The organism is Thauera carbonicopians (genome assembly GCF_025699485.1).
In the GTDB taxonomy this organism is placed as follows: Bacteria; Pseudomonadota; Gammaproteobacteria; order Burkholderiales; family Rhodocyclaceae; genus Thauera.
Genome location: NZ_JANUXN010000025.1, coordinates 1 through 44825, shown reverse-complemented (window position 1 = coordinate 44825; position 44825 = coordinate 1). Strand labels below are relative to the sequence as shown.

Annotated in this window: 42 protein-coding genes, 1 tRNA gene and 1 riboswitch; of the genes, 31 read left to right on the top strand and 12 right to left on the bottom strand. The window is 67.8% G+C overall.

Annotated features, from left to right (window positions below; translation table 11 throughout):
* Positions 1-135 precede the first annotated feature (135 nt).
* The 4 genes from NX068_RS19725 to NX068_RS19710 all read left to right on the top strand — a co-directional run bounded on the left by NX068_RS19725 (position 136) and on the right by NX068_RS19710 (position 3925).
* On the top strand, positions 136-525 hold the full coding sequence (locus NX068_RS19725) for a VOC family protein (RefSeq protein ID WP_263462925.1): 390 nt from the start codon (positions 136-138) through the stop codon (positions 523-525).
* Entirely contained in the window at positions 506-997 is a 492-nt protein-coding gene (locus NX068_RS19720) for a PaaI family thioesterase (RefSeq protein WP_263462924.1), read from the top strand. The genes NX068_RS19725 and NX068_RS19720 overlap by 20 nt, the downstream gene beginning before the upstream one ends.
* A 29-nt stretch (positions 998-1026) precedes the next feature.
* The gene (locus NX068_RS19715; RefSeq protein ID WP_263462923.1) at positions 1027-2211 is read left to right on the top strand and encodes an MFS transporter; all 1185 of its coding nucleotides are present in this window, start codon (positions 1027-1029) and stop codon (positions 2209-2211) included.
* 76 nt (positions 2212-2287) lie between these two features.
* On the top strand, positions 2288-3925 hold the full coding sequence (locus tag NX068_RS19710; RefSeq protein WP_263462922.1) for an electron transfer flavoprotein-ubiquinone oxidoreductase: 1638 nt from the start codon (positions 2288-2290) through the stop codon (positions 3923-3925).
* Positions 3926-4064: 139 nt separating this feature from the next.
* Here the strand turns inward: NX068_RS19710 and NX068_RS19705 are convergent, their stop codons facing one another.
* Positions 4065-4502 (bottom strand): MarR family winged helix-turn-helix transcriptional regulator, encoded by a 438-nt coding sequence (locus NX068_RS19705; RefSeq protein ID WP_263462921.1) that lies wholly within the window; start codon positions 4500-4502, stop codon positions 4065-4067.
* A 63-nt stretch (positions 4503-4565) separates the two neighbouring features.
* On the opposite strand from NX068_RS19705, the gene NX068_RS19700 reads away from it, so the two are divergent.
* Positions 4566-5714: an aminotransferase-like domain-containing protein gene (locus NX068_RS19700; RefSeq protein ID WP_263462920.1), complete on the top strand. Its 1149-nt coding sequence runs from the start codon at positions 4566-4568 to the stop codon at positions 5712-5714.
* 65 nt (positions 5715-5779) lie between these two features.
* Here NX068_RS19700 and gcvA read toward each other — a convergent pair whose 3' ends face one another.
* Positions 5780-6727, bottom strand: a complete 948-nt coding sequence (gcvA, locus tag NX068_RS19695; protein ID WP_263462919.1) for a transcriptional regulator GcvA — start codon at positions 6725-6727, stop codon at positions 5780-5782.
* Between the two features lie 197 nt (positions 6728-6924).
* Between gcvA and NX068_RS19690 the strand changes: the two genes are divergently transcribed.
* From NX068_RS19690 to NX068_RS19655, 8 genes are all read left to right on the top strand, one after another.
* Positions 6925-7776 carry a transketolase gene (locus NX068_RS19690; protein WP_263462918.1) on the top strand — a complete coding sequence of 284 codons (852 nt, stop codon included), beginning with the start codon at positions 6925-6927 and terminating at the stop codon, positions 7774-7776.
* Positions 7773-8774 carry a transketolase family protein gene (locus NX068_RS19685; RefSeq protein ID WP_263462917.1) on the top strand — a complete coding sequence of 334 codons (1002 nt, stop codon included), beginning with the start codon at positions 7773-7775 and terminating at the stop codon, positions 8772-8774. Before NX068_RS19690 ends, NX068_RS19685 begins: the two co-directional genes overlap by 4 nt.
* Positions 8775-8872: 98 nt before the next feature.
* The gene (locus tag NX068_RS19680; RefSeq protein WP_263462916.1) at positions 8873-9637 is read left to right on the top strand and encodes an SDR family NAD(P)-dependent oxidoreductase; all 765 of its coding nucleotides are present in this window, start codon (positions 8873-8875) and stop codon (positions 9635-9637) included.
* A gap of 123 nt (positions 9638-9760) precedes the next feature.
* Positions 9761-10729, top strand: a complete 969-nt coding sequence (locus tag NX068_RS19675; protein WP_263462915.1) for a TRAP transporter substrate-binding protein — start codon at positions 9761-9763, stop codon at positions 10727-10729.
* Positions 10730-10731: 2 nt separating this feature from the next.
* Complete coding sequence (locus tag NX068_RS19670; protein ID WP_263462914.1) at positions 10732-11310, top strand: TRAP transporter small permease; 579 nt, start codon at positions 10732-10734, stop codon at positions 11308-11310.
* A gap of 5 nt (positions 11311-11315) precedes the next feature.
* Positions 11316-12566, top strand: coding sequence for a TRAP transporter large permease (locus NX068_RS19665; RefSeq protein WP_263462913.1), 1251 nt, complete (start codon positions 11316-11318; stop codon positions 12564-12566).
* Positions 12567-12617: 51 nt separating this feature from the next.
* Positions 12618-13511, top strand: a complete 894-nt coding sequence (locus NX068_RS19660; RefSeq protein WP_263462912.1) for an NAD(P)-dependent oxidoreductase — start codon at positions 12618-12620, stop codon at positions 13509-13511.
* A gap of 27 nt (positions 13512-13538) precedes the next feature.
* The gene (locus NX068_RS19655; RefSeq protein ID WP_263462911.1) at positions 13539-14417 is read left to right on the top strand and encodes an AEC family transporter; all 879 of its coding nucleotides are present in this window, start codon (positions 13539-13541) and stop codon (positions 14415-14417) included.
* A gap of 103 nt (positions 14418-14520) precedes the next feature.
* On the opposite strand, the gene NX068_RS19650 is transcribed toward NX068_RS19655, so the two are convergent.
* From NX068_RS19650 to NX068_RS19635, 4 genes are all read right to left on the bottom strand, one after another.
* Positions 14521-15534, bottom strand: a complete 1014-nt coding sequence (locus NX068_RS19650) for a zinc-dependent alcohol dehydrogenase family protein (protein WP_263462910.1) — start codon at positions 15532-15534, stop codon at positions 14521-14523.
* Positions 15535-15603: 69 nt separating this feature from the next.
* Positions 15604-16821: a ribonucleotide-diphosphate reductase subunit beta gene (locus tag NX068_RS19645; protein ID WP_263462909.1), complete on the bottom strand. Its 1218-nt coding sequence runs from the start codon at positions 16819-16821 to the stop codon at positions 15604-15606.
* Entirely contained in the window at positions 16821-19685 is a 2865-nt protein-coding gene (locus NX068_RS19640; protein ID WP_263462908.1) for a ribonucleoside-diphosphate reductase subunit alpha, read from the bottom strand. The genes NX068_RS19645 and NX068_RS19640 overlap by 1 nt, the downstream gene beginning before the upstream one ends.
* Positions 19686-19720: 35 nt before the next feature.
* Positions 19721-20281, bottom strand: a complete 561-nt coding sequence (locus tag NX068_RS19635) for a GNAT family N-acetyltransferase (protein ID WP_263462907.1) — start codon at positions 20279-20281, stop codon at positions 19721-19723.
* Between the two features lie 156 nt (positions 20282-20437).
* Positions 20438-20646: riboswitch (cobalamin riboswitch) on the bottom strand.
* Positions 20647-20712: 66 nt separating this feature from the next.
* On the opposite strand from NX068_RS19635, the gene NX068_RS19630 reads away from it, so the two are divergent.
* Both NX068_RS19630 and NX068_RS19625 read left to right on the top strand, forming a co-directional pair.
* Positions 20713-21237 (top strand): YeeE/YedE family protein, encoded by a 525-nt coding sequence (locus tag NX068_RS19630; RefSeq protein ID WP_263462906.1) that lies wholly within the window; start codon positions 20713-20715, stop codon positions 21235-21237.
* A 9-nt stretch (positions 21238-21246) separates the two neighbouring features.
* Positions 21247-21660 carry a DUF6691 family protein gene (locus tag NX068_RS19625; protein ID WP_263462905.1) on the top strand — a complete coding sequence of 138 codons (414 nt, stop codon included), beginning with the start codon at positions 21247-21249 and terminating at the stop codon, positions 21658-21660.
* A 43-nt stretch (positions 21661-21703) separates the two neighbouring features.
* Here the strand turns inward: NX068_RS19625 and pdxH are convergent, their stop codons facing one another.
* Positions 21704-22351, bottom strand: a complete 648-nt coding sequence (gene pdxH / locus NX068_RS19620) for a pyridoxamine 5'-phosphate oxidase (protein WP_263462904.1) — start codon at positions 22349-22351, stop codon at positions 21704-21706.
* Between the two features lie 167 nt (positions 22352-22518).
* Between pdxH and NX068_RS19615 the strand changes: the two genes are divergently transcribed.
* Positions 22519-25563 (top strand): ATP-binding protein, encoded by a 3045-nt coding sequence (locus NX068_RS19615; protein ID WP_263462903.1) that lies wholly within the window; start codon positions 22519-22521, stop codon positions 25561-25563.
* Positions 25564-25661: 98 nt separating this feature from the next.
* Positions 25662-26624, top strand: coding sequence for a D-2-hydroxyacid dehydrogenase (locus tag NX068_RS19610; RefSeq protein WP_263462902.1), 963 nt, complete (start codon positions 25662-25664; stop codon positions 26622-26624).
* A gap of 74 nt (positions 26625-26698) precedes the next feature.
* Here the strand turns inward: NX068_RS19610 and NX068_RS19605 are convergent, their stop codons facing one another.
* Positions 26699-27568, bottom strand: a complete 870-nt coding sequence (locus tag NX068_RS19605) for a class I SAM-dependent methyltransferase (protein ID WP_263462901.1) — start codon at positions 27566-27568, stop codon at positions 26699-26701.
* 134 nt (positions 27569-27702) lie between these two features.
* Here NX068_RS19605 and NX068_RS19600 point away from each other — a divergent pair, with 134 nt between their 5' ends.
* Positions 27703-28518, top strand: coding sequence for an enoyl-CoA hydratase/isomerase family protein (locus tag NX068_RS19600; RefSeq protein WP_263462900.1), 816 nt, complete (start codon positions 27703-27705; stop codon positions 28516-28518).
* A gap of 120 nt (positions 28519-28638) precedes the next feature.
* Here the strand turns inward: NX068_RS19600 and NX068_RS19595 are convergent, their stop codons facing one another.
* A complete protein-coding gene (locus tag NX068_RS19595) occupies positions 28639-29121 on the bottom strand; it encodes a YbaK/EbsC family protein (RefSeq protein ID WP_263462899.1) in 483 nt (160 codons plus the stop codon).
* Between the two features lie 59 nt (positions 29122-29180).
* Positions 29181-30302, bottom strand: coding sequence for an AI-2E family transporter (locus NX068_RS19590; RefSeq protein ID WP_263462898.1), 1122 nt, complete (start codon positions 30300-30302; stop codon positions 29181-29183).
* 189 nt (positions 30303-30491) lie between these two features.
* On the opposite strand from NX068_RS19590, the gene NX068_RS19585 reads away from it, so the two are divergent.
* Complete coding sequence (locus NX068_RS19585) at positions 30492-31418, top strand: class I SAM-dependent methyltransferase (RefSeq protein ID WP_263462897.1); 927 nt, start codon at positions 30492-30494, stop codon at positions 31416-31418.
* A gap of 126 nt (positions 31419-31544) precedes the next feature.
* Entirely contained in the window at positions 31545-32210 is a 666-nt protein-coding gene (locus NX068_RS19580) for a PEP-CTERM sorting domain-containing protein (RefSeq protein WP_263462896.1), read from the top strand.
* 83 nt (positions 32211-32293) lie between these two features.
* On the opposite strand, the gene NX068_RS19575 is transcribed toward NX068_RS19580, so the two are convergent.
* Positions 32294-33082 (bottom strand): AraC family transcriptional regulator, encoded by a 789-nt coding sequence (locus NX068_RS19575; RefSeq protein WP_263462895.1) that lies wholly within the window; start codon positions 33080-33082, stop codon positions 32294-32296.
* Positions 33083-33218: 136 nt separating this feature from the next.
* Between NX068_RS19575 and NX068_RS19570 the strand changes: the two genes are divergently transcribed.
* From NX068_RS19570 to NX068_RS19560, 3 genes are all read left to right on the top strand, one after another.
* Positions 33219-34211: a bile acid:sodium symporter family protein gene (locus NX068_RS19570; RefSeq protein ID WP_263462894.1), complete on the top strand. Its 993-nt coding sequence runs from the start codon at positions 33219-33221 to the stop codon at positions 34209-34211.
* A gap of 174 nt (positions 34212-34385) precedes the next feature.
* Positions 34386-35774 carry an APC family permease gene (locus NX068_RS19565; protein WP_263462893.1) on the top strand — a complete coding sequence of 463 codons (1389 nt, stop codon included), beginning with the start codon at positions 34386-34388 and terminating at the stop codon, positions 35772-35774.
* A complete protein-coding gene (locus NX068_RS19560) occupies positions 35771-36610 on the top strand; it encodes an SAM-dependent methyltransferase (RefSeq protein WP_263462892.1) in 840 nt (279 codons plus the stop codon). Before NX068_RS19565 ends, NX068_RS19560 begins: the two co-directional genes overlap by 4 nt.
* 133 nt (positions 36611-36743) lie before the next feature.
* On the opposite strand, the gene NX068_RS19555 is transcribed toward NX068_RS19560, so the two are convergent.
* Positions 36744-36820 (bottom strand) — tRNA-Met (locus tag NX068_RS19555).
* A gap of 215 nt (positions 36821-37035) precedes the next feature.
* Here NX068_RS19555 and NX068_RS19550 point away from each other — a divergent pair.
* From NX068_RS19550 to NX068_RS19515, 8 genes are all read left to right on the top strand, one after another.
* The gene (locus NX068_RS19550) at positions 37036-37362 is read left to right on the top strand and encodes a hypothetical protein (protein WP_263462891.1); all 327 of its coding nucleotides are present in this window, start codon (positions 37036-37038) and stop codon (positions 37360-37362) included.
* 35 nt (positions 37363-37397) lie between these two features.
* Complete coding sequence (miaB, locus tag NX068_RS19545; protein ID WP_263462890.1) at positions 37398-38750, top strand: tRNA (N6-isopentenyl adenosine(37)-C2)-methylthiotransferase MiaB; 1353 nt, start codon at positions 37398-37400, stop codon at positions 38748-38750.
* Positions 38751-39776, top strand: coding sequence for a PhoH family protein (locus tag NX068_RS19540; protein ID WP_263462889.1), 1026 nt, complete (start codon positions 38751-38753; stop codon positions 39774-39776).
* Positions 39745-40530 (top strand): rRNA maturation RNase YbeY, encoded by a 786-nt coding sequence (gene ybeY / locus NX068_RS19535; RefSeq protein WP_263462888.1) that lies wholly within the window; start codon positions 39745-39747, stop codon positions 40528-40530. Before NX068_RS19540 ends, ybeY begins: the two co-directional genes overlap by 32 nt.
* A gap of 59 nt (positions 40531-40589) precedes the next feature.
* Positions 40590-41447: a CorC family transporter gene (locus NX068_RS19530; protein ID WP_263462887.1), complete on the top strand. Its 858-nt coding sequence runs from the start codon at positions 40590-40592 to the stop codon at positions 41445-41447.
* A complete protein-coding gene (gene lnt / locus NX068_RS19525) occupies positions 41447-42946 on the top strand; it encodes an apolipoprotein N-acyltransferase (RefSeq protein ID WP_263462886.1) in 1500 nt (499 codons plus the stop codon). Before NX068_RS19530 ends, lnt begins: the two co-directional genes overlap by 1 nt.
* 74 nt (positions 42947-43020) lie before the next feature.
* Complete coding sequence (locus NX068_RS19520) at positions 43021-44178, top strand: efflux RND transporter periplasmic adaptor subunit (RefSeq protein ID WP_263462885.1); 1158 nt, start codon at positions 43021-43023, stop codon at positions 44176-44178.
* 12 nt (positions 44179-44190) lie between these two features.
* On the top strand, positions 44191-44825 hold a 635-nt coding region (locus tag NX068_RS19515), incomplete at its 3' end, for an efflux RND transporter permease subunit (RefSeq protein ID WP_263462884.1).

Sequence of the window (44825 nt, the reverse complement as noted above, 5' to 3'; positions counted from 1 at the left end):
TGGCTGGTGACGATGCTGGTGTTCCTGATGCTGGTCACCTACGTGCCCATCATCTCCACCTGGCTGCCCACCGCGCTTGGCATGATGTAAACGGCCGGCGCCGCGATCGATCCCGACCCGACAGGAGACCGCCCGATGAAGATCGACTCACTGGACCATCTCGTCCTCACCGTGGCGGACATCGACGCCACGATCGCCTTCTATGTCCATGCGCTGGGCATGGAGGCGGTCACTTTCGGCGAAGGTCGGCGCGCGCTTTCGTTCGGCAGCCAGAAGATCAACCTCCATCCCGCCAGCGCGCCGATCAGGCCCCATGCACGCAGGCCGCAGGCGGGATCGGCGGATCTGTGCTTCCTGACCGGCGTGCCGCTGGACGACGTGATCGCCCACCTGCGCGCCTGCGGGGTGGCGATCGAGGAGGGGCCGGTGCCGCGCACCGGCGCGACCGCGCCGATCCGCTCCGTTTATTGCCGCGACCCCGACGGCAATCTCATCGAGGTGGCCAATGTCCAGCCCGCCGCCTGAGCGAGCGCCCCGGTCCGGCGGGCCGGCTGCGCAGGACGGCGGCGAAGCGGTGCTGGCACCGCCCAGCTTCCGCAATCCCTTCCTCGACTTGCTCGGCGCCGTCGATGACGGCGTCGGGCCGGGATGGGCACGGGTCGCGCTGGAGTCGCGGCCGGAATTGACCAACATGCATGGCAAGGTCCATGGCGGCGTGCTGCTGACCCTGCTCGACACCACGATGGCGCGGGCGGCGATGGCGCGCCAGGGCTTCCGGCTGTCGGTGGTGTCGATCGGCGTGACGGCAAGCTTCCTCAGCTCCGGCAGCGGCCGGCTGCGGGTCGAGGCGCGCGCCATCGGCGGCGGCCGCTCGACCTGCTTCTGCGAAGCCGAGATACTCGACGCCGAAGGGCGGATCGTCGCCAAGGGCGTCGGCACCTTCAGGTACCGCAAGCCGCCGCAGGGCGGCGCGACGCCGCCGGAATCGATCGAATGAATGGCGGCGCCCGCAACAGCGAGGGGACGATGCTCATCCCCCTGAGCATCACCCTGGCGATCCAGATCCTCGCCACCATGGCCGCGCTGACCGTACCGGTGCTGGCGCCGGAAGCCGCCCGTACCACCGGCCTGCCGGGTGCCCTGGTAGGCGTGTTCATCGCCCTGGTCTATGTCGGCGCGATGCTGTCGTCGCTGGCGAGCGGTGCGCTCGTCGGCCGCTACGGCGCGATCCGCGTCAGCCAGGCCTGCCTGCTGCTGTCCGGCGTGGGGCTGGCCTTCGCCGCCGGCGGGACGGTGTGGTCGATGAGCGTCAGCGCGCTGTTGATCGGTTTCGGCTACGGGCCGATCACGCCGTCGAGCTCCCACATCCTCGCCCGTACCACGCCGGCGCACCGCATGGGCTTCCTGTTCTCGGTGAAGCAGACCGGCGTGCCGCTGGGCGGCGCACTGGCCGGCCTGGCCGTGCCGCCACTGGTGCTGCTGTCGAACTGGCAGGGCGCCGCGCTCGCGGTGGGCGTCGCCTGCGCAGTCATGGCGCTGATCGCCCAGGTGGTGCGCACCGGCTTCGATGCCGACCGCGACCCTCGGCGCAAGGTGTCGCTGGGCGGCGTGATGCGTCCGCTGGCCCAGGTCTTCGCCCATCGCGACATCCGCAACCTGGCGTTCTGCACCTTCTTCCTGAGCGCGATGCAGCTGTGCCTGACCACCTACCTGGTGACCTACCTGACCGCGGAATACGGTGCTTCGCTGGTCACCGCCGGCTTCGTGCTGTCCTTGTCCCAGTTCGCCGGCGCGGGCGGACGCCTGCTGTGGGGCTACGCCGCCGACCGCTGGAAGGCGCCGAACCTGGTGCTGTGCCTGCTCGCGTTCGCGATGGCGGCAGCTTCCTTGATCACCGCGCTGTTCGAGCCGGACTGGCCGCTCGTCGTCGTCATCGTCGTCAGCATGGTGTTCGGCGCCACCGCCATCGGCTGGAACGGCGTCTACCTGGCCCGTGTCGCCCAGCTCTCGCCGCCGGGCCAGGCCGGCACGCTGACCGGCGGCACCCTGTTCTTCACCTATTTCGGCGTCGTGCTCGGCCCGCCGGCCTTCGCCGCGCTGGTCGGCGCCACCGGCTCGTTCGCGGCCGGCTACGCGGGGATCGGCGGCGTGATCCTGCTGGTCGGCGTGGTGCTGCTGTATGCGGAGCTGAAAGGGAAGGGCAGGCAATAATAGTGGCGTGCGCGGCGCGGCCCTTCATGGCGCCGGCTCGTGCCGTCGGGAATACCTTCGCGCACAGGAGAACAGGATGGAACGCGAATCGATGGAGTTCGACGTACTGATCGTGGGCGGCGGCCCGGCAGGGCTGTCGTCGGCGATCCGGCTCAAGCAGCTGGCGGCTGAGCGGGGCCAGGAACTGTCGGTGTGCCTGATCGAGAAGGCGGCCGAGCTCGGCGCCCACATCCTGTCGGGCGCGGTGATGGACCCGCGGGCATTGACCGAGCTGCTGCCGGACTGGAAGGCGCAGGGCGCGCCGCTCACGACCGCGGTGACCGAGGACAAGGTGCTGTTCCTCGACGAGACCGGCGCGCGCCAGCTCCCCAACGGGCTGCTGCCGGACTGTTTCGTCAACCACGGCAACTACATCGTGCGCCTGGGCAACGTGGTCAAGTGGCTCGGCGAGCAGGCCGAGGCGCTGGGGGTGGAAGTCTATCCGGGCTTTGCCGGTGCCGAGATCCTGTACGACGAGGCCGGTGCGGTGAAGGGCGTTGCCACCGGCGACATGGGCCTGAACCGCGACGGCACGCCCGGCCCGCACCACCAGCCGGGCATGGAACTGCACGCCAGATACACCCTGTTCGCCGAAGGCTGTCGCGGCCACTTGGGCAAGCAGCTCGAAGCGAAGTACGACTTGCGCGACGGCGCCGACCCGCAGACCTACGGCATCGGCATCAAGGAGCTGTGGGAAGTCAAACCCGAGCACCACCGCCCCGGCCTGGTCGTGCACACCGCCGGCTGGCCGATGGACAGCGCCACCTATGGCGGCGGCTTCGTCTATCACCTCGAGGACAACCTGGTCGCGGTCGGCTACGTGGTGGGCCTGAACTACAGCAACCCGCACCTGTCGCCCTTCGAGGAGATGCAGCGCTACAAGACCCACCCGGAGATCCGCAAATATCTCGAAGGCGGCAAGCGGCTGCAGTACGGCGCCCGCGCCATCGCCGCGGGCGGGCTGCAGAGCCTGCCGCGGCTGATCTTCCCGGGCGGCGCGCTGATCGGCGACGATGCCGGCTTCCTCAACGCGGCGCGCATCAAGGGCAGCCATGCGGCGATCAAGTCGGGCATGCTCGCGGCCGAAGCGGCCTTCGAAGCGCTGGCGCAGGAACGCCAGCGCGATGCGCTGACCGCCTACCCGGCGGCCTTCCAGGACTCCTGGCTGCACGCCGAGCTGCACAAGACGCGCAACTTCAAGCCCTACATGAAGAAGGGCCTGTACCTGGGTTCGCTGCTATTCGGCATCGACCAGGTGCTGTTCAAGGGCAAGGTGCCGTGGACGCTGCACAACACGGCGGATCACACCGCGCTCAAGCCGGCGGCCGACTGCGCGAAGATCGACTACCCGAAACCGGACGGCGTGCTGAGCTTCGATCGGCTCTCTTCGGTGTTCCTGTCGAACACCAACCACGAGGAAGAGCAGCCCTGCCACCTGCGGCTGAAGGACGCCACGGTGCCGATCGCGATCAACCTGGCCAGGTACGACGCGCCCGAGCAGCGCTACTGCCCGGCCGGGGTGTATGAGATCGTGCAGGAGGAAGCCGGGCCGCGGCTGCAGATCAACGCGCAGAACTGTGTGCACTGCAAGACCTGCGACATCAAGGACCCGACGCAGAACATCGAGTGGGTCGTGCCCCAGGGCGGCGAGGGGCCGATATACCAGGGGATGTGATCAGCCTCTGTTGGGGGGCGGGCCGGGAAGCGCCCAGGTGGCGGGATACACCGGCCCGGCGCTCGGGCGTGCCGCTTTTGAGGGGCGCCGGCATCCTGATCCGGCCGGGCCTGACCTGGCCGGGCCTAATCCGGCCGAATCAATACTGCATGCGGGTGCTCAGGGCACGCATCACCGCGCGCCATCCTGCCGCGGCTTCTTCGCCGTCGGCGGCGAACACTTCCGCCAGCAGCTTCATCTGCGTTTCCGTCAATTGCCGTTCCAGTTCGGCGCCATCGGCGCTCAGGCTCAGTTGCTTGACGCGGCGGTCGTGAGCCGCAGTCGAGGACTCGATCAGCCTCATCTCGACCAATTGCCGCAAGGGCGTGTTCATCGCCTGCTTGGAAACGCCCAGGGTTTCCCGCAAGGCATTCACCGCGATACCCGGATTGCGGCCGACGAAATAGAGCAGCCGGTGATGCACGCGCCCAAGCCCGCGCTCGCCGAGGATGCGGTCCGGGTGCGAGGTGAAGGCGCGGTAGGCAAAGTAGAACAGCTCGATCGATTCGAGCAGTTCGGGCTTATTTTGGTCAACCATATTGACATGTTAGTCAGGCCTGCTTAGGCTGTCTATAGGTCAACTAAATTGACGTAATTTGCCATGAACCCTGCTCCCTCGCCGCGTTACTCCCGCCGTGTTACCGACCTGCATGCCTCGCCGATCCGTGAAATGCTCGCCGTCATCGACAGGCCGGGCATGATTTCCTTTGCCGGCGGCCTGCCCGCCGCGGACAGCTTTCCGAGCCTGACGCCCGGTGCCGCGCCACCGGGCTGCCTGCAGTACGGCGCGAGCGAGGGCGACGGATTCCTGCGCGAGCAGGTGGCGGGCGAACTGCGCGCGCTCGGCCTGGATTGCGCCACCGAGCAGGTGCTGATCGTGTCCGGTTCGCAGCAGGGGCTGGATCTGGCCGCCAAGCTCTTCATCGACGAAGGCACGACGGTGGCGGTGGAGTCGCCGACCTATCTCGCGGCGCTGCAGGTGTTCCGCTTCTTCGGGGCGAGCTTCCAGTCCTTTTCCGCCGCCCGGCCCGAGGCCATCGCCGAGGGTGGCGGCAAGCCGGCCTTCGCCTATGCGATCCCGACTTTCCAGAATCCGTCCGGCCATTGCTACAGCCGGGCCGAACGCCAGGCGCTGGCGCACGTCTGCGACGAGGCCGGAATTCCGCTGTTCGAGGACGATCCCTACCGCGACCTGGCCTATGACGCCTGCGAGCGCACGCCCGTGAGCAGCCTGCTGAAGACGGCGCCGTGGATCTACCAGGGTTCGTTCTCCAAGAGCCTCGCGCCCGGCCTGCGCCTCGGCTATCTGGCGGCATCGCGCGAGCTGATGCCCTGGCTGGTGCGCCTGAAGCAGGCTGCGGACCTGCACAGCAACCGGATCAGCCAATGGCTGGTCGGCGAACAACTGGCGGCGCCGACGCGCGGCGAGCGGCTGGCAGCCCTGCGCGCAGGCTACCGCAGCAAGCGCGATCTCTTCGACGCCGCGCTGCGCCGCCATTTCAGCGGGCTGGCCGACTGGCAGCTGCCGCCCGGCGGGCTGTTCTTCTGGCTGCGGCTGCGCCGGCCGGTCGATACGCGCACGCTGCTGCCGGAAGCGATCGGCCGCGGCGTCATCTTCATGCCGGGAGAAAACTTCCATGCCGACGACGACGAAGGCGTCGGCACCCTGCGGCTGAACTTCAGCCTGGCCAGCGAAGAGGAAATGGAAGCCGGGCTGGCCCGGCTGGCGGAGCTGTTCCGGCGGGCCTGAGCCGATGGCTCCTCCTGGCCGGCATCATGCCTGCAGGTGCGATTGCTTCCCCGTCGGCGAGATGCTCAGGCTCGGAAAGGTTTGCGGCCGCGTCGCGGCGGGCGGACGGTTTCGTCCGTGCCCTGGTTGAGCTCTTCGAAAAGCCATTGCTGGAAACTGTTTATTTTCGGCAGTTCGGCACGTGATCTCAGCAGGTTGAGGGTATAGCTCTGCACTTTCTGGCCATCGAGGCCCAGCGGCGCCACCAGTCGGCCCGTTTCGAGTTCCCGCTGCGCGAGCAGCAAGCTTTCCAGGCAGACGCCCAGGCCGTCGACCGCTGCGCTGATGATCATGAAGGAGCGGTCGAAGCGCGGCCCGCGCGAGATGTCGAGCTTCAGCTTGCGGTGCTGCTCCAGCCAGTCGCGCCACTTGAAGAGGGATGCCTCGCTGTGAATCAGCGTGTGGTGGCAGAGATCCGATGGACTGCGGATCGGGTAATCGCCTTCGAGCAGTACAGGCGAGCACAGCGGCACGATCGTCTCGGCCGGAAAGGGCAGCACCAGCGTGTCGCTCGGCAGCGTCCGGCCCGTGCCGTAGCGGATCTCGACGTCGACGCCCTGCAGCAGCAGGTCGGCCGGTGGTGGATGGGTGGCATTGAGCCGTACGTCGATGTCCTGGTTGGCGGCGCTGAAACGTGCCAGTCGCGGCATCAGCCATTGCATGGCGAAGCTCGGCGTCGAATGTATGGTCAGGATGTCGCTCTTGGCCGTGCACCCGAGTTCGCGCGTGGCCATGTCGATGCGGGCAAAGGCGGCCGAGATTTCTTCCGCGTACCGCCGTCCGGCATCGGTCAGCACGACCGCCCGATGCACGCGATGGAACAGGCACACGCCGAACTGCTCCTCCAGCAGCTTGATCTGATGGCTGACCGCCGATGGGGTGACGAACAGTTCTTCTGCTGCAAGTGCGAAAGACGACAGGCGCGCGGCGGCCTCGAATGCATGCACGGCCTTGAGTGAGATTCTATGGTGCATTGCAATATTCACATGAGGCAGATTCACTTATGAGGCCATAAATATTCGTTTGAGCGTAAAAAATCAAGCGAATAAGCTTTCTTCCACTCGCCGGACGCCATCCGCAGGCGCCTCGGCAGAGCAGGAGAGCCCCATCTCCGACCGAGCGAAATCAATCTGCCCGGCTCCGCGAGGCGCCGGGCCCAAAGGAGAACTGCGTGCACACGAATCGAACAGACGCCCACGCCAGGGTCGCCGAGAGTGCCTACCGCATCCGCCGCTTTGCGCTGCAGATGGGCGAGGTGCAAGGCCAGGGTTATGTCGGCCAGGCCCTGGGTTATGCCGACGTGCTGGCGACGGCCTACTGCCATGCGATGAACTACCGTGCCGAGGAGCCGGGCTGGGAAGGGCGCGACCGCTTCCTGCTCTCCCACGGCCACTACGCGATCGCGTTCTACGCGGCGCTGATCGAAGCCGGCGTCATCCCGGGCGACGAACTGGAGACCTACGGCAGCGACGACAGCCGCCTGCCGATGTCGGGCATGGCGACCTATACGCCGGGCATGGAAATGTCGGGCGGCTCGCTCGGCCAGGGGCTGCCGATCGCGGTGGGCATTGCGCTCGGTCTGCGCCTGAAGGGCAATCCGGCCTTCGTGTACAACTCGATGTCCGACGGTGAGCTCGACGAGGGTTCGACCTGGGAGGCGGCGATGGGTGCTGCGCACCATGGCCTGGGCAACCTGATCTGCCTGGTGGACATCAACAACCAGCAGGCCGATGGCCCCTCGTCCAAGGTGCTGGGCTTCGAGCCGCTTGCCGACAAGTGGGCTGCCTTCGGCTGGCACGTGCAGCGCGTGAATGGCAACGACCTGCCGGCCGTCATCGCCGCCTTCGACACTGCGCGCGCGCTGCCGGATGCCAAGCCCCGCGTGATCCTGTTCGACACCCTGATGGGCAAGGGCGTGCCCTTCCTCGAAACGCGCGAGAAGAACCACTTCATCCGCGTCGATCCGCCCGAATGGCAGCAAGCCATCGACATCCTCGACCAAGCCCAGGGAGCCGCACGATGAGCAACTCCACCGCCAAGAAGCCGCGCCTGACCACGTCGGCGATGATCGCGTCGATCGCTTCCGAAGGCCAGCGCATAAAGGCCGCGCCCTTCGGCAAGGCACTCGTCGAACTCGCCGCACAACGCCAGGACATCGTCGGCCTCACCGCCGACCTGGCCAAGTACACCGACCTCCATCTGTTTGCCCAGGCCTATCCGGAGCGCTTCTTCCAGATGGGCATGGCCGAGCAGTTGCTGATGGCCTCGGCCGGCGGCATGGCCAAGGAAGGCTTCGTGCCTTTTGCCACCACCTATGCGGTGTTCGGCACCCGCCGGGCCTTCGACTTCGTGCATCAGGTGATCGCCGAGGAGAATCTCAACGTCAAGATGTGCTGCGCGCTGCCCGGCCTCACCACCGGCTACGGCCCCAGCCACCAGGCCACCGAAGACATCGCGCTGATGCGCGGCGTGCCGGGCATGACGATCGTCGACCCCTGCGATGCTCTCGACATCGAGCAGGCGGTGCCGCAGATCGCCGCCCACGACGGCCCGGTGTACATGCGCCTGCTGCGCGGCAACGTGCCGCTGGTGCTCGACGAGTACGACTACAGCTTCGAACTCGGCAAGGCCAAGATGCTGCGCGATGGCCGCGACGTGCTGGTGATCTCGTCCGGCATCCTGACCATGCGTGCGCTCGAAGTGGCCAAGGCGCTGGAAGCGGACAAGATCGACGTCGGCGTGCTGCACGTGCCGACGATCAAGCCGCTCGACACCGAGACCATCCTGCGCGAGGCGCGCCGTGCCGGACGGCTGGTGGTGGTGGCCGAGAACCACACCACGGTCGGCGGCCTCGGCGAAGCGGTGGCGACCGCGCTGCTGACGGCCGGCGTCACGCCGCAGTTCCGCCAGATCGCCTTGCCCGACGCCTTCCTCGACGCCGGTGCATTGCCCACGCTGCACGACCGCTACGGGATTTCCGCGGAAGCGATGTCGGCAACCATCAAGAGCTGGCTCGGCTGAGCCCCGGCTGCCGCGCTGCGCACGAGGACGGCGCAGCGCGGCAGATCCATCCGCACGATCGCGCCCGCGTGGCGCATGCGTAAAAAAGGAGTTTCCGAATGAGCGATTCACTTCTACTCGACGGCAAGGTCGCGATGATTTCCGGTGCGGCGTCGGCACGCGGCATCGGCCTCGCCACCGCACGTCTCTTCGCCAGGCACGGCGCCAGGGTGGCCATCCTCGATCTGGACGAAGCCGCGGCGGTCGAAGCCGCGGCTTCCATCGGCCCGGAACATCGCGGCTACGGCTGCAACGTGGCCGACAAGGATGCCTGCCTGAAGGCGGCCGAGCGCGCCATCGCCGAGTTCGGCCGCATCGACGTGCTGGTCAACAATGCCGGCATCACCCAGCCGGTCAAGACGCTCGACATCGACCCGGCGAGCTGGGACCGCATCCTCGACGTGAACCTGCGCGGCGTGCTCTACCTGTCGCAGGCGGTCATCCCGTACATGAAGAAGCAGGGCGGCGGTTCCATCGCCTGCATGTCTTCGGTGTCGGCCCAGCGCGGCGGCGGTATCCTCGGCGGCCCGCACTACTCGGCGGCCAAGGCCGGCGTGCTGGGTCTGGCCAAGGCGATGGCGCGCGAGTTCGGCCCGGACAACATCCGCGTCAACTGCGTCACCCCCGGCCTCATCCAGACCGACATCAGCTCCGGCAAGCTGAGCGACGAGCAGAAGGCCTCGATCGCCGCCGGCATTCCGCTGAATCGCCTCGGCAATGCCGAGGAGGTCGCCGGCGCATACCTGTTCCTGGGTTCGGACCTGTCGTCCTACATCACCGGGGCGGTCATCGACGTCAATGGCGGCATGCTCATCCACGGTTGATCGGGCCGCCGCGCTGCAACGCAGTGCGGGCACGCCCCGGGCGTGCCCGCGCGAGCGGGAAAAGCTGCTCATGAGCAGCACGCCAGTCACATCAAATCAAATAGGAAACGGAAGGAGAATCCCATGAAAAAGATCCTGATCACGCTTGCCGCCACGCTTGCACTGACCGCATCCACGAGCTGGGCACAACAGGTGCTCCGCCTGTCGCACAATGCCGCGCCGGGCAATCCCAAGGCCGAGGCTTCGCTGAAGTTCGCCGAACTGGTGGCGCAGAAGACCGACGGCCGCATCAAGATCGAAGTGGGCGGCAGCGCCCAGTTCGGCGACGACGTCGAGTCGCTGACCAACATGCGCCTGGGCACGCTCGCCTTCAGCACCAATTCGCAGGGCAGCACCGCGGGCATCGTGCCCGAGTTCAACGTGATCGGCCTGCCGTTCCTGTTCCGCGACCTGGAGCATGCCTACACGGTCGTCGACGGCCCGGTGGGCGACATGATGAAGAAGGCGGCCGACAGCAAGGGCCTGGTGGTGCTGGCGCTGTGGGACAACGGCATCCGCCACACCAGCAACAACAAGCGCCCGATCGTCAAGCCGGAGGATCTCGAAGGCATCAAGGTGCGCACGCCGGCGGACACGATGACGATCGACATCTTCAAGGCGCTCGGCGCCAACCCGGGGCCGCTGGCTTTTTCCGAGCTGTACATCGCGCTGCAGCAGGGCGTGTTCGACGGCCAGGAGAACCCGCTGATGAACATCTACACCTCCAAGCTGCACGAAGTGCAGAAGTACATCTCGCTGACCGGGCACAAGTACGAAACCACGCCGCTGCTGGCGAGCAAGATGATCTGGGCGGGCCTGTCCAAGGCCGACCAGGAGGCGATCAGGGAAGCGGCGGTCGAGGCCGGCAAGCTCAACCGCGAGATGTCGCTGGCGGCCGATGCCGAACTGCGCAAGAAGATCGCCGACGCCGGGGTGCAGTTCAACGAGGTCGACCAGGCGGCCTTTGCCGCCAGGACCAAGCCGGTCTATGACAAGTGGTCGAAGCAGTTCCCCGATCTGGTCAAGCTGATCGTTTCGGAAGCGGGCAAGTAAGCATGTCCGCCCACACGTCTCCCAACGCCGCGGCACCTGGTGGCGCGGCGCCCGATGGCGGCATGGCATCGGCAGCGAAGTGGGTCGACAAGGCGATCGTGGCCGCCAGCACGGTGGTCGCGCTCACCGCCATGGTCGTCATGTTCGTATCCCTGATGGCCGAAGTGGTTGCCCGCTACGTCACCAACCAGGGCATGGGCTGGCCCACCGAGATACCCAACATCCTCTTCCCGTGGCTGGTCATGGGCGGCATCGTGCTGGCCGCCCAGCGCGGCCAGCACATCGCCGTCACCGCGATCCAGGGGATGATCGGGCGCGGCGGCAACCGGGTGCTGCTGGTGGCGCATCAGCTGCTCATCGCCGCTGCCTTCCTGTACCTCGCCTGGGTCGGCCTCGACGTCGTCGAGATCACCGGCAGCGAAATCTATCCGATGACCGGCATTGCGGCGAAATGGGCCTATCTGGCGCTGATCGCCGGTTTCGCCGGGCTGGGCATCACCGCGCTGACCACGCTCGTCCACCTGCTGCGGGCAAGCGACCCGCTCGTCGTGCGCACCCACCACATCGAGGAGGATGTATGACCGTAATGATGCTCCTTGTCTTCGGCGTCCTGATGGTACTGGCCCTGCCGGTCGGCTACGCGCTGGTGATCAGCTCGGGCCTGGCGGCGGTGACCGTCGGCGGCATGCCGAGCGTGGCTGCGGTGGTGAAGATCTTCCAGCCGACGCAGAGCTTTCCGCTGCTGGCGATCCCGTTCTTCATGCTGTCGGGCAGCCTGATGATGGGCGGCACGCTGGGCAAGCGCCTGATCCACTTCGCCACCATGCTGGTCGGCCGTTTCCACGGCGGTCTCGGCCAGGTGACGGTGGTCGGCTCCACCGTCTTCGGCGGCGTGTCCGGCTCGGCGGTGGCGGAAGCCTCGGCCCTGGGGTCGATGCTGATCCCGTGGCAGAAGCGCGAAGGCTATCCGGGCGCCTTCGCCGCCGCGGCCACGGCTTCGTCGGCGACCATCGCCTGCCTGATCCCGCCGTCGATCCCGCTGATCCTGTTCGCCACGGTGTCCAACCAGTCGATCGCCTCGCTGTTTCTCGCCGGCATCCTGCCCGGCCTGATGCTGGCCGCGGGTTTCATGATCGTCTGCTACCTGTCGGGACGGCTGCGCGGCTTCAAGCGGCTGAACGACGAGGTGACGCTGAAAGGCGTGCTGCGCGCCACCCTGGCCGCCGCCCCGGCGCTGGGGATGCCGGCCTTCATCGTGATCCTGCTGCGCACCGGCATCGCCACGCCGACCGAGGTCAGCGCGCTGGCGGTGTTCTACGGCTTCGTCGTGAGCATGCTGGTGTATCGGGACCTGACCCTGCGCCGGGTCTACGATGCGCTGGTGCATACCGCGGTGACGACGGGCGTGGTGATGCTGGTGATCGCCGCCTCGAACCTGGTGGGCTACGTGCTGACCGTCGAGGCCATACCGACCGCGGTGGCTCAGTGGACGGCGGAAACCCTGAAGTCGCCGTGGATGGTCATCCTGATGCTGAACGTGATCATGGTGACGGTGGGGATGTTCCTCGACCTGCCGGCGGCGATCCTGCTGCTCGGCCCGACCTTCGTCGCCATCGGCAATGCGATCGGCCTCGACCTGATCCAGCTCGGCATCATGATGGCGGTGAACCTGAGCATGGGCCTCTTCACCCCGCCGGTCGGCACTACGCTGTTCATCGCCGCGGCGATCTCGCGCGAAAGGGTGGGGGCGGTCGTGCGTGAGCTGTGGCCCTTCTACCTGGTGGCGATCGTCGTGCTCGGCCTGGTCTCCTTCATACCGGCCTTCACTCTCTACTGACCCCGTGCGGCCCCTGCGCCGCAGGGGCCGCCACTTAGACAAGGACGTTTCATGAACACGATTGCATTTGCCGGGCTCGGCTCGATGGGCCTGCCGATGGCAAGAAATCTGCTCGCTGCCGGGCACCGTGTGCGCGGCATCGACCTGAATGCGACCGCGCTCGCCACGCTGGCGGCGAGCGGTGCCGAGCCTGCCGCCGATGCGGCTGGCGCCGCTCGCGGCGCCGAGGTGCTGATCCTGATGGTGGTCAACGCTGCCCAGGCCGAGCAGGTGCTGTTCGACGACGGCGCGCTGCAGGCGCTGGACGAGGGCGGCATCGTCTGCCTGATGGCGACCTGCCCGCCGGCCGCGGTCGAGCGCATCGCCGCGCGCGTCACCGCCGGCGGACGCCGCTTCGTCGATGCGCCGGTTTCCGGCGGCACGGCCGGCGCGACCGCCGCCTCGCTGACCATCATGGCGGCCTGCGATCGCGCCACCTTCGACGCGATGCAGCCGGTGTTCCAGGCCATGGGCGAGCGCATCTTCCACGTCGGCGAGCGTGCCGGCCAGGGCGCCACGGTGAAGACCGTCAACCAGCTGCTGTGCGGCGTGCATATCGCCGTCGTCGCCGAAGCCTTCGCCCTGGCTGCCAAGGTCGGCGTCAGCCTCGACGTGCTGCTCGACATCATGGGCGGCTCGGCGGCGTCGAGCTGGATGCTGAAGGACAGAGGCCCGCGCATGCTGCAGGCCGAGCCCGAGGTCAGCAGCGCGGTCGACATCTTCGTCAAGGATCTCGGCATCGTGCTGGAGGCCGGGCGCGACGCCAGGGCGGCGCTGCCGATCGCCGCGGTCGCGCACCAGCTCTTCCTCGCCACGTCCGGGCGCGGCGACGGGCGTGCGGACGACAGCCAGGTCATCCGCAGTTACTACGCACTGAATGGCACCATGCCGGCAGCCCGGTCCTGATCCCGCATCCTGCAAAGAGAATCGCCAATGTTCGTCCAGATCGTGAGCATCGTCTTTCCGGTGTTCACCGTGATTGCGATCGGCTACCTGTATGGCCGCAAGCACCGTCCCGACATGATCGCCACCAATCAGGTCAATATGGGCATCTTCGTGCCCGCGTTGATTTTTTCCGCGCTTGCGGGGAAGTCGGTGGATCTGGCCGAAGTGCAGATGATTGCGATCGGCGGCCTGCTCATCGTCCTCGGTTCGGGGCTGCTGGGGTGGCCGATCGCACGCCGGATGGGCTATGCGCCGAAGACGCTGCTGCCGCCGATGATGTTCAAGAACGCGGGCAACATGGGGCTGCCCCTTTCGCTGTTTGCATTCGGGGAGAAAGCGCTTCCCGCCGCGGTCGTCCTGTTCCTGGTCGAAAACGTCCTGCATTTTGCGATCGCCACCTGCTGGCTCGGCCGGAATGCGAAGCTATGGCTCATCTTTCGCGAGCCGGTGGTGCTGGCGGGAGTCGCGGGCGTGCTGGTCAGCCTTTCGGATCTTGCGCTGTGGCCCCCGTTTCTGTCGGCGATCAAGATCATTGCGGACGTGTCCACCGGGCTGATGCTGTTCTCGCTCGGCGTCCGGCTGACGACCGCACCGTTTGCACAGTGGCGCATCGGAGTCGTGGGGGCGGTGGCGACACCGCTCACGGGAATGCTGATCGCCTATGTTTTCTGCCTTGCATTCGGCTTGTCCGCCCACGAGACGAGCATGCTGCTGATATTCGGCGCGCTGCCGCCCGCCATTCTCAACTTCATGTTTGCCGAGCGTTATTCCCAGGAGCCCGAAAAGGTGGCGGCGATCGTGATTCTCGGCAATCTCTTCGCACCGCTTTCGATCTCGCTGGCGCTGGCATTCAGCCTGGCATCCTGAGTGTGGCTGGCCACAAGCTGAAGAGGAGCGAGCGGAGCAGGTGCTCCGCCTCCTTCGTATTTTCTTCTGCAACTCGCCCATGATCATGTCCGGCCAACGGTACTTACCACTCCACGCAGATCTTGCCGAAATGCTGCCCGCTCTGCTGGTGGGCGAAAGCTGTGGCGAGGTCCGTGTATGAGAACACCTGGTCGATGACCGGCCGGGCTTCCATCAGCTCGAGCGCGCGGACGAAGTCCTGCTGGTCCTGCCGGCTGCCGACGATCAGGCCTTCGATCCGGGCGTGCTTGGCGAGCGCCAGCAGGATCGGCAGGTTGGCGTCGAGGCCGGACAGCAGGCCGATCATGGCGATGTGGCCGCCGACCTTGAGCGCGGTGAGGGACTGCGCCAGTGTCGCCGGGCCGCCGACCTCGATGACGTGATCGACGCCGAAGCCGCCGGTGAGCTCCAGCGCCTTCCTGCCCCATTCCGGCTCGCGCCGGTAGTTGATCGTCAGGTCGGCGCCGAGCGCGGCCACTTTCGACAGCTTCTCGTCGGACGACGAGGTGGCGATCACGCGCGCACCCATCGCCTTGGCGAGCTGCAGCGCGGCGATCGAGACGCCGCCGGTACCCTGCACGAGCACGGTGTCGCCGGCCTTCAGCCCGCCGTTGACGACCAGCGCCCGCCACGCGGTGAGGCCTGAAGTGGTGATGGTGGCGGCTTCGCGGTGCGTCCAGCCGCGCGGCGCGCGGGTGAAGGCGCTGGCAGGGCGCACGACGTGCTCGCAGGCCATGCCCTGGATGCCGTCGCCAGGGGTGTGCATGAAGCCGCCCACCTGCGGCGTCGCCGGCCCGGCAGGCCAGATAGGGAAGAAGGTCGATACCACCGCGTCGCCGGGCCTGAATTCCGTCACGCCCTCGCCGACCTCTTCCACGGTGCCAGCGCCGTCCGACAGCAGGATGCGGCCGTCCTCGGTGGGCACGGCGGCGCAGGCGACGAGCAGGTCGTGGTAGTTCAGCGAGCCGGCCTTGATCGCGACGCGGATTTCGTCCTTGCCGGGCCGGCCCGGATCGGCGACTTCGGCCGCGGTGATGTTGGCCAGGCCGCCCGGGGCCTTGAGCGTGATTGCCTTCATGTCTTCCTCGCAAGCGTGAAGTAAGAAGGCAAGCTTAGCAGCAGAGCATGGCCGTGCACCGCCCGAGTTTCACTCCCAGGCCAGCGCGCCGCCGGTCTGGTACTCGGTGACGCGGGTCTCGAAGAAATTCTTCTCCTTGCGCAGGTTGGCCTGCTCGTCCAGCCAGGGCAGCACGTTCTCGGCGCCGGGGAAGGGCTCGGCGAGGCCGAGCTGGCGGGCGCGGCGGTTGGCGATGTAGCGGAACTGGCCCATGTGCTGGGCGGCGGAGTAGCCCAGCATCGGCTCGCGCAGCAGGTAGCCGGAATAGGCGGCTTCGGCCGCTTCGGCTTCCTGCCACAGCAGCGAGACTGCCTGGGGATCGAGTTCCAGCTCTTCCTCGGCGATCAACGTGCGCACGGCGCGGATGCCGAAGGCGCAGTGCAGCACCTCGTCGCGCATGATGTACTGCAGCTGCTCGGCCGTGCCCTTCATCAGCCCGCGCCGCTGCAGCGCGAAGATCGGCGAGAAGCCGTTGTAGAACCAGCAGCCTTCGAAGATCGCGGCGAAGAACAGGTAGGAGAGGGCGAACTCGTGCAGGTTGTCGCGATTGCCCAGGTCGAAGTCGGCGCGCATCACCCGCTCCAGGCGGCGGTTGGCGAGCGCGATCTTGCCGTGGATCTCGGGCACGACGCGGTAGCGGTTGTAGATTTCCTGCTGGTCGAGGCCGAGGCTTTCGATGCAGTGCTGGTAGGTCCAGGTGTGCAGGGCTTCTTCGTAGACCTGGCGGGCCTGGTAGATCTGCAGCTCGGGCGCGGTCATCTTCTCCATCACCGCCAGGCCAATGTTGCGCATCGCCAGGATGTCCGAGGTCGTCAGGTAGGACAGCACGTTCTCGAACACGTGGCGCTCGGCCGGCGTCAGGCGGTGGTGGTAGTCATGGACGTCCTGCGCCATCGAGATCTCGAGCGGCGTCCAGTGGTTCTTGTTGGCGTTGAGGAAGAACTCCCAGGCCCACGGATACTTGAAGGGCGCGAGCTGGTTGATGTCGCCCTGGCCGTTGACGATGCGCTTGTCGGATACGCGTACCGGCGCCAGCGCACCGGGCCGCGCCTCGGGTGCGAGCATCGCGGGGTTGCGCGCGGCGTTCGCATCCAGGCCGGGGCGTGGCTCCGGAGCTGCAGCCGTCGCCGCGGTGGTGGCTGCTGTCGTCGTTGTCGCAGCAGCCGATGTGGGTGCCGCACCTGCGGGCGCGGACGACGGCGTGCGCGGAGCGGGCGTGTCCCAGTCGTTGAAGTTGAATGCGCTCATTATTGGCAGGCCTCGCAGTCGGGATCGAGGATGGAGCAGGCCTTGGGCGCGGCGCTGCCGTAGCTGGCGACCGGCGTGGCTTCCGGCTGGGCAGCGGCGGTGCTGGCGCCGGCGCCGGTTTTCTCCATCGCCGTGGCGCCCAGGGTGCGCAGGTAGTAGGTGGTCTTGAGGCCGCGTTGCCAGGCCAGGCGGTAGAGTTCGTCGAGCTTGCGGCCCGATGCGCCGGCGACGTAGAGGTTCAGCGACTGCGCCTGGTCGATCCACTTCTGGCGGCGCGAGGCGGCTTCGACCAGCCACTGCGGCTCGATTTCGAAGGCGGTGGCGTAGCGCGTCTTGATGTCGGCGGGGATGCGCTCGATCGGCGCCAGCGAGCCGTCGAAATACTTCAGGTCGGACGCCATCACCGGGTCCCACAGGCCGAGCGCCTTCAGCTCGCGCACCAGGTGGGCATTGACCACGGTGAACTCGCCCGACAGGTTGGATTTGACGTACAGGTTCTGGTAGTCCGGCTCGATCGAGGCCGACACGCCGACGATGTTGGAGATGGTGGCGGTCGGCGCGATGGCGACGCAGTTGGAGTTGCGCATGCCGTAGCGGGCGATGCGTTCGCGCAGCGGGCCCCAGTCGAGCGAGGACGAGCGATCCACTTCGAGCAGCGCGCCGCCTTCGCCGGCGCGGCCGCGCGCTTCGGCGAGCAGGGCGAGGCTGTCCTGCGGCAGGATGCCGCGATCCCACAGGCTGCCGCGGAAGCTGGAGTAGCGGCCGCGTTCCTCGGCCAGTTCGGTCGAGGCCCAGTAGGCGGCATGGCAGACCTGCTCCATCGAGCGGTCGGCGAATTCGACCGCGGCGTCGGAGGCGTAGGCCAGCCCCATCACGTGCAGCGCGTCGGCAAAGCCCATGATGCCCATGCCCACCGGACGGTGGCGCATATTGGCGGCGCGCGCCTTGGGCGTGGCGTAGTAGTTGAGGTCGACGACGTTGTCGAGCAGGCGCATCGCGGTGCGCACGGTGCGCTGCAGCTTGTCGCTGTCGAGCTGCCAGGTGTGGCCACCCTCACCGTCGGCGTTGCGCACCAGGTGGGCCGGCAGGTTGACCGAGCCGAGGTTGCACACCGCGGTCTCGTCGTCCGAGGTGTTCAGCGTGATCTCGGTGCACAGGTTGGAGCTGTGCACCACGCCGACGTGCTGCTGCGGCGAGCGCAGGTTGCAGGCGTCCTTGAACGTGATCCAGGGATGGCCGGTCTCGAACAGCATGGTCAGCATCTTGCGCCACAGCTGCACCGCCGGCAGCTTCTTGCTCAGGCGGATTTCGCCCGCAGCGGCGCGTGCTTCGGCGGCGACATAGGCGGCTTCGAACTCCTGGCCGTACAGGTCGTGCAGCTCGGGCACATCGGAGGGCGAGAACAGCGTCCATTCGGCGTTGTCGAGCACGCGCTTCATGAACAGGTCCGGGATCCAGTTGGCGGTGTTCATGTCGTGGGTGCGGCGGCGCTCGTCGCCGGTGTTCTTGCGCAGTTCGAGGAATTCCTCGATGTCGAGGTGCCAGGTTTCCAGGTAGGCGCATACCGCACCCTTGCGCTTGCCGCCCTGGTTGACCGCTACCGCGGTGTCGTTGACCACCTTCAGGAAGGGGATCACGCCCTGGCTCTGGCCGTTGGTGCCCTTGATGCGGCTGCCCAGCGCGCGCACCGGCGTCCAGTCGTTGCCCAGGCCGCCGGCGAACTTCTGCAGCATGGCGTTTTCCTTGATCGACTGGTAGATGCCTTCCAGGCTGTCGGCAACCGTGGTCAGGTAGCACGACGACAGCTGCGAATGGCGGGTGCCGCTGTTGAACAGCGTCGGCGTGCTGCTCATGAAGTCGAAGGAGGACAGCAGCAGGTAGAACTCGATCGCGCGCGCCTCGCGGTCCATCTCGTTCAGCGCCAGGCCCATCGCCACGCGCATGAAGAAGGTCTGCGGCAGTTCGATGCGGCGGCCTTCCACGTGCAGGAAGTAGCGGTCGTACAGTGTCTGCAGGCCGAGGTAGTCGAACTGCAGGTCGCGCTCGGGCTTCAGTGCCGCCGCCAGGCGGGCCAGGTCGAAGTCGGCCAGCCGCGGGTCGAGCAGCTCGGCATCGATGCCGAGCTCGATTGCTCGCGGGAAATAGCCGACGTAGCCGCCTGAAGGGGCGGCCATGTCGGCCTGGGAGGCTTCGTGGCCCAGCACCTCGACGCGCACCGCCGACAGCAGCAGGCGCGCGGCGACGTGGGTGTAGTCGGGTTCGCGTTCGATCAGCGTGCGTGCGGCCAGCACCAGCGACTGGCGGACGGCGGCGACCGGCACGCCGTCGTAGAGGTTGTGCAGCGCATGTTCGAGCACGGTGTCGGCGGACACGTCGGCCAGCCCTTCGCAGGCTTCGCGGCAGGTCGCCAGCAGCGCGGCGCGGTCGAGCGGACTGCGCTGTTCGCCATCGACGACGTGCAGCACCGGCGCGTCGCCTGCGGCGTCCATGCCGGCGGCCTTCTGCGCGGCGCGTTCGGCGGCGCGGCGTTCGCGGTAGAGCACGTAGGCGCGGGCGACGTCGTGTTCGCCCGAGCGCATCAGCGCCAGTTCGACCTGGTCCTGGATGTCCTCGATGTGCAGCATGCCGCCGTCCGGCAGGCGGCGGGTCAGCGCGCCGACGACGGCCTCGGTCAGGCGGGCGACCAGATCGCGCGCGCGCGAGGAGTCCGCGCCCTGGCGGCCCTCGACGGCGAGGAAGGCCTTGCTCATGGCGACGGCGATCTTGCCCGGGTCGAAGGCGACCACCGCGCCGTTGCGGCGGATGACTTCGAAAGCAGCCAGTTGCGGGTCGATGCGATGGAGGGAGTCGGGAAGTCGGTCCACGGGATGTCCTGTCTGAAAAGGGGTGAGAGGAGTGTTCAGGTGTCGGCGCAGGCTGGCTCGGCGTGCGTGCGGGTTTCGGTTCCGGCGAAAAGCTGCAGGGTCAGTGGTGCAGCGAGCTTGCCGCCGGAGCGGCGAAAGCCGTGGAGGATGGCCATGTGGTGCACCGCGGGGCTGATGCTGTGGCAGACGACGCAGGCGGCGCCGGACGACCTCGCCAGCTCGATGACGTGGCCGAACAGCCTGTGGCCCAGGCCGCGGCCGCGATGCGCGAGGGTGACGCTGAGGCCGAAGTCGGTTTCGCCGTCGCGGATGCCGACATGGGCGAGGGCGATGATTTCGCCGCTGGCCGCGCACAGGCCGTGCAGATGGTCGCGGGCGAAGTCGAGGCGGGCGACGTAGCCGGCGATGCCTTCGTCGCGGATGCCGTAGCCGAAGCGCAGCATGCGGTCGTCGGCGTCCAGCATCAGTAGATGAGCGAGAATGCGCGGCGCGTCGGCCGGAACGAAGCGGGCCAGCGTCTCCATGGCGATGTCCTCGTGGAGACGGCCGCTGCAGACTGCTTCGGCAAGGGATTCAGGTCCGGCGATGTCTGGCATGGCGGCGATCCGGTACGGGCGGGGCGGATCGCCGGCTGGCGGAGGCGAGCGCCAGCCGCGCGGCAGCGCCGCACGGTGTTGCCGGTCCGTCAGGAAAGCGAGCAAGCGAAATGGTCTGAGCCATGCCTCTTGTCAGGGACACCCCGCCCCAAACTGTTGAAGTGGATGCGCATGGCAGGTCTTCTGGCTCTCGGGTCCTCGTCTTGCGCCAGCCTTCCCGGAATCCATCCAGTGGCATGGGGGGCGCAGGACTCGCCGATTACAGCTGCGGGGGCAGCTCCGGAATTCGCGCGCAGGGGCGCGGCACCGGATTCCCTTTTCATACCCGCCGACGTCGGCAGGCAACCATGGGCGAGCAGGATTATCTGCCTTCGCCGCCTCGGCGGCAAGGTGGATGCGGACAAGCCGGGCGGGCTTGAATAAATCAGTGTTTGCTAATATATTCGCGCCATGAATGCCCGTCCGGCTTTGCGCTGGCGGGCACCTTCTTCGACCCGTTCATCCGAGCTGTTTTCGACGCCATGACCATCGACTGGGCAAACTTCACTCCGGGCACGGCGCTCGCCGGCGGCGCGCTGCTCGGCTTCGCGGCGGTGCTGCTGCTGGTGTTCAACGGCCGCATTGCCGGCATCAGCGGCATTGCGGGCGGCTTGCTGCAAGCTGGCGCGCGCGGCGACAAGGCCTGGCGGCTGGCCTTCGTGCTCGGCCTGGTTGCCGCGCCGGTGCTGTACCGGGTGTTTGCCGCGTTGCCCGAGATCAGCATCGAGGCCGACTGGCTGGTGCTGGTGGTTGCGGGGCTGCTGGTCGGCTTCGGTTCGCGCTACGGTTCGGGCTGCACCAGCGGCCATGGCGTGTGCGGCCTGTCGCGGCTGTCGCCGCGTTCGCTGGTGGCGACGCTGACTTTCATGGCGGCCGGCTTTGCCGCGGTGTATGTCGTCCGCCACCTGCTGGCCTGAGAGGTGGTGATGAAAACGATCGTCGCTTTCCTCGTCGGCCTGCTGTTCGGCATCGGCCTGATCGTCGCCGGCATGAGCAACCCGGCCAAGGTGCTGGGTTTCCTCGATCTGGCCGGCGCCTGGGATCCGTCGCTGGCGCTGGTGATGGGCGCTGCGGTGGCGGTGGGCATGGCGGGCTTCGCCGTGGCGCGCAGGCGCAAGGTTTCGCTGCTCGGCGAACCGATGCAGATTCCCGCCAGTCGCGCCATCGACCGTCCGCTGGTGATCGGCAGTGCGCTGTTCGGCATCGGCTGGGGGCTGGCCGGCATCTGCCCGGGGCCGGCGCTGACCTTGCTGGGCACGGGCGCGCCCAAGGGCGTGGTCTTCGTGCTGGCGATGTTCGCCGGCATGGCGCTGTTCTCGCTGCTTCAGCGCCGGAACTGATCGGCACCCGCCCGGTGGCGGGCAATGGGTGCCAAGGCGGGCTTCAGGGCGCCAGCCGCTGCCGCTGCCAGCTGCCGTCGTCCTGCAGGCGGTAGGCGATGCGGTCGTGCAGGCGCGATGCGCGGCCCTGCCAGAATTCCCAGTAGTCGGGCACCAGGCGGTAGCCGCCCCAGTGCGGCGGGCGGGGCGGATGGAGACCGAACTTGAGCCCATAGTCGGCCGCGCGCGCCACGATCGCGCCGCGCCCGTCGATGACCTCGCTCTGCGGCGAGGCCCAGGCGCCGATCCGGCTGCCGAGTGGCCGGCTGGCGAAATAGCGGTCGGATTCCTCGTCCGAGACCTTTTCCACCCGGCCTTCGATGCGCACCACGCGCTCCATCTCCACCCAATGGAACTGCAGCGCGGCAAAGGGGTGGGCCTCCAGCTCGCGGCCCTTGCGGCTGCGGTAGTTGGTGTACCAGACGATGCCGTGCGCGTCGTAGTCCTTGATCAGCACGATGCGCGTCGATGGGCGGCCGTTTTCGCCCACGGTGGCGACGGTCATTGCATTGGGTTCGGGTACGCCGCGGGCGAGGGCTTCCGACAGCCAGCCCTCGAATTGCCGCAAGGGTTCGCTGGCCGATTCGTGCTCGTCCAATGCGCCCTGCTCGTAATTCTTGCGCAGGTCCGACAGGGGGATTCGACTGCTCATGCCCGATCTCCGAGCTCGTGAATGAAGCCGGGCCGGCCAGAGGGGCCGCCGGAAGGGCGGGATTGTACGCCGGAGCGGGCGTGCCACCGCCCGAATGCTGGATAATCGCCTCTCTTCAGACCAAACAGGCGCCGCCCGGTCACGCAGGCCGGGCGGCATCCGCCGACATGACTCATGCCATCGCCGCCCCTTCGCCCGCAGCCGCCGGCCGCGCGCGCCGCCAGTGGCTGCGCTTCGTGCTGCCGCTGCTCGCGCTGTCCGTGCTGATCGGTGCCATCGGTGCCGTCGGCTACCGCTATCTGGGCGACGAGATCCGGCGCGAGACGCACCGCACGCTGGCCGTCGTCGCCGAGCAGAAGCGCCAGCATATCGAAGACTGGCTGCACAAGGCGCAGGTCGATGCCGAGCTTTACTTCTCCGGACATTCGCAGCTCGAAACCCTGTTCGGCCGCTGGCTGGACGGTGGGCGCCAGGACGGCGAGGCGCTGGCGCGCATGCAGGAGCTGATGCGGGAAGCGATCGGCGCGCGCGGCTGGGCCGGCGTCGCGCTGATCGATGCCGATGGCGAGCAGGCTTTCGCCGTCGGCGATGCCGATGGCGGGGCGCATGCCGAAGCCATCGCTGAGGTGCTGCGCGCGCCGCGCGTGGTGCTGGTCGATCTCTACCTCAGTGCACAGGGCGAGGCGCGCTACGGCGTGCTGGCACCGGTCGGCCGGCCCGGCACGACGCCGCGCGGCGTCGCCTACCTGACCTGGCGCGCCGACGAGACGCTGTTCCCGATGGTCGAAGCTTGGCCGGTGCCGACCCTGTCGGCGGAAACCTATCTGGTGCGCCGGGACGGCGCCGGCGTGCGTTTCCTGACGCCGCTGCGCCACCAGGAGGGCACGGCGCTGGTGCTGACGCTGCCGCTGGACGACACCACGGTGCCGGCGGTGCGGGCGGCACAGGGGGAATCCGGCATCCTCGCCGGCGGGCGCGATTATCGCGGGGTGCCGGTGCTGGCCTATGCCGCAGCGGTCGGCGGCACGCCCTGGCTGATGCTGGCCGAGATCGACGAGCGCGAAGCCTATGCCGGCATCCGCACCATGAGCTGGGCGACGGCGCTGGCGACGGCGCTGGGCCTGCTGCTGGTGTATTCGGCCGGCTACCTGCTGTGGCGGCGCGACCTGCAGCGGCAGGAACTGGCCGCGCTGCATGCGCAGCGCGCCGCCGAGGCGCGTTTCCGGGTGGTCTTCGAGCAGGCGCCGCTGGGCGTGATGCTGCTCGATTCGCGGAGCGGCCGCATCACCGAAGCGAACCAGCGCTTTGCCGACATCGTCGGCCGCAGCGCGGCGGAGCTGGCCGGTCTGAGCCCGCTCGCCTTCACCCACCCCGACGACATCGAGCCGAGCACCGCCCAGCTCGCCCGGCTGGGTGCCGGCGAGATTACCGGCTACAGCCTGATCAAGCGCTACCTGCGTCCCGACGCTTCGGTGGTATGGGTGAGCCTGAGCTTTGCCCCGGTTCAGGTCGAGAACGAGCAGGCGCCGCGCCATCTCGGCATGGTCGAGGACATCACCGCGCGCAAGGAAATGGAAGAGCGGCTGCGCGTCAGCGAAGCCCGCCACCGCCAGTTGGCGGACGAAGCGGCGGCGGCGAATGCCGCCAAGAGCGAGTTCCTCGCCCACATGAGCCACGAGATCCGCACGCCGATGAACGCGGTGCTCGGCCTCGCCCAGGTGCTGACGCGCGAGCCGCTGTCGGGCGATCAGCGCGACATGGTGGAGCGGATCCGCAGCGCCGGCCAGTCGCTGCTTGCCATCCTCAACGATGTGCTCGATCTGTCGAAGATCGAGGCCGGCCAGTTGCGCATCGAGCCGCACACCTTCGATCTGGCCGTGCTGCTGGCGAACCTGGACAGCCTGATGAGCCCGGAAGCGCACCGCAAGGGGCTGGCGCTGCGGGTGCAGATGCCTGCGCCGCCGCCCGGCCTGCTGCGGGGCGATGGCCTGCGGTTGGAGCAGGTGCTGTTCAACCTGGTCGGCAACGCGATCAAGTTCACCGGGCGCGGCGAAGTCGCGCTGAAGGCGGGCGTGCTCGAAACGGATGCGGAACGGTTGCGCCTGCGTTTCGAAGTGCGCGACACCGGCATCGGCATCGCGCCCGAGGCGATCGGGCGGCTGTTCACGCCCTTCAGCCAGGCCGACGCCGGCATCGGGCGGCGTTTCGGCGGCACCGGCCTGGGGCTGTCGATCTGCAAGCGCCTTGTCGAACTGATGGGTGGCACGATCGGCGTCGATAGCCAGCCCGGTATCGGCAGCACCTTCTGGTTCGAGCTGCCGTTGCAGCGGGCGGCCGAAGGCGAAGCGCCGGCATCCGCCGCGGCGAGGCCGGCGGCGCCCGCCGGGCCGCGGCTGCAGGGCGCACAGGTGCTGGTTGTGGACGACAGCGCGATGAACCGCGACCTGGCCGAACGTGCGCTGGCGCTGGAAGGCGCCGCTGCCACGCTGGCGGCCGACGGCCAGCAGGCGCTGCAGTTGCTGAAAGCCCGGCCCGACGGCTTCGACGCGGTGCTGATGGACGTGCAGATGCCGGTGATGGACGGCCTCAGCGCCATGCGCGCGATCCGGTGCGAACCGGGCCTTGCCGCTCTGCCGCTGATCGCCTTCACTGCCGGCGTCAACGATGCCCAGCGGGCTGCGGCACTCGACGCCGGCGCCGACGACGTCCTGGCCAAGCCGATGGATCTGGATGAGATGGCGGCATTGCTGGCGCGCTGGATCGGCTCGAAAGCAGCGCGGACGGGCCCGGTCCCAACGGGTTCGGCTTGTCTGCCCACCGGCATGTGCCTGCCGGCGGAGGCGGGAGAGGAGGCGGATGTGGCCGCGGAAGCCTTCCCCGCCATTCCCGGCATCGACCGCGAGCGCGCTGCGCAGCGCTTGGGGCGCGACCGATCGATGTTCGTCGGCCTGCTCGAGCTCTTCATCGAGGACAATGCCGACGCCGCCGAACGGGCGCGCCGGGAACTGGCCGCAGGCGAGCGCGAAGCCGCTGCCCGGCGCATGCACACGCTGCGCAGCAACGCCGGCTTCATCTGCGCGATGGAGCTGATGGAGGAAGCGGGTGTGCTGGAGAAGGCGATCGAGCAGGGCGAGCCCGACCTCGATGCACGGCTGGCGGCGCTGGGCGAACGCATCGCGGCGCTGATCGAGGCCAGTGCGCCCTGGCGCTGAACCCGGCGGCTGCCGGAACGCCGGCCGGTACGCAACCGCGGGGCGACTCGCGGATAATGGCCGCCCCCGACCCACTTTCTTCCCAGCAGGAGCCGACCATGGAAAAGATTGTCTTTCTCGACCGCGACACGCTGGCACCGCAGATCCGCGTGCGCAGCCCCGGCTTCGCCCACGACTACGTGGAACATGCGCGCACGGCGCCCGCCGAACTGGTCGAGCGCCTGAACGGGGCGACGATCGCGATCACCAACAAGGTGCCGCTGCCCGGTGAGGTGCTCGAGCAACTGCCTTCGCTGCGCATGGTCGCGGTGGCGGCGACCGGCACCGACCAGGTCGACAAGGCCGCCTGCCAGCGCCTCGGCATCGCGGTGGCCAACATCCGCGGCTACTCGGTGAATTCGGTGCCCGAGCACACTTTCGCGCTGCTGCTGGCGCTGCGGCGTAACCTCGTGGCCTATCGCGACGACGTGCTCGCGGGGGAATGGCAGAAGTCCGGCCAGTTCTGCTTCTTCAACCATCCGATCCGCGACCTCAACGGCGCCCGCCTGGGCATCATCGGCGAAGGCGACCTGGGCCAGCGTGTCGCCGGCATCGCGCGCGCCTTCGGCATGCAGCCGCTGTTCGCCGCCCGCAAGGGCAAGGCGGGTTGGGGCAGGCTGTACACGCCGTGGGAAGAAGTGCTGGCGAGCAGCGACATCATCACTTTGCACTGCCCGCTGACGCCGGCGACGCGCGGCATGATCGGGCTGGCGGAATTCCGCGCGATGCAGCGCAAGCCGCTGCTGATCAACACCGCGCGCGGCGGCCTGGTGGACGAGCATGCGCTGGTGCAGGCGCTGGACGAAGGCCTGATCAGCGGCGCGGGCTTCGATGTCGCCGACGGCGAACCGCCGGCGGCCGACAGCCCGATGATGCAGATCGCCGGCCGTCCCAACGTGATCCTGACCCCGCACGTGGCCTGGGCATCGGACGAGTCGCAGCAGACGCTGGCCGATCAGTTGATCGACAACATCGAGAACTTCGTCGCCGGCAAGCCGAGCAACTTGGTGCAGGCAGTCTGAGCGCCTGCCGCGTTTCAGCCCGGCGCCGGGGCTGCCGAAGGCTGCTCCTCGACGGCGGATGCGGCTACGGGCTTTCAGTGCTCGTCGTCGGGGGAGCCGTGGCCGGCGGCCGTGTCGCCGGCAAAGAAGCGTCCTTCCAGCTCCTCCAGCCCCAGCGTCTGCAGCATCTCCCGCAGGCGTTCGGCGGCCCGGCGGCGCGGCAGGTTCCTGTAGCTGGCGATGATGAGCTCGTTCTTCATCGAGTGCTCCCAGCCCACCAGTTCGGTGACGCTGAGCTGGTAGCCGTGCGATTCGAGCTGCAGGCAGCGCAGCACGTTGGTGGCGTGGCTGCCGAACTCGCGCGTGTGGATGGGGTGGCGCCAGAGTTCTGCAAGCGGGTTCTGCAGCGCCTGCTGCTTGTTCTTGCGCAGCGCGGCGGCGACTTCGGCCTGGCAGCAGGGCACCAGCACGATGAAGCGGGCCTGCTTCTCCAGCGCGAAGCGGATCGCGTCGTCGGTGGCGGTATTGCAGGCGTGCAGCGCGGTGACGATGTCGATCCGGCCGGGCAGGCGCTCCGAGCCGATCGATTCGGCCACGCTCAGGTTGTGGAAGCGCATGCCGCCGGAAAAGCCCAGCTTGTCGGCCAGCCGGCGCGAGCTCATGACCAGTTCGTCGCGCGTCTCGATGCCGTGGATGCGGCCGGCCGGCGCGTGCTGCTTGAAGAACAGGTCGTACAGGATGAAGCCGAGATAGGACTTGCCCGCGCCGTGGTCGACGAGCTGGATGTCGGGCCGTTCGGTCAGCGCCTCGGCCAGCAGCGGCTCGATGAACTGGTACAGGTGATAGACCTGCTTGAGCTTGCGCCGGCTGTCCTGGTTCAGCTTGCCGTCGCGGGTCAGGATGTGGAGCTGCTTGAGCAGTTCGATCGACTGTTCCGGGCGGATTTCGGGGTGTTGGACGGTCATGGGCGGACTGGGGGCGGTCGAGACGGTGGATGGGAAGGGATTATGCCCCCGACGATGGCGGTGGTACCGCGGGGTATGGGTTATAAATGGGGCCCGCAATCAGATCGATGCAATCTACCGAGGAGATGCCGCCGATGTCTGAACACGAGCAAGCCAGTACCGTCCGTCTCGAGCGCGAAGGAAGCATTGCCTTCATCACCCTCGATCGCCCGGCCTCGCGCAACAGCCTGGATCTGCTGATGGGGCGTGCGCTGCGTGATGCGGCGCGGGCGCTGGCTGCCGAGCCGCCGCGGGTGGCCGTGCTGCGCAGCAGCAGCGCTCATTTCATGGTCGGCGGCGACGTCCGCCGCTTCGATAGCTTGCTCGAGCAGTCGCAGGCGGCCTGCGCCGACGAGATCGGCCAACTGATCGATGCCGTGCATGAGACCGTCACCCTTCTGACCCAGCTGCCCTGCCCGGTGGTGGGGCTGGTGGGCGGCTCCGCGGCAGGCTTCGGCATGTCGCTGGCCATGGCCTGCGATCTGCTGGTGGCGGCCGAGGACGCACGCTTCGTGCTGGCCTACAGCGCCATCGGCACCACGCCGGACGGTGGCGCGAGCTGGCATCTGCCGCGCCGCGTCGGTCTGCAGCGCGCGCTGGCGATCGCGCTGCTGAATCCTCAGGTCGATGCGGCACAGGCGAAGGAGATCGGCCTGGCGGCCGAGGTGGTGCCGGTGGCGCAACTGGCCGAGGCCGGGCTGGCGCTGGCGCGCCGGCTGGCCGAAGGGCCGGCTGCGGCCCAGGCCGGCATCAAGCGTCTGCTGCGCGAAGGGCTCGACACCGACCTGGCGACGGCGCTCGATGCCGAGAAGGCGAGCTTCCTGGCGATGTCGGCGACGCCGGACTTCGCCGAGGGTGTGCGCGCCTTCTGCGAGCGGCGGCCGGCGAACTTTGGCCGGGCACCCGGCTGAGGATGTTCAGCCGCACCTGCCGGGTGGGTTTGCGCCCGGCACGGATGGCTTCGAATTTCGGCCCCGAGACATCGTTTCATGGCTGCCCGCGGCCAAGGCCGGGGACGCGCCACAGTCTGCTCACTGCCTGATGTCGCTCCATTCGGCCGCGGTCAGTGCCTGCAGTTGCGCCGGACTCAGCGGGAACACCGAGAAAGGCGTGCCGGCGGCGGCCCACAGCCGGGTGAAGCGCTGCAGCTCCGTGTCGAGCAGCAGCTTCACCGGCCGGGCATGGCCGACCGGCGAGACGCCGCCGATGGCGTAGCCGGTCGCTTCGCGCACGAAATCGGCGTCGGCGCGGCCGATCTTCTCGCCGACCAGGGCCGCGACCTTGGCTTCGCTGACACGGTTGTCGCCGCTGGCGACGACGACGACCGCCTGGCCGCTTTCCTTGCCGCGGAACACCACCGACTTGGCGATCTCGGCCACGCTGCAGCCGATGGCCGCGGCGGCTTCGGCGCTACTGCGGGTGGGCTGCTCGAATTCGACGACCTGCGTCGTCACGCCGGCATCGGCGAGGTATTGCTGGGTGCGGAGGGCTGTGGGGTGCTGGGCGGGCTTCATGTAATGCGCAGGGAGTGATTGGCGAAAGCGTGCAAGAATAAGGCGAAACGCCACGCCTTTCAGCCGCCTGGCCGATCGGCGTGAGCCGCATCCTGCTTTTGCGCGTCCGGCCGGCGTTCTCGATTGCCCAGGTCGGAATCCTCGATCCATTCGCGCCACACGGCCATCAGCACCGCCAGCACCACCGGCCCGAGGAACAGGCCGACGAGGCCGAAGGCGGCGAGGCCGCCGAGCACGCCGAACATCACCAGCACGAAGGGAATGCGGGTGGCGTTGCTGATCACCAGCGGGCGCACCAGGTTGTCGACCCAGCTCACCACCAGCGCGCCCCACAGCAGCAGGCCGATGCCGGCCACGGTGTCGCCGCTGATCAGCAGCCAGGCGCCGATCGAACCCCAGGCGACCGGCGTGCCGAAGGGAATCATGGCGATCAGCGCGGTGACCGCGCCGAGCAGCACCGGCGCCGACACCCCTGCCCACCAGTAGCCCAGGCCGGCGACCAAGCCCTGCGCCAGCGCGGTGGCGACCAGCCCCCAGACCACGGCCTTGGTCATCGAACCCACGGCCGCGAGGTAGTCGTCCACCCGCGCGCCGAGGAAGCGCTGCAGCACCTGATGCACCTGCTGCAACAGGCGTTCGCCGTCGCGATAGAGGAAGAACACGGTGATCAGCGCGAAGCCGAGCTTGGCCGCGTTGCGGCCGACGTCGCCGATCAGCGCCACGGCCTTGTCGGCGCCCTGGCGCACCCAGTCGGTCAACTGGGTGCGGAAAGCTTCGGGATCGTGCGTCAGCTCGTCGAGCATCTGCTGGAGACTGTCGCCGATCCACGGCAGATTGAGGACGAAGTCGGGCAGGGCCAGCGTGCCGTGGCGGATTTCGGCGGTGATGGCGGCGATCGCCAGCCCGAGTTCGTTGCGTAGCAGGCTGGCCAGCCACAATACCGGCAGCACCACCGCGGTGCTCAGCAGCAGGCTCATCAACAGCGCGGCCAGGCCCGGATGGCGCGGCATGCGCCGCTGCAGCCGGCGGTGGAGCGGCCAGGTCGCGTAGGCGATGATGACCGCCCAGGCGACCGGCACGATGAAGGGCTGCAGTACCGCATAGCCGAGCACCAGCAGCCCGCCGAGCAGCAGGCCGAGGATGATGCGGCGGACGATTTTCTCGGCGACCTGGTCGATCATCTGGGTTCCATGAAAAGCTCGATCGTGAAGAGGCGACCGGCGCGTGCAGCGCTGGCCGTCGTCCTTGCCGTCTCCGGACGAGGTGTCGGATGATGCGGAGACAATTGCGACATTACATGCTTCCCGCGGTACCCGCATCCGCGCCGCCGGGGGAAGGCGAAGGGTATCGGCAGAGACGACGGGAGAACGATGATGGTGGGTGCGCCGATGGATTCGGGCAGGCATTCCAGGAACTGGTTTGCGCAGGGGGGCGAAGCTTATGCGCGCTTCAGGCCGACCTACCCGCCGGAACTCGCGTGCTTTCTGGCAGGCCTCGTTCCGGGCCGGCAACTGGCGGTCGATGTCGGCTGCGGTAGCGGGCAGCTGACCGGCCTGCTCGGCGAGCATTTCGGCAAGGTGCTGGGCCTCGACCCCAGCGCGGCGCAGCTCGCCCATGCCGCACCGCATCCGCGGGTCGAATATGCCTGCGCGCCCGCCGAGCGCCTGCCGGTCGCCGACCACAGCGCGAGCCTGATCACCGTGGCGCAGGCAGCGCACTGGTTCGATCTGCCGCGCTTTTATGCCGAAGTGCGCCGGATCGCTGCCCCGGGAGCCGTCCTGGCGCTGATCAGCTACGGTGTGCCGTGCCTGGACGAGGAACTGAACGTGCGTTTCGGGCACTTCTACGCGGATGAAATCGGCCCGTTCTGGCCGGCCGAGCGCAAGCTGGTCGACGGCGGGTACGCGGATCTGCCTTTCCCTGTCGACGAACAGGCCGCGCCAGCGATGGAGATCCGCGCAGCCTGGAAGCTGGAAGAACTGCTCGGCTACATCTCGACCTGGTCCGCCGTCCGCAAGGCACGCGAGGCCGGGCACGAGAAGCTGCTGGGCACGTTCGCCGCCGATCTTGCCGCGCTGTGGGGAGATCCAGCGCGGCGTCGGGACATTCGCTGGCCGATCAAGCTTGTAAGCCTTCCGGATGCCAGGGTCGTACATCATCGTCGATTTCCCGGCAGCCTTGCGTCATGGGGAGGGACATCGAGCCATTGCGTGAATGCATGCAGGTTCGGGGCGTGTCGGCTTTCTTTACACCGGTGCACGGGGCCGAGGCGGGTGGAAGTGTCGAGGGCCAAGTAATACAAAGACATATGCCGTACCGGGTCTCCGGGAATGAAATTTGCATCATCTGCCGTCGCGCAGGTTGCCGCCGTCGCGGTGTTGCCGGCGTCGCCAGATCGACCCTTCGTGAGTGAGCCCCCGGACATGAACCTCGTAAACAAAGTCTCCCAAACCGCCGTCGTTTCGGCATTTGCCCTTTTTGCGCTCGGGACGATGCCCGCTGCCGCGCATGCAGTCGTGCTGCAGATCGATGCCGGCCAGAGTTCGGTCACCTATTCGCCGGGCGGCTTCCTGCTGTGCGATCCGGACGGCAACTGCGGCTCCGTGCCGCCACCGCAGACTTTCGCGCTCTCCGGCAGCTTCGACCTGCAGCAGGAAACCGTCTTCGTGACCACATCCTTCTTTCCGCCCGATGGCTACGAACGGGAGCAGATCCGCTTCGATTCATCCGCCATCGACAGTGGTGGCGCGTCGGCGCTCGGGTTTGCCTTTCCTGGCTACTTCGCCGTCCTGACGGGGCTGGATTTTGCGGCGAGCGAAGATCCCTGCTCGTGGTTCCCGTCGACGGGAGCCTGCTCGTCGCAGGGACCCCTCGGCAGCTATGATGGCACTTTCGACGGTACGACGCTGTCGATGACCGGCACCGACTATGCGGAGGACGATGCTGTCCCCGGTACGTTCAGCTTCACCCTCGTCGCGCGGGCGGTCCAGGTCGGCAGCGTACCTGAACCGGGCACGCTCGCTTGCCTTGCGACGGGCTTGCTCGGGCTGGGTGTGATGCGGAGGCGTGCCGGAGCGTCCTTCCGTTGATGGTCGCAGGAGGGGGGCCAGGAACGCTTGCGCCTCGTTCCGTTGCGGTGCGGAATCCCTTCTCGGCGCTGTGAGCGGAGATTTCAGGCGATCGTGCGTGCGCCTGCGAACTCCCCCGGCGTCGCGCCGAAATGCTCGCGGAAGCTGGCGATGAAGGCCGACACCGAATCGTAGCCGCAGGCAATGGCGACGTCGGTGACCCGCTCGCCTGCCTCCAGCATCGGCAAGGCGCTGATCAGGCGCAGGCGTTGTCGCCAGCGGCGGAAGCTCAGGCCGGTGTGGGTGCGGAACAGCCTTGCCAGCGTGCGCTCCGAGCAGCCCAGACGCCGTGCCCAGACGGCCAGCCCGTCGCGTGAGTCGGGTTCCGCCTCGAAGGCTTCGCATATTCGGCGCAGGCGTGGCTCCTGCGGCAGCGGCAGCATCAGGCCGAGCGCGGGAGCGCCTGCGACCTGATCGAGCAGGACGGCCGCGAGCCGCCCGCCAGGGCCGTCTTCTTCGTATTCGGCCGGCAATTCACCGAAGGCGCGAACAAGTTCGCGCAGCAGCGGGCTGACCGCGAGCACGCGGCAGCCGCCTTGCGAGTCGGGCAGGGCAGAGGGCTCGATGTAGAGGCTGCGGATCACGGTGTCCTCCGAGCCGCGCACCTGATGCACGACCCCGGCGGGAATCCACACGGCACGCTGCGGCGGCGCGATGAAGCGGCCCGCGTCGGTGCGCACGTCGAGCACGCCGACCGTGGCATGGGCGAACTGGATCCACGGATGGGCGTGGGGGTAGCCGAGCGCGCGGTTGGTCAGCGATTCGGCATGGCCATAGATCGGCCGCGGCAGGCGGGTGAGTGTAGCGAGATCTTCCGGAGGGCAGGGCGGCATGTCCGGTCAGCGACATTGATCGTTCGATTGGCGTTAGTCGGCAGTATCGCCAGCCGTTAGGCTTGCACGCAAGCATGCCGTGTGTCCGATCCCGGGCCTGCTGCTCTCCCGACCCCACCACCCTGCCGAACAAAAAATGAAATTCCTGCAACTGCTGTTCGATCGCTTTACCCTCATTCTGATCGTCGTCGTCGCGTTCGCCACGATCCTGCCGCCGCAGGGCCGGTACGTGGCTTTCTTCGACGGCCTGACGCACGCCGGAATCGCGCTGCTGTTCTTCCTGCACGGCGCGCGCCTGTCGCGCCGCGCGATCATCGACGGCGCGATGCACTGGCGCCTGCACCTGCTGGTCTTCCTATGTACCTTCGCGCTCTTCCCGCTGCTCGGCCTGGCGCTGCAGCCGCTGATGAAGCCGCTGCTGGGCGACGCGCTGTGGCTCGGCATGCTCTATCTGTGCCTGCTGCCGGGCACGGTGCAGTCGGCGATCGCCTTCACCTCGATCGCACGCGGCAACGTGCCGGCCGCTGTGTGCGCGGCATCGGCATCGAGCCTGGTGGGCATCGTGGTCACGCCGCTGCTGGCCGGCCTGGTGCTCGGCAGCACCGGCGCCGGCATGCCGCTGGGCGAGTCGATCCTGAAGATCGGCGTCCAACTGCTGCTGCCTTTCGTCGCCGGGCATGCGCTGCGGCCGTGGATCGGCGCCTGGGTGGCGCAGCAGCAGCGCTGGCTGCGCTACGTCGATCAGGGTTCGATCCTGCTGGTGGTGTATACCGCTTTCGGCGCGGCGGTGCTGGAAGGGCTGTGGCGCACCGTCCCGGTTCCGGCGCTGGCGCTGCTGACGGCGTGCTGCATCGTGCTGCTCGTACTGATCCTCGCCGCCACCACCTGGCTTGCCCGCCGACTCGGCTTCAATACCGAGGATGAGATCACGATCGTCTTCTGCGGCTCGAAGAAGAGCATGGCGACCGGCGTGCCGATGGCCCAGGTTCTGTTCGCCAGTTCGACCGTGGGCCTGGCGATCCTGCCGCTGATGGTGTTCCACCAGATCCAGTTGATGGTGTGCGCGGTGATGGCTCGGCGCTATGCGGAGCGCAATGAGGGCGAGGTCAAGGCTATTTGTAATACTTGAATAGAAAATATTGCTGGCCGCGCAGATGCCTGCCGGCTGGGCGATGATGTCGCCGACGCGCAGCAATCGCCTTCGGCGCTCGGCTTTGCATCCAGCTCTCGAATGGTACCGGTCGGGACGCGCCCGGTCGGCCTGCTGCGCGGATGGGATTGTCATCAGGCAGCAAGGGCAAGCATGGTCGATAGAGGTTTCTCCAAACCACAGGCCGTATTGTCGGTCTTCGATGCCGTCACGATCATGGTCGGGCTGGTGGTGGGCGTCGGCATCTTCAGGGCGCCATCCATCGTCGCCGCCAGCGTCAGCAGCGAATGGATGTTCATCGCCGTCTGGCTCGCAGGCGGCCTGATCATTCTGGTCGGCGCGCTGTGCTATGCGGAGCTCGCTGCCGCGCATCCGCATGCGGGCGGGGAGTATCACTTCCTTTCGCGCGCCTATGGCCGTCCGGTCGCGATGCTGTTCGGCTGGGCGAGATGCACGGTCATTCAGACCGGCGCGATCGCGGGCGTGGCCTTCGTGCTCGGCGATTACCTGGCTCAGATCCTGCCCTTGGGCGAGTACGGGCCTGCGTTGTATGCGGCGCTGGCGGTGGTCGTTTTCACCGGTGTGAATGTGCTCGGCACGATGCAGGGCAAACGGCTTCAGGTGCTGGTCACGTTTCTGGAGATCGGCGCAGTCGCGGCCATCATCCTCTTCGGCCTGCTCGGCACCGGGGAGGCCCCGGACATGACCGCCGTGGCCGTGGAGCCGGAAACGGCCGCACTGGGGATGGCGATGATCTTCGTGCTGCTGACCTACGGCGGCTGGAACGAAGCCGCTTATCTCACCGGGGAGCTCAGGGACGCCAGGCGCAACGTCGCCAGGGTGCTGGTGCTGGGGTCCCTGATCCTGGCGGCGCTGTATACGCTGACCAATCTGGCGCTGCTGTCCGTCCTGGGACTCGACGGGCTGAGAACATCCGATGCGGTTGCCGCCGACATGATGCGCGTGGTTGCGGGGCCGACGGGCGAGATGATCGTTAGCCTCGCCATCGTGGTGGCCGCCATTTCCACGCTGAACGCCACCATCTTCACCGGCTCCCGCGTCTTCTATGTCATGGGGCGCGACTTGACGGTGCTGCGATGGATCGGCGTCTGGCGCGGGCGGGGGACGACGCCCGCCAATGCCCAGATCGCGCAGGCTGCGCTGTCCCTCGCCTTGATCGCCATGGGCGCGGTGACACGCGACGGCTTCAAGGCGATGGTCGACTACACCGCGCCCGTTTTCTGGGGCTTCCTCTTCCTGGTCGGCGTGGCGCTGTTCGTCCTGCGCCGGCGCGAACCCGGCAGGCGGCTGCCGTACCGCGTACCGCTCTATCCGCTGACGCCTTTGCTCTTCTGCCTGACCTGTCTGTACATGCTCCACGCCAGCATTGCCTATACCGGCTTCGCAGCGCTGATCGGCCTGATGGTCCTGGCCGCGGGGCTGCCGATCCTGCTGTTCCAGCGCCGGGAAGAAGCTTCCGGGCTTTCCGGCGATGCAGCGGCGACCGATGTCGAACGAGCCCCCATAGGAGAACGACGATGAAAGTACTGCGTGGATTCCTCATCGCCGCCGTGGCTTCCACCGTGGCATTCGGCGGTACGGCCGTCCGGGCGGAGAGCGGCACTCGGCCAGCAGCGAAAGCTTACGCTCCGAAGCTAGGGCAAGCCGGCAAGGACGTGGTCTGGCTCCCCACGTCGCAGGCGCTGGTGAACCGCATGCTGGACATGGCGCAGCTCACGCCGCAGGACCGCCTGGTCGATCTGGGCTCCGGCGATGGCAGGATGGTGATCACTGCCGCCAAACGCGGCGCGACGGCCCGGGGAATCGAATTCAACCCCGACCTGGTGGCGCTGGCCAGGCGGCAGGCGGAGGCGGAAGGCGTCGCAGCGCGGGCCACTTTCGAGCAGGCGGACATCTTCCAGTCCGACTTCTCGGAGGCTACGGTCGTCACGCTGTTTCTGCTGCCGACCCTGAACGTGAAGCTGCGTCCGATCCTGCTGGACATGCCGCCGGGCACCAGAATCGTCGCCAACTCCTTCGACATGGGGGACTGGCTGCCGGACGAGACGGATCAGGTGACCGAAGGTTGCGAATCGTATTGCTACGCGCTGAAGTGGACCGTTCCGGCCAAGGTCGCCGGAACCTGGGAGATCGGTGGCAGGCGGCTCGAACTGACCCAGAACTTCCAGACCTTCGACGGCGTGTTGCACGATGGCACTTCGGCGCGTCCGCTCAGCAATGGGCGCCTTGCCGGTGCGCAAGTCCGGTTCTATATAGGAAACGATTTGTACATCGGGGAGGTCGACGGCGACCGGATGCGAGGGATGGTCAACGGATTGCGGCCCTGGGAGGCGACGATCCGCCACAGGGTGCAGTAAGGCATCGTCAGCGGCAATGCTGCGCCTGGTGGATCTCGGGCCGTGCCAGCCCGGGCTGATCATCGTCGACCGCTTGTGCGAGAGCAGTCCCGAAATGAAAACGCCCAGCCGGAAAAGGCTGGGCGCTGAAATTTGGTGGTGATGGGCGGAATCGAACCGCCGACCTACGGGTTATGAATCCGTCGCTCTAACCGTCTGAGCTACATCACCAACAGAGCGCGCAAATATAGCGGGTCGAGCGGGAGGGCGTCAATAGGCGTAGTCTGCGCGATCGTGGGCCGCGATAGCGGCCGTGTCGTGCCGCCGTACCTTTTCTTTCTGCGTAGCGGTTGATTTATAAAGGGTTTTGCGTTGACATGGCGCTCTCCATGGGTGAAAATCCCAAGCTTGTTCACGTAGCCTGCCGGTCATTGCCGGCTGACGTTTTGCGCAAGATTCCCTTCTCACTTCTGCTGCTGTCGCTGGCTGGGGCGCCCGGTTCGGCGGCGCACGCCGCGCCATCGCGGGCGTTTCCGGAAGATGCCCGCAAGACCACGATGACCTTCGCCTCCGCGGGCACCGTGCTGGTCGACGACCAGCCGGCCGCGCTGAGCCCGGGCGCGCAGATCCGCAACACCTACAACCGCATCGTGCTGCCTTCGCACATCCGGGGCGAATACAAGGTGCGCGTCAAGTTCGACAAGCATGGGCAAGTGCATCGGGTGTGGATCCTCACGCCCGAAGAAGCTGCCGTTCCCGACCCCAAGCGCTAGCGTCATCGCAGTGACGCCGTGACTGAATTTCCTCGATGAAGAAACTCTACATCCGCACCTTCGGGTGCCAGATGAACGAGTACGACTCCGACAAGATGGCGGACGTGCTCGCGGCCGGCGAAGAGCTGGTCAAGACCGACAACCCCGAAGAAGCGGATGTGATCCTGTTCAACACCTGCTCGGTGCGCGAGAAGGCGCAGGAGCGGGTGTTCCACGATCTCGGCCGTGTGCGGCTGCTGAAGCAGACACGGCCCGACCTGATCATCGGCGTGGGCGGCTGTGTGGCGAGCCAGGAAGGCGAGGCCATCGTCAAGCGCGCGCCTTACGTGGACGTGGTGTTCGGCCCGCAGACCCTGCACCGGCTGCCGAAGCTGATCGAGGCGCGCCGCCGCACCGGCCGCTCGCAGGTCGATATTTCCTTCCCCGAGATCGAGAAGTTCGACGCCATGCCGCCGGCGCGGGTCGAAGGCGCCAGCGCCTTCGTGTCGATCATGGAAGGCTGTTCCAAGTACTGCACCTTCTGTGTCGTGCCCTATACCCGCGGCGAGGAAGTGTCGCGCCCGCTCGACGACATCCTGACCGAGATCGCCGGCCTGACCGCGCAGGGCGTCAAGGAAGTGACCCTGCTCGGCCAGAACGTCAATGCCTGGCGCGGCGAACTGGTGCGCGAAGCGGGCGAGGAGGGCGACTTCGCCTTCCTGCTCGAATGCGTGGCGGAAATGCCCGGCATCGAGCGCATCCGCTATACCACCTCGCACCCGCGCGAGATGACGCAGCGCCTGATCGACTGCTACGCCACCATCCCCAAGTTGGTGTCGCAACTGCATCTGCCGGTGCAGTCCGGGTCGGATCGGGTGCTGGCGGCGATGAAGCGCGGCTATTCGGTGCTGGAGTTCAAGTCGGTGGTGCGCAAGCTGCGCGCGGCGCGGCCGGACCTGTCGCTGACCTCGGATTTCATCGTCGGCTTTCCGGGCGAAACCGAGGCGGACTTCGACAAGACCATGAAGCTGATCGACGACATCGGCTTCGACGGTTCCTTCAGCTTCGTCTACAGCGCCCGCCCCGGCACGCCGGCGGCCGATCTCGAAGACACGGTGCCGCAGGAGACCAAGCTCGCCTGGCTGGCGCGGCTGCAGAAGCGCATCGACGAGCAGTACCAGACCAACAGCCAGGCCATGGTCGGCAGCGTGCAGCGCATCCTGGTCGAAGGCGCGGCGCGCAAGAACGCCGACGAGGAGCTGATGGGCCGCACCGACAACAACCGCGTGGTCAACTTCGCCGCGCCTTCGCTGAACCGCGGCCGCCTGATCGACCAGTTCATCGACGTGCGCATCACCGCCGCCCTGCCGCACAGCCTGCGCGGCGAGATCATCACCCGGGAATCCTGAATGGCGAAAACCCTGGATGTCTTCTTCGAGCCGGCGGACAACGCCCGGCTCGCCAAGCTTTGTGGCGCGCTCGACGAGAACCTGCGCCAGATCGAGAACTCCTTCGACATCACCATCGCCCGCCGCGGCGAGCAGTTCACGCTGAACGGCCATCCGGCCCAGGTGCTGCGCGGCGAGATGGCGCTGAAGCATTTCTACGAGCGGACCGAAAACGATCTGTCCTTCGACGAAGTCCAGCTCGGCCTGGTCGAGATCGCCAACCGCGGCGAAGCCACCGCGGCTTCGCCGGTGCTGATGACCCGCCGCAACGAACTGCACGGCCGTACGCCGCGCCAGGTGGAGTACCTGCGCAATATCCAGGAGCACGACATCACCTTCGGCATCGGCCCTGCCGGCACCGGCAAGACCTATCTGGCGGTGGCCTGCGCGGTCGATGCCTTCGAGCGCGAACTGGTCGAACGCATCGTGTTGACCCGCCCGGCGGTCGAGGCCGGCGAGCGCCTGGGTTTCCTGCCCGGCGACCTGGCGCAGAAAGTCGATCCCTACCTGCGGCCGCTGTACGACGCACTCTACGACCTGATGGGCTTCGAGCGCGTCGGCAAGCTGTTCGAGCGCAGCCTGATCGAGATCGCGCCGCTGGCCTTCATGCGCGGGCGCACGCTCAACAACGCCTTCATCATCCTCGACGAGGCGCAGAACACCACGCCCGAGCAGATGAAGATGTTCCTCACCCGCATCGGTTTCGGTGCCAAGGCGGTGGTCACCGGCGACCTCACCCAGGTCGACCTGGTGCGCGGCCAGCGCAGCGGCCTGAAGGAGGCCCAGCAGGTGCTGGCCGGCGTGCGCGGCATCGCTTTCACCGAATTCCGCAAGGAAGATGTCGTCCGTCATCCGCTTGTCGCACGCATCGTCGAAGCTTACGACAATGAGGCCGCCCGCCTGGAGCGCGCGAAGGCGGCGGCCGGTGCCCAAGCCAAGGACGAGGAAGACAAGGATGCCGAAAGCGGCGAACGAAAAAATGGGTAGGAGCAGGATTCTTGCGGTCGATGCCGACGGCAGGACGACGCGGATCAAGGCCGAGCGCCTGGAGATCGAGCTGGGCGACGGCCGCCGCCTGCTGCTGAGCCTGCCCGGGGAGCCCTGGGGCGATCTGGAGATCGAAGCCGACTGCGCCGGCGAGGATGTCGTGCCGCTGCTGTCGCTGCAGCCCGCGGCCTGCAACGTGCTGACGCTGCGGGTGGATCTGCAGCACGACCTGCTGCCGGTCGAGGAAGCCGAGCCGATCGATCTGCCGCAAGGCGACAGTCCGCCGGTGTTGAAGCTGGCCGTGCAGAAGGCGGTCGAAGGCGTCGACAAGGCCAACGCACCCAAGAAGCACGCCATCCGCCGCTGGGCGCAGGCCGCCCTGCTGCGCGATGCCGAAGTCACCGTGCGGCTGGTGGGCGAGGCCGAAGGGCGCGAACTGAACCGCGGTTTCCGCGGCAAGGACTACGCCACCAACGTGCTCACCTTCGTCTATGGTGAAGGTGAGGCGATGCCCGCTGCGTGCGCGGGTGGCGATGGGCCGCTGACCGGCGACCTGGTGCTGTGCGTGCCGGTGGTGGTGCGCGAGGCAGCCGAGCAGGGCAAGACGCTGGAAGCGCATTTCGCCCATCTGGTGGTGCATGGTATGTTGCACCTTCAGGGCCACGACCACGAGATCGAGGTCGATGCCCTGGAAATGGAAAAACTCGAGACGGATATCCTCGGTGGCCTCGGCTACGCCGATCCCTATGCCTGACTGCATGCCGGGCGATGGCGGGTCGGCAGGCGCCGCCCGCGGAACCGCCATCCACCGACATGGATAGTCCTGGAAAACCTTCATTCATCGAGCGCGTCGCCGCGCTGCTGTCGCGTGAGCCGGAAGACCGCGACGACCTCTTCGCCCTGCTGCAAGCCGCTTTCGAGCGCGACCTGCTCGACGCCGACGCCTTGTCGATCATTGAAGGCGCGCTGCAGGTTGCCGACATGCAGGCCCACGACGTCATGGTGCCGCGCGCGCAGATGGATTGCGTGTGCCTCGACAGCCCGGTCGAAGAGATCGCCGGCTTCGTCGTCGATACCGGGCATTCGCGCTTTCCGGTGATCGGCGGCGGCAAGGACGACATCGTCGGCATCCTGCTGGCCAAGGACCTGCTGCGCCATTTCGCCGGACGCGAGTTCGACCTGCCCGGCCTGCTGCGGCCGGCGGTCTTCATTCCCGAATCCAAGCGCCTCAACGTGCTGCTGCGCGAATTCCGCGCCAGCCACAACCACATGGCGATCGTCGTCGATGAATACGGCGGCGTCGCCGGCCTGGTGACCATCGAGGACGTGCTGGAACAGATCGTCGGCGAGATCGAGGACGAGCACGATCTCGACGACAGCGGCGACAACATCCGCCTGGCCTACAACGGCCGCTACCGCGTCAAGGCCACCACCGCCATCGAGGACTTCAACAAGGCGTTCTCGACGGCGTTCTGCGACGACGAATACGAGACCGTCGGCGGCCTGCTGATGCGCCGCTTCGGCCGCCTGCCGCAGCGCGGCGACACCGTCGAACTGGCTGGGCTGCGCTTCCAGGTGCTGCGCGCCGACACCCGGCGGCTGCACTCGGTGCTAGTCGAAGTGTTGCCGCCGCCTTCGTCGTCGCCAGAAGCCGGAGCGACGGACGCCTGATGCGGACTCGCCTGGTATTCGCCCTGCTGGCGGGCGCGGCCAGCGTGCTGGCGTTCGAGCCGTTCGGCTGGTTTCCGCTGATGTTCGCCAGCCTTGCCGTGCTGGCGGGCCTGCTGGCACGCGCCGGGCGGACGCGCGACGGCTTCCTGATCGGCTTCGCCTGGGGCTGGGGCGCTTTCATCGCCGGCGTGTCCTGGCTGTATGTCGCGCTCGAGCGCTATGGCGGCATGCCGGCGCCGCTGGCCGGGCTGGCGATTGCACTGTTCTGCGCCTATCTCGCGCTGTACCCGGCGCTGGCAGGAGCGCTGTTCGTGCGGCTGCGCGGCCCGGGAGTACTTTCCGCCGCGGCCGTGTTCGGTGCGCTCTGGCTGCTCGCCGAATGGCTGCGCGGCGTAGCCCTGACTGGTTTCCCGTGGCTGGCCGTTGCTTATTCGCAGACGCCGCCCAGCCCGCTGGCGGGCTGGCTGCCGGTGCTCGGCATCTACGGCGTTGGCGGACTGCTGGCTTTCCTGTCCGCGCTGGCGGCGCTGACCGATTGGCGGAAGACGGCCCGGCGGCAGCGGCTCGGTGCCCTGGCCGTGGTGGTGGTCCTGCTGGCAGCCGGCGCAGGCTTGCGTGGCCAGGCCTGGACCACGGCTGCCGGCCAGCCTGTGGACATCGCGCTGGCGCAGACCAATTTCGACCAGAGCCTGAAATGGGATGCCGAACGCTTCACCGACGTGCTGCGCGACAATTTCGCCCTGGTGCGCGACGAGTTCACCCGCCCGGATCCGCCCGCCATCCTGGTGCTGCCCGAAACCACGCTGCCGACCCTGCTCGATCTGCTGCCCGAAGGCTATCTGGAAGCGCTGGCCGGCTTCGCCGCCGGTGCGGGCGGCGACCTGGTGCTCGGTGCCTTCCGCCGCGACGAGGCCGGACGCATCTACAACGCCGCGCTCAGCATCGGCAGTGCGCCGGTGCAGCACTACGCCAAGCAGCATCTGGTGCCTTTCGGCGAATACTCGCCACCGCTGTTCGGCTGGTTCTACCGTCTGGCCAGCATCCCGATGTCCGACCAGACCCGCGGCGCGTCCGACCAGCCGCCGATGGCGCTCGGCGGGCAGCGCATCGCGCTCAACATCTGCTACGAAGACCTGTTCGGCGCCGAGATCATCCGCACGCTGCCGCAGGCGACGCTGATGCTCAACATCTCCAACCTCGCCTGGTACGGCGACTCCTTCGCCCAGCCCCAGCATCTGCAGATCGCCCGCGCGCGCGCGCTGGAAACCGGCCGCCCCATGCTGCGCTCGACCAACACCGGCATGACCGCGCTGGTGCAGCCCGATGGCCGCGTGACGGATGTGCTGCCCGCGTTCGAGCGCGGTGTGCTGCGCGTCAGCGTGCAGGGCTACGAGGGCACGACGCCTTACGTCCGTTTCGGCAACGCTCCGGCGCTGCTCGCCGGCGTGCTGCTGCTGGTGCTCGCAATGTTGCGGCGTGCCGGATCCTTGCGCAGGTGATGGAGCTGCGGCTGATGTCATAATCCCGGTCTGCACATGACATTCCTCGCCGGCGCCGGCGCGCCGCCATCCAGATGAACGACAAATCCATCCGTATCGCCCTGTCCGTGGCCGCACTGGCCGCGATGCTGGCCGTGCCGCTGTCCGGCGTTTCGGCTGCCGATGCCGGCGACCAGGTGTCCGCGCCACGTCCGGCGCTGACGGTGAGCGTGGCCCGGCCCGAGCGCATGCAACTACCGCAGCGGCTGGTGGCCAACGGCGACGTCGCCGCCTGGCAGGAAGCCAGCGTCGGTGCGGCGATCGGCGGGCAGCGCCTGCTCGAAGTGCGGGCGGACGTGGGCGACGTGGTGCGTGCCGGCCAGGTGCTGGCGGTGTTCGACGACGAGATGCCGCGTGCCGAAGCTGAACAGGCGCGCGCGGTGCTGCTCGAAGCGGAAGCCGGTGCGGCGGAGGCCGCCGCCAATGCCGGACGCGCGCGTGCGCTGCGCGACAGCGGTGCGATGAGCGAACAGCAGGTGATGCAGTTCCTGACTGCCGAAAAGACTTCCACTGCCCGTATTGCTTCGGCGCGCGCGACGCTGGCGGCGCGCGAGCTGAACCTGCGCCACACCCGTGTGCTGGCGCCGGACGACGGTGTGATCTCGGCCCGCAGCGCGACCGTGGGCGCGGTGGTGGGCAATGGCACCGAACTGTTCCGCATGGTGCGCAAGAGCAGGCTGGAATGGCGCGCGCGGCTGACCGAGGCCGAGATCGGCCGCGTCCGTGCCGGCCAGACCGTGGCGCTGACGCTGGCCGACGGCAGCCGGCTGCACGGCAAGCTGCGCATGGTGGCGCCGACGGTCGATGCGCAGACGCGCTTCGGCCTCGTCTATGTCGATCTGCCGACACGTGGCGCCGAGGCCGGGCTGGCGAAGGCGGGCATGTTCGCGCGCGGCGAGTTCGAGCTGGGCCAGGCCGAGGCGCTGACCGTGCCGCAGCAGGCCGTGGTGGTGCGCGAGGCCTTCAGCTACGTGTTCAGCGTCGGCGAGGACAGCCGCGTCGCACAGTTGAAGGTAAGCACCGGCCGGCGCGCCGGCGACCGGGTCGAGATCCTCGATGGCCTGGCGGACGAGGCGAGGGTGGTGGTGGCCGGCGCGGGCTTCCTGAACGATGGTGATCTGGTGCGCGTGGCCGACTCTGCCGGCGCTCCGCCAGCCGGTGCGGCGGCGGCCACCACCCCGGCGGCGCGCTGAGGATCGCGGGCGATGAACGTTTCGGCGTGGTCCATCCGCAACCCGATTCCGGCGGCGATGCTGTTCGTGCTGCTCAGCTTTGCCGGCCTGCTGTCCTTCGGCGCGATGAAGATCCAGAACTTCCCCGACATCGACCTGCCGTCGGTGACGGTGTCGGCGGTGCTGCCGGGGGCGACGCCGTCGCAACTGGAGAACGACGTTGCGCGCAAGATCGAGGATTCGATCGCGACCCAGTCCGGGCTCAAGCACATCTACACCAAGGTGCAGGACGGCAGCGTGCTGATCACCGCCGAGTTCCGCCTGGAAAAGCCGGTGCAGGAGGCGGTGGACGACGTGCGTTCGGCGGTCGCCAGCGTGCGCGCCGACCTGCCGGGCGACCTGCGCGACCCGGTGGTGAACAAGGTCGATCTCGCCGGCACGCCGGTGCTGGCCTTCACCATCCGCTCGCCGCGCATGGACGACGAGGCGCTGTCGTGGTTCGTCGACCACGAGGTGTCGCGCAAGCTGCTGGCGGTGCGCGGCGTCGGTGCGGTCAACCGTGTCGGCGGGGGGGGGGGGGGGGGGGGGGGCGGGCGGGGGGGGGGGGGGGGGGGGGGGGGGGGGGGGGGGGGGGGGGGGGGGGGGGGGGGGGGGGGGGGGGGGGGGGG

Excerpts from the sequence above, each read along its gene's own strand:
- NX068_RS19725 (WP_263462925.1), top strand. The coding sequence starts at position 136 with ATGAAGATCGACTCACTGGACCATCTCGTCCTCACCGTGGCGGACATC.
- NX068_RS19720 (WP_263462924.1), top strand. The coding sequence starts at position 506 with ATGTCCAGCCCGCCGCCTGAGCGAGCGCCCCGGTCCGGCGGGCCGGCT.
- NX068_RS19715 (WP_263462923.1), top strand. The coding sequence starts at position 1,027 with ATGCTCATCCCCCTGAGCATCACCCTGGCGATCCAGATCCTCGCCACC.
- NX068_RS19710 (WP_263462922.1), top strand. The coding sequence starts at position 2,288 with ATGGAACGCGAATCGATGGAGTTCGACGTACTGATCGTGGGCGGCGGC.
- NX068_RS19705 (WP_263462921.1), bottom strand. The coding sequence starts at position 4,502 with ATGGTTGACCAAAATAAGCCCGAACTGCTCGAATCGATCGAGCTGTTC.
- NX068_RS19700 (WP_263462920.1), top strand. The coding sequence starts at position 4,566 with ATGAACCCTGCTCCCTCGCCGCGTTACTCCCGCCGTGTTACCGACCTG.
- gcvA (WP_263462919.1), bottom strand. The coding sequence starts at position 6,727 with ATGCACCATAGAATCTCACTCAAGGCCGTGCATGCATTCGAGGCCGCC.
- NX068_RS19685 (WP_263462917.1), top strand. The coding sequence starts at position 7,773 with ATGAGCAACTCCACCGCCAAGAAGCCGCGCCTGACCACGTCGGCGATG.
- NX068_RS19680 (WP_263462916.1), top strand. The coding sequence starts at position 8,873 with ATGAGCGATTCACTTCTACTCGACGGCAAGGTCGCGATGATTTCCGGT.
- NX068_RS19675 (WP_263462915.1), top strand. The coding sequence starts at position 9,761 with ATGAAAAAGATCCTGATCACGCTTGCCGCCACGCTTGCACTGACCGCA.
- NX068_RS19670 (WP_263462914.1), top strand. The coding sequence starts at position 10,732 with ATGTCCGCCCACACGTCTCCCAACGCCGCGGCACCTGGTGGCGCGGCG.
- NX068_RS19665 (WP_263462913.1), top strand. The coding sequence starts at position 11,316 with ATGATGCTCCTTGTCTTCGGCGTCCTGATGGTACTGGCCCTGCCGGTC.
- NX068_RS19660 (WP_263462912.1), top strand. The coding sequence starts at position 12,618 with ATGAACACGATTGCATTTGCCGGGCTCGGCTCGATGGGCCTGCCGATG.
- NX068_RS19655 (WP_263462911.1), top strand. The coding sequence starts at position 13,539 with ATGTTCGTCCAGATCGTGAGCATCGTCTTTCCGGTGTTCACCGTGATT.
- NX068_RS19650 (WP_263462910.1), bottom strand. The coding sequence starts at position 15,534 with ATGAAGGCAATCACGCTCAAGGCCCCGGGCGGCCTGGCCAACATCACC.
- NX068_RS19645 (WP_263462909.1), bottom strand. The coding sequence starts at position 16,821 with ATGAGCGCATTCAACTTCAACGACTGGGACACGCCCGCTCCGCGCACG.
- NX068_RS19635 (WP_263462907.1), bottom strand. The coding sequence starts at position 20,281 with ATGCCAGACATCGCCGGACCTGAATCCCTTGCCGAAGCAGTCTGCAGC.
- NX068_RS19625 (WP_263462905.1), top strand. The coding sequence starts at position 21,247 with ATGAAAACGATCGTCGCTTTCCTCGTCGGCCTGCTGTTCGGCATCGGC.
- pdxH (WP_263462904.1), bottom strand. The coding sequence starts at position 22,351 with ATGAGCAGTCGAATCCCCCTGTCGGACCTGCGCAAGAATTACGAGCAG.
- NX068_RS19615 (WP_263462903.1), top strand. The coding sequence starts at position 22,519 with ATGACTCATGCCATCGCCGCCCCTTCGCCCGCAGCCGCCGGCCGCGCG.
- NX068_RS19610 (WP_263462902.1), top strand. The coding sequence starts at position 25,662 with ATGGAAAAGATTGTCTTTCTCGACCGCGACACGCTGGCACCGCAGATC.
- NX068_RS19605 (WP_263462901.1), bottom strand. The coding sequence starts at position 27,568 with ATGACCGTCCAACACCCCGAAATCCGCCCGGAACAGTCGATCGAACTG.
- NX068_RS19600 (WP_263462900.1), top strand. The coding sequence starts at position 27,703 with ATGTCTGAACACGAGCAAGCCAGTACCGTCCGTCTCGAGCGCGAAGGA.
- NX068_RS19595 (WP_263462899.1), bottom strand. The coding sequence starts at position 29,121 with ATGAAGCCCGCCCAGCACCCCACAGCCCTCCGCACCCAGCAATACCTC.
- NX068_RS19590 (WP_263462898.1), bottom strand. The coding sequence starts at position 30,302 with ATGATCGACCAGGTCGCCGAGAAAATCGTCCGCCGCATCATCCTCGGC.
- NX068_RS19585 (WP_263462897.1), top strand. The coding sequence starts at position 30,492 with ATGATGGTGGGTGCGCCGATGGATTCGGGCAGGCATTCCAGGAACTGG.
- NX068_RS19580 (WP_263462896.1), top strand. The coding sequence starts at position 31,545 with ATGAACCTCGTAAACAAAGTCTCCCAAACCGCCGTCGTTTCGGCATTT.
- NX068_RS19575 (WP_263462895.1), bottom strand. The coding sequence starts at position 33,082 with ATGCCGCCCTGCCCTCCGGAAGATCTCGCTACACTCACCCGCCTGCCG.
- NX068_RS19570 (WP_263462894.1), top strand. The coding sequence starts at position 33,219 with ATGAAATTCCTGCAACTGCTGTTCGATCGCTTTACCCTCATTCTGATC.
- NX068_RS19565 (WP_263462893.1), top strand. The coding sequence starts at position 34,386 with ATGGTCGATAGAGGTTTCTCCAAACCACAGGCCGTATTGTCGGTCTTC.
- NX068_RS19560 (WP_263462892.1), top strand. The coding sequence starts at position 35,771 with ATGAAAGTACTGCGTGGATTCCTCATCGCCGCCGTGGCTTCCACCGTG.
- miaB (WP_263462890.1), top strand. The coding sequence starts at position 37,398 with ATGAAGAAACTCTACATCCGCACCTTCGGGTGCCAGATGAACGAGTAC.
- NX068_RS19540 (WP_263462889.1), top strand. The coding sequence starts at position 38,751 with ATGGCGAAAACCCTGGATGTCTTCTTCGAGCCGGCGGACAACGCCCGG.
- ybeY (WP_263462888.1), top strand. The coding sequence starts at position 39,745 with ATGCCGAAAGCGGCGAACGAAAAAATGGGTAGGAGCAGGATTCTTGCG.
- NX068_RS19530 (WP_263462887.1), top strand. The coding sequence starts at position 40,590 with ATGGATAGTCCTGGAAAACCTTCATTCATCGAGCGCGTCGCCGCGCTG.
- lnt (WP_263462886.1), top strand. The coding sequence starts at position 41,447 with ATGCGGACTCGCCTGGTATTCGCCCTGCTGGCGGGCGCGGCCAGCGTG.
- NX068_RS19520 (WP_263462885.1), top strand. The coding sequence starts at position 43,021 with ATGAACGACAAATCCATCCGTATCGCCCTGTCCGTGGCCGCACTGGCC.